Source organism: Pseudomonas sp. NMI760_13, from assembly GCF_021283245.1.
GTDB classification, from domain to species: domain Bacteria; phylum Pseudomonadota; class Gammaproteobacteria; order Pseudomonadales; family Pseudomonadaceae; genus Aquipseudomonas; species Aquipseudomonas peradeniyensis.
Window position 1 is genome coordinate 1 of sequence record NZ_JAJSRC010000007.1, and the last position, 56,674, is coordinate 56,674.

Annotated in this window: 54 protein-coding genes (1 of these 54 cut by a window edge); 28 read left to right on the plus strand and 26 right to left on the minus strand. The window is 65.5% G+C overall.

The annotated features are described in order from the left end of the window. Positions 1-464 precede the first annotated feature (464 nt). Both LU671_RS09405 and LU671_RS09410 read right to left on the minus strand, forming a co-directional pair. Positions 465-935 (minus strand): OsmC family protein, encoded by a 471-nt coding sequence (locus LU671_RS09405; protein WP_232855502.1) that lies wholly within the window; start codon positions 933-935, stop codon positions 465-467. A gap of 32 nt (positions 936-967) precedes the next feature. Next, complete coding sequence (locus LU671_RS09410; protein WP_232855503.1) at positions 968-1,720, minus strand: methyltransferase domain-containing protein; 753 nt, start codon at positions 1,718-1,720, stop codon at positions 968-970. 258 nt (positions 1,721-1,978) lie between these two features. On the opposite strand from LU671_RS09410, the gene LU671_RS09415 reads away from it, so the two are divergent. The 3 genes from LU671_RS09415 (at position 1,979) to LU671_RS09425 (ending at position 4,660) form a co-directional block, all read left to right on the plus strand. Continuing rightward, entirely contained in the window at positions 1,979-2,647 is a 669-nt protein-coding gene (locus LU671_RS09415; protein WP_232855504.1) for a class I SAM-dependent methyltransferase, read from the plus strand. A 303-nt stretch (positions 2,648-2,950) separates the two neighbouring features. Beyond that, positions 2,951-4,255 carry an MFS transporter gene (locus tag LU671_RS09420; protein WP_232855505.1) on the plus strand — a complete coding sequence of 435 codons (1,305 nt, stop codon included), beginning with the start codon at positions 2,951-2,953 and terminating at the stop codon, positions 4,253-4,255. Positions 4,256-4,348: 93 nt separating this feature from the next. Continuing rightward, entirely contained in the window at positions 4,349-4,660 is a 312-nt protein-coding gene (locus tag LU671_RS09425; RefSeq protein WP_203652415.1) for a hypothetical protein, read from the plus strand. Between the two features lie 213 nt (positions 4,661-4,873). On the opposite strand, the gene LU671_RS09430 is transcribed toward LU671_RS09425, so the two are convergent. Next, entirely contained in the window at positions 4,874-5,806 is a 933-nt protein-coding gene (locus LU671_RS09430) for a LysR family transcriptional regulator (protein ID WP_232855506.1), read from the minus strand. Between the two features lie 115 nt (positions 5,807-5,921). On the opposite strand from LU671_RS09430, the gene LU671_RS09435 reads away from it, so the two are divergent. Continuing rightward, complete coding sequence (locus LU671_RS09435) at positions 5,922-6,167, plus strand: DUF2790 domain-containing protein (RefSeq protein WP_110738166.1); 246 nt, start codon at positions 5,922-5,924, stop codon at positions 6,165-6,167. Between the two features lie 99 nt (positions 6,168-6,266). Beyond that, positions 6,267-7,571: an MFS transporter gene (locus LU671_RS09440; RefSeq protein ID WP_232855507.1), complete on the plus strand. Its 1,305-nt coding sequence runs from the start codon at positions 6,267-6,269 to the stop codon at positions 7,569-7,571. A gap of 192 nt (positions 7,572-7,763) precedes the next feature. Here the strand turns inward: LU671_RS09440 and LU671_RS09445 are convergent, their stop codons facing one another. Then, positions 7,764-8,459 carry a tRNA (adenine(22)-N(1))-methyltransferase gene (locus LU671_RS09445; protein ID WP_332880049.1) on the minus strand — a complete coding sequence of 232 codons (696 nt, stop codon included), beginning with the start codon at positions 8,457-8,459 and terminating at the stop codon, positions 7,764-7,766. 169 nt (positions 8,460-8,628) lie between these two features. Here LU671_RS09445 and LU671_RS09450 point away from each other — a divergent pair, with 169 nt between their 5' ends. Beyond that, positions 8,629-9,009, plus strand: coding sequence for a RidA family protein (locus tag LU671_RS09450; RefSeq protein ID WP_232855509.1), 381 nt, complete (start codon positions 8,629-8,631; stop codon positions 9,007-9,009). A 37-nt stretch (positions 9,010-9,046) separates the two neighbouring features. Here the strand turns inward: LU671_RS09450 and LU671_RS09455 are convergent, their stop codons facing one another. After that, positions 9,047-9,904 (minus strand): RHS repeat-associated core domain-containing protein, encoded by an 858-nt coding sequence (locus LU671_RS09455; RefSeq protein WP_232855510.1) that lies wholly within the window; start codon positions 9,902-9,904, stop codon positions 9,047-9,049. Between the two features lie 235 nt (positions 9,905-10,139). On the opposite strand from LU671_RS09455, the gene LU671_RS09460 reads away from it, so the two are divergent. Further along, positions 10,140-12,140: a peptidase U32 family protein gene (locus LU671_RS09460; protein WP_232855511.1), complete on the plus strand. Its 2,001-nt coding sequence runs from the start codon at positions 10,140-10,142 to the stop codon at positions 12,138-12,140. An 83-nt stretch (positions 12,141-12,223) separates the two neighbouring features. Next, complete coding sequence (locus LU671_RS09465) at positions 12,224-13,114, plus strand: universal stress protein (RefSeq protein WP_232855512.1); 891 nt, start codon at positions 12,224-12,226, stop codon at positions 13,112-13,114. Positions 13,115-13,168: 54 nt separating this feature from the next. Here LU671_RS09465 and LU671_RS09470 read toward each other — a convergent pair whose 3' ends face one another. From LU671_RS09470 to ptrR, 3 genes are all read right to left on the minus strand, one after another. Beyond that, entirely contained in the window at positions 13,169-13,690 is a 522-nt protein-coding gene (locus tag LU671_RS09470) for an acyloxyacyl hydrolase (protein ID WP_203652407.1), read from the minus strand. 755 nt (positions 13,691-14,445) lie between these two features. Beyond that, positions 14,446-14,889, minus strand: coding sequence for a carboxypeptidase regulatory-like domain-containing protein (locus tag LU671_RS09475; protein WP_203652406.1), 444 nt, complete (start codon positions 14,887-14,889; stop codon positions 14,446-14,448). A gap of 88 nt (positions 14,890-14,977) precedes the next feature. Beyond that, entirely contained in the window at positions 14,978-15,853 is an 876-nt protein-coding gene (gene ptrR, locus LU671_RS09480; protein ID WP_186733201.1) for a putrescine utilization regulator PtrR, read from the minus strand. Between the two features lie 105 nt (positions 15,854-15,958). Between ptrR and LU671_RS09485 the strand changes: the two genes are divergently transcribed. Next, the gene (locus LU671_RS09485) at positions 15,959-17,344 is read left to right on the plus strand and encodes an aldehyde dehydrogenase family protein (RefSeq protein ID WP_232855513.1); all 1,386 of its coding nucleotides are present in this window, start codon (positions 15,959-15,961) and stop codon (positions 17,342-17,344) included. A 193-nt stretch (positions 17,345-17,537) separates the two neighbouring features. Here LU671_RS09485 and LU671_RS09490 read toward each other — a convergent pair whose 3' ends face one another. Further along, positions 17,538-18,437 (minus strand): helix-turn-helix domain-containing protein, encoded by a 900-nt coding sequence (locus LU671_RS09490; RefSeq protein ID WP_050705595.1) that lies wholly within the window; start codon positions 18,435-18,437, stop codon positions 17,538-17,540. A 164-nt stretch (positions 18,438-18,601) separates the two neighbouring features. Here LU671_RS09490 and LU671_RS09495 point away from each other — a divergent pair, with 164 nt between their 5' ends. The 6 genes from LU671_RS09495 (at position 18,602) to LU671_RS09520 (ending at position 24,814) form a co-directional block, all read left to right on the plus strand. Continuing rightward, positions 18,602-19,960, plus strand: a complete 1,359-nt coding sequence (locus LU671_RS09495; RefSeq protein ID WP_028689491.1) for a glutamine synthetase family protein — start codon at positions 18,602-18,604, stop codon at positions 19,958-19,960. A 154-nt stretch (positions 19,961-20,114) separates the two neighbouring features. After that, positions 20,115-21,203 carry a polyamine ABC transporter substrate-binding protein gene (locus LU671_RS09500; RefSeq protein ID WP_203652404.1) on the plus strand — a complete coding sequence of 363 codons (1,089 nt, stop codon included), beginning with the start codon at positions 20,115-20,117 and terminating at the stop codon, positions 21,201-21,203. Between the two features lie 13 nt (positions 21,204-21,216). After that, positions 21,217-22,512, plus strand: a complete 1,296-nt coding sequence (locus tag LU671_RS09505) for an NAD(P)/FAD-dependent oxidoreductase (RefSeq protein ID WP_232855514.1) — start codon at positions 21,217-21,219, stop codon at positions 22,510-22,512. Positions 22,513-22,747: 235 nt separating this feature from the next. After that, positions 22,748-23,425, plus strand: a complete 678-nt coding sequence (locus tag LU671_RS09510; protein ID WP_050705590.1) for a DUF3313 domain-containing protein — start codon at positions 22,748-22,750, stop codon at positions 23,423-23,425. A gap of 320 nt (positions 23,426-23,745) precedes the next feature. After that, complete coding sequence (locus LU671_RS09515) at positions 23,746-24,339, plus strand: DUF1842 domain-containing protein (RefSeq protein ID WP_232855515.1); 594 nt, start codon at positions 23,746-23,748, stop codon at positions 24,337-24,339. A gap of 19 nt (positions 24,340-24,358) precedes the next feature. After that, a complete protein-coding gene (locus LU671_RS09520; RefSeq protein WP_203652401.1) occupies positions 24,359-24,814 on the plus strand; it encodes a DUF1842 domain-containing protein in 456 nt (151 codons plus the stop codon). Positions 24,815-24,884: 70 nt separating this feature from the next. Here the strand turns inward: LU671_RS09520 and LU671_RS09525 are convergent, their stop codons facing one another. Next, on the minus strand, positions 24,885-26,192 hold the full coding sequence (locus tag LU671_RS09525; RefSeq protein ID WP_203652400.1) for a serine/threonine transporter: 1,308 nt from the start codon (positions 26,190-26,192) through the stop codon (positions 24,885-24,887). Between the two features lie 202 nt (positions 26,193-26,394). Beyond that, positions 26,395-27,771 (minus strand): L-serine ammonia-lyase, encoded by a 1,377-nt coding sequence (locus LU671_RS09530; RefSeq protein ID WP_232855516.1) that lies wholly within the window; start codon positions 27,769-27,771, stop codon positions 26,395-26,397. A gap of 146 nt (positions 27,772-27,917) precedes the next feature. On the opposite strand from LU671_RS09530, the gene LU671_RS09535 reads away from it, so the two are divergent. Beyond that, a complete protein-coding gene (locus tag LU671_RS09535) occupies positions 27,918-28,865 on the plus strand; it encodes a LysR substrate-binding domain-containing protein (protein ID WP_232855517.1) in 948 nt (315 codons plus the stop codon). 24 nt (positions 28,866-28,889) lie between these two features. Here the strand turns inward: LU671_RS09535 and LU671_RS09540 are convergent, their stop codons facing one another. Beyond that, the gene (locus tag LU671_RS09540; protein ID WP_203652397.1) at positions 28,890-29,753 is read right to left on the minus strand and encodes a LysR family transcriptional regulator; all 864 of its coding nucleotides are present in this window, start codon (positions 29,751-29,753) and stop codon (positions 28,890-28,892) included. Positions 29,754-30,013: 260 nt separating this feature from the next. On the opposite strand from LU671_RS09540, the gene LU671_RS09545 reads away from it, so the two are divergent. After that, a complete protein-coding gene (locus LU671_RS09545; protein WP_332880054.1) occupies positions 30,014-31,006 on the plus strand; it encodes an NAD(P)H-quinone oxidoreductase in 993 nt (330 codons plus the stop codon). Position 31,007: 1 nt separating this feature from the next. Here LU671_RS09545 and LU671_RS09550 read toward each other — a convergent pair whose 3' ends face one another. The 8 genes from LU671_RS09550 to LU671_RS09585 form a co-directional block, all read right to left on the minus strand. Beyond that, positions 31,008-31,709 carry a PA1136 family autoinducer-binding transcriptional regulator gene (locus LU671_RS09550; RefSeq protein WP_232855519.1) on the minus strand — a complete coding sequence of 234 codons (702 nt, stop codon included), beginning with the start codon at positions 31,707-31,709 and terminating at the stop codon, positions 31,008-31,010. A gap of 5 nt (positions 31,710-31,714) precedes the next feature. After that, positions 31,715-32,569, minus strand: coding sequence for a glyoxalase III HchA (hchA, locus tag LU671_RS09555; RefSeq protein WP_232855520.1), 855 nt, complete (start codon positions 32,567-32,569; stop codon positions 31,715-31,717). A 257-nt stretch (positions 32,570-32,826) separates the two neighbouring features. Continuing rightward, the gene (locus tag LU671_RS09560; RefSeq protein WP_203652394.1) at positions 32,827-33,390 is read right to left on the minus strand and encodes a nucleotidyltransferase family protein; all 564 of its coding nucleotides are present in this window, start codon (positions 33,388-33,390) and stop codon (positions 32,827-32,829) included. Further along, entirely contained in the window at positions 33,387-34,358 is a 972-nt protein-coding gene (locus tag LU671_RS09565; protein ID WP_232855521.1) for an XdhC family protein, read from the minus strand. Before LU671_RS09565 ends, LU671_RS09560 begins: the two co-directional genes overlap by 4 nt. 3 nt (positions 34,359-34,361) lie before the next feature. Further along, positions 34,362-35,573: a cytochrome c gene (locus LU671_RS09570; protein ID WP_203652392.1), complete on the minus strand. Its 1,212-nt coding sequence runs from the start codon at positions 35,571-35,573 to the stop codon at positions 34,362-34,364. A gap of 2 nt (positions 35,574-35,575) precedes the next feature. After that, positions 35,576-36,115, minus strand: coding sequence for a (2Fe-2S)-binding protein (locus LU671_RS09575; protein WP_110738705.1), 540 nt, complete (start codon positions 36,113-36,115; stop codon positions 35,576-35,578). Further along, positions 36,108-38,939 carry a xanthine dehydrogenase family protein molybdopterin-binding subunit gene (locus LU671_RS09580; RefSeq protein ID WP_232855522.1) on the minus strand — a complete coding sequence of 944 codons (2,832 nt, stop codon included), beginning with the start codon at positions 38,937-38,939 and terminating at the stop codon, positions 36,108-36,110. The genes LU671_RS09575 and LU671_RS09580 overlap by 8 nt, the downstream gene beginning before the upstream one ends. Positions 38,940-39,305: 366 nt before the next feature. Next, complete coding sequence (locus LU671_RS09585) at positions 39,306-40,649, minus strand: OprD family porin (RefSeq protein WP_232855523.1); 1,344 nt, start codon at positions 40,647-40,649, stop codon at positions 39,306-39,308. A gap of 279 nt (positions 40,650-40,928) precedes the next feature. Between LU671_RS09585 and LU671_RS09590 the strand changes: the two genes are divergently transcribed. After that, entirely contained in the window at positions 40,929-41,252 is a 324-nt protein-coding gene (locus LU671_RS09590; protein WP_186733182.1) for a DUF2790 domain-containing protein, read from the plus strand. Position 41,253: 1 nt separating this feature from the next. On the opposite strand, the gene LU671_RS09595 is transcribed toward LU671_RS09590, so the two are convergent. Together LU671_RS09595 and LU671_RS09600 are read right to left on the minus strand one after the other, a co-directional pair. Further along, entirely contained in the window at positions 41,254-42,408 is a 1,155-nt protein-coding gene (locus LU671_RS09595) for a GGDEF domain-containing protein (RefSeq protein WP_232855524.1), read from the minus strand. Positions 42,409-42,528: 120 nt separating this feature from the next. Continuing rightward, a complete protein-coding gene (locus tag LU671_RS09600; RefSeq protein ID WP_203652388.1) occupies positions 42,529-43,413 on the minus strand; it encodes a LysR substrate-binding domain-containing protein in 885 nt (294 codons plus the stop codon). 104 nt (positions 43,414-43,517) lie between these two features. On the opposite strand from LU671_RS09600, the gene LU671_RS09605 reads away from it, so the two are divergent. The 10 genes from LU671_RS09605 to LU671_RS09650 all read left to right on the plus strand — a co-directional run bounded on the left by LU671_RS09605 (position 43,518) and on the right by LU671_RS09650 (position 54,238). Next, positions 43,518-44,474 (plus strand): DMT family transporter, encoded by a 957-nt coding sequence (locus LU671_RS09605; RefSeq protein ID WP_232855525.1) that lies wholly within the window; start codon positions 43,518-43,520, stop codon positions 44,472-44,474. Between the two features lie 196 nt (positions 44,475-44,670). Continuing rightward, positions 44,671-45,507, plus strand: a complete 837-nt coding sequence (yghU, locus tag LU671_RS09610) for a glutathione-dependent disulfide-bond oxidoreductase (RefSeq protein ID WP_232855526.1) — start codon at positions 44,671-44,673, stop codon at positions 45,505-45,507. 174 nt (positions 45,508-45,681) lie between these two features. Then, on the plus strand, positions 45,682-46,245 hold the full coding sequence (locus LU671_RS09615) for a hypothetical protein (protein ID WP_203652631.1): 564 nt from the start codon (positions 45,682-45,684) through the stop codon (positions 46,243-46,245). A gap of 16 nt (positions 46,246-46,261) precedes the next feature. Beyond that, positions 46,262-46,846 carry a hypothetical protein gene (locus LU671_RS09620; RefSeq protein ID WP_203652385.1) on the plus strand — a complete coding sequence of 195 codons (585 nt, stop codon included), beginning with the start codon at positions 46,262-46,264 and terminating at the stop codon, positions 46,844-46,846. Between the two features lie 185 nt (positions 46,847-47,031). Then, positions 47,032-48,747, plus strand: coding sequence for an amidase (locus LU671_RS09625; RefSeq protein WP_232855527.1), 1,716 nt, complete (start codon positions 47,032-47,034; stop codon positions 48,745-48,747). Between the two features lie 231 nt (positions 48,748-48,978). Beyond that, complete coding sequence (locus LU671_RS09630) at positions 48,979-49,665, plus strand: helix-turn-helix transcriptional regulator (RefSeq protein WP_232855528.1); 687 nt, start codon at positions 48,979-48,981, stop codon at positions 49,663-49,665. A 15-nt stretch (positions 49,666-49,680) separates the two neighbouring features. Next, a complete protein-coding gene (locus LU671_RS09635; RefSeq protein ID WP_232855529.1) occupies positions 49,681-50,595 on the plus strand; it encodes a pyridoxal-phosphate dependent enzyme in 915 nt (304 codons plus the stop codon). A 311-nt stretch (positions 50,596-50,906) separates the two neighbouring features. Next, the gene (locus LU671_RS09640; RefSeq protein WP_232855530.1) at positions 50,907-51,521 is read left to right on the plus strand and encodes a TetR family transcriptional regulator C-terminal domain-containing protein; all 615 of its coding nucleotides are present in this window, start codon (positions 50,907-50,909) and stop codon (positions 51,519-51,521) included. Between the two features lie 344 nt (positions 51,522-51,865). Next, positions 51,866-52,963, plus strand: a complete 1,098-nt coding sequence (gene nspC, locus LU671_RS09645) for a carboxynorspermidine decarboxylase (RefSeq protein WP_232855531.1) — start codon at positions 51,866-51,868, stop codon at positions 52,961-52,963. 30 nt (positions 52,964-52,993) lie between these two features. Continuing rightward, positions 52,994-54,238, plus strand: coding sequence for a saccharopine dehydrogenase family protein (locus LU671_RS09650; protein ID WP_028691662.1), 1,245 nt, complete (start codon positions 52,994-52,996; stop codon positions 54,236-54,238). A 41-nt stretch (positions 54,239-54,279) separates the two neighbouring features. On the opposite strand, the gene LU671_RS09655 is transcribed toward LU671_RS09650, so the two are convergent. The 4 genes from LU671_RS09655 to LU671_RS09670 form a co-directional block, all read right to left on the minus strand. Continuing rightward, positions 54,280-54,996: an HvfC family RiPP maturation protein gene (locus LU671_RS09655; RefSeq protein ID WP_232855532.1), complete on the minus strand. Its 717-nt coding sequence runs from the start codon at positions 54,994-54,996 to the stop codon at positions 54,280-54,282. Further along, entirely contained in the window at positions 54,989-55,822 is an 834-nt protein-coding gene (locus tag LU671_RS09660) for an HvfB family MNIO-type RiPP peptide maturase (protein WP_232855533.1), read from the minus strand. Before LU671_RS09660 ends, LU671_RS09655 begins: the two co-directional genes overlap by 8 nt. 94 nt (positions 55,823-55,916) lie before the next feature. After that, on the minus strand, positions 55,917-56,408 hold the full coding sequence (locus LU671_RS09665; protein ID WP_110733818.1) for an HvfA family oxazolone/thioamide-modified RiPP metallophore: 492 nt from the start codon (positions 56,406-56,408) through the stop codon (positions 55,917-55,919). 167 nt (positions 56,409-56,575) lie between these two features. Then, positions 56,576-56,674 carry the 3' end of a DUF4174 domain-containing protein gene (locus tag LU671_RS09670; protein ID WP_203652377.1) on the minus strand. It continues 462 nt past the right edge of the window, so the window shows 99 of its 561 coding nt (coding positions 463-561); its start codon lies beyond the right edge, outside the window — the gene reads right to left on this strand; its stop codon occupies positions 56,576-56,578.

The window sequence follows — 56,674 nt, forward strand, 5'->3', positions numbered from 1 at the left end:
CTTTCGCGGGGCAAGCCCGCTCCTACAGGGTTATATATAACGGCGACTATTGCGTGGGAGCGGGCTTGCCCCGCGATACAGTCGAGAGATCAATTAATTTCCAACTAGCGACAGCTGCGCCAGTCCAGGCGCCGCTCGTAACTTCGCGACTTCAGGAGGCCGAACGCAGGACTTGCGGAGGGAGGTGACGGGCATGGATGCCCGTCAAGCGCTGGGGCCCAGGATGGGCCCTGCAGCGCGGTCCTCCCGGGAGCAAGGCCGGAGTGAGGGAACCCGGAGCGAAGCGTAGGGCCGGATGAATGGAGCGAGGATTTTTTGGTGACTTTTTGATCCTTCAAAAAGTTACCCGCCGTAAGGGCGGAAAGGTGAATAAGCGTCGACATCGCAAATGAATGCGCATACATCTATCAAAACAATCAACAATCAACAATCAACGCCAACACATAAACCGCACCAACAAAACCTCACCCAGAAACCACCGGCTCACACCGCACTTCAGTCTTCACCGAATTGGCAATAAAACACTCTTCATGCGCCAGATGATGCAACCGCTCCAGTTGCTTAAAGTCAGGCCTCCGCTCCCCGGAAAATTCAACCAAAGGCCGCAAGGTGACCACGGTCATGGCCATCCGCCCAGCCCCATCAAGCGCCATTTCCCCCAGGGCATCATCAACATACCGCTCGACACAAAACCGCTGCTTGGCCGCCAACGACAGGAACCACAGCATATGGCAACTCGACAACGCCGCGACGAACGCCTCCTCCGGGTCCACCGCCGAGGCATCCGACATCGGCAAGGGCACCACATGGGGCGAGGACGAGCCCGGCACCTCCACCCCACCATCAAAACGCCACAAATGCCGCCTGCTGTAGCGGTTACCGAGAAAATCCTGCCCGTCACGATTCCAGGTCACTTGTGCGGTGTACTGCGCCATCCGATACCTCCTTGATCAAATAAACACATTGTTCAGCGCTTGCGCGCACAGATGCCAAAGGCCATGTCGCCTATATAGACGCCCCGGGACTGAAGCCGCTCGGCCTCCAGCCGCGCGTGCAGCGTATCGATCCCGACCTGCCTGGCCGTAGCCACGCCATGGCTGATGATCCGCGGCAGGCAGGCACGAATGATATCGGCCAGGGGATAGGCGCTGTCGGGCGTCTGCACCAGGCCTTCGGCCCGCAGGTCCTCGACCGCCAGCCCCGCCTCGCTGAACAGTCGATGCAGGTTGAAACCGATATGCAGATCAGCCCCCTCATGGGCCAGCATGCGTTGCAGCCACTGCTGGGCCTTGCGATGCAACGCAAAGGGTTCCAGGCTGGCCGGGGTCAGGCTGCTGTCGTGTTCCTGAAAGACCATCAGCCCACCTGGCAACAGATGCCGGGCCAGCAGACGCAAAGCCTTGACCGGCTCCGCCTGGTACATCAGCACCCGCCGCCCGACGATGGCATCGAACAACCCCAGGGACTCGGGCAGTGCCTGCAGGTCAGCCTGGACGAACTCAGGTATCGCCGCGCCCTTGGGTGTCTCACGAGAACGTGCAAGCTCCAGGGCATCAGCCGCCTGGTCAACGCCAACCACCGCGCCATCGCCGTCCACCAGGCGAGCCAGCAGCCAGCTCACATCACCACTGCCACACCCGACGTCAAGCACGCGCATGCCCGGGCCGATACCGGCCTCGACCAGCAGGCGCGTGGTGAAATCCGCTTTCGCAAGTGCCATGCCATGCTCCTTCGCAGGTGCGCCAGTGTGCAGAGCAAAGCCCCCCGGACACAAGACTGGCCTATGCTGGTGTGGTGTTTCACAAATAACGACCATAACTCGCGACACTTTTTGCGCTCATGCGGCGTTGTCGCTACTCGCCGTAGCTGGGCTACGACTCGTCGCGACGACTTGCCTGAGCGCAAAAATCGCTCGCGATTTATTGGTCGTATTTGCAAACCATCACACCAGAACCACCCGCCCTTATCGGACCCGAGCATGCCCACCACCGATCCCCTGCTGGACAGCTGGCAGCACAACGCCCAGGCCTGGATCGAAGCCGTACGCTCCGGCACCATCGCCTCCCGCCGCGAGGTCACCGACCAGGCGATACTGTTGGCCGTGCTGGGCCGTCAGCCTGCGCGGGTGCTCGACCTGGGTTGCGGCGAGGGCTGGTTGCTGCGTGCCCTGGCGGCACGGGGCATCGACACGGTCGGCGTGGATGGCGATGCGACGCTGGTCGCCGCCGCGCACTCGGCGGGCTCGCCCCAAGTACACCTGGCCAGCTACCAGCAGCTGGCCGAAGGTGCGGTGGACATCGGCCATGGCTATGACCTGGTGTGCGCCAACTTCGCCCTGCTGCAACAGGACATCATCCCCCTGCTCTGCGCCATGCGGACCTTGCTGCTGCCCGACGGCACGCTGCTGATCCAGACCCTGCACCCGTGGACGGCGGCTGCCGGCCACTACCAGGACGGCTGGCGCGAGGAATCGTTTGCCGGATTCACCGGTGACTGGCGCCCCATGCCCTGGTACTTCCGCACCCTGGGCAGTTGGCTGAAGGCGCTGGAGCTGGCCGGGTTCGGCCTGCTGGAGTTACAGGAGCCGCAACATCCGCAGAGCCAGGTACCACAATCCCTGCTGCTGGCGGCACAGAGGCTGGACTGACGCCCCTGCGGCCACTCGTCGCAGCCTTTTCCTACTTGGCAAATCCTGCACAGGCCTTAAAATCCCGCCTCCTTTTCGCCCGTCGCCCCAGCCGGTGGCAACCGCCCGCAAAGACAGCGTCCGTGCCTCATCACATCGCGCATGTGCCACAGGCTCAACCGCCCCCGCCCGACCTGCCTGCATCAGGTCCGCGGTTGAATCTTGCCAAGGTCGCAGCCCGCCCAGGCCGTACTGCACGCCGCCACGACCCGGCCCGTGCAGCCGAAAAGGTGCATCTGAGCTCTTTTCAACCTTGAGGTAACTATGTCTGTGCGTTTGCTGGCGATGGCGCTGGCACCCCTGCTCGGCCTGTTCATCATTGCCCTGGGCAATGGCGTGCTGTCTTCCCTGACCACCCTGCGCCTGGGCGCCGCCGGCGAATCGGCGACCACCATCGGCGTGGTGTCCTCGGCCTACTTCATCGGCCTGACCCTGGGGGCGATCTTCAACGACCGCCTGATCCTGCGCATCGGCCATATCCGCGCCTACAGCAGCTTCGCCGCGCTGATCGGCGCGACCATCCTGCTGCAGGGCCTGTTCTACGACACCACCTGGTGGTTCGCCCTGCGCCTGATCAACGGCTGGGCCGCGGTCGGGGTGTTCCTGGTGATCGAGAGCTGGCTGCTGCTGGCCGGCGACGCCAAGATCCGCGGACGCCTGCTGGCGCTGTACATGATTGCCTTCTACGGCGCCGGGGTGATCGCCCAGGCCGGCCTGGGCGAGGTTACCGGCTGGGGCGACACCGCGCCGTTCATGGTCGCCGGCATGCTCGCCACGCTGTCGGTGCTGCCGATCGTGATCCTGCCACGGGTGTCGCCGCTGCTGGATCAGGTCGAGCCGCTCAAGCCACGGCAGTTGCTGGGCGTGGCACCGACCGGGCTGGTCGGCTGCTTCGGCTCGGGGGTCGCCATCGCCGGCATCTACGCCCTGCTGCCGCTGTACCTGCAGCGCATCGGCCTGGATGTGGGCAAGGTCGGCGACATGATGGCCTGGGTCATTCTTGGCGCCATGCTGCTGCAGTACCCGGTCGGGCGCTGGTCGGACCGCAAGGACCGCCAGGACGTGCTGATCGCCCTGGCCGCCCTGTGCACCGTGCTGTCGGTGCTGATCGTGCTGCTGCCGGCCGACACCGTGCTGCTGCCGGCGCTGCTGTTCCTGCTCGGCGGCGGCGTGTTCGCCCTGTATCCGGTGGCCGTCAGCAGCGCCGCCGACCGCGCCCCGGCCGATGCGCTGGTGCCGATGATCCAGGGGCTGCTGCTGATCAACTCGTTGGGCTCGGCCATGGCGCCGCTGGCCATTTCGCCGATGATGACCGCTTACGGCGAGGCTGGACTGTTCTGGGCCTTCGCGGTGATCAACCTGGCCATGGTCGGCTTCTTCCTCTGGCGTCGTGGCAAGCGCCCGGCACCGGAGCACCCGGCGCCGTTCGCGCCGACCGCGACCTTCTCGCCGACCGGCGCGGAACTGCGGGTGACCGAGGACCTGATGCACGCGGCCCAGGAGCACCCGACGCTGGAGGCAATGGACGCCACGCACGGCCAGCAGTCGCCGCGTCCCGACGCCCACTGAAAGCCCGCGCCAAGAACCGCCCGTCGCTTGACGGGCACCTTGGCGCCACCGTGGCAGCCCAACGATGACAGGTCATTCGACAGGAGATTCATCATGGTCAATCCACGCCCCCTCGCATTGATGCTGGCGCTGCTGCTCGGTGGCGGCGCCACCCTCAGCCTCGCCGCGACCGACATGAACGATGGCAACGGTCACAGCGGACAGGCCACGGACCAAGGCAAGACCGCCGGTGAAGACGGCAGCATCAACAACCCCGGTGGCAGCAAGGACAACGACAGCAGTGACACCGGCAGCGATTCCGATGCTGCCGACGGCGCTGCCGGAGGCTCCAACAGCACCGGTGAAGCCACAGGCTCCGGGGCCGGGGCGTCAGGTGGCAGTGCCGAGGATCAGGACAGCCGTTGACAAGGTGATGATAATTGGCGTCCGACTTGGATTTGCCGGGGCTGCTTTGCAGCCCTTTCGCGGCACAAGGCCGCTCCTACAGGCGACCGCATGATCCTGTAGGAGCGGCCTTGTGCCGCGAAAGGGTCGCAAAGCGACCCCAGCAATCCTGAGTTGGAGCGGTCATATGCAAAAATTGCAAAAACCTTGAAAGGACTTGCCCCGCGATATGCGTCAACGCCAGTAGCGAGGCTCATCCACCACCCGCTGGTGCTCGGCAAACAGCAACGGCAACTGCTCCTTGAGAAAGTCCAGCCAGGTACGCACCTTGGCATCCAGGTAATGCCGCGACGGATAGATCGCATAGATCTCGCGCTGGCGCAGCCGGTGCGGCGCCAGCAGCCGGCACAGGCGCCCCTCCTCCATGGCCTGGCTCGCCGAGTAGTACGGCAGCAGCCCCACGCCCATGCCCAGTTCGGTGGCCTTGAGCATGGCGTCGGCGACGTTGGTGAGGAAGGTGTCCTGGGGCACGATCACACAGTTGTCGGGATGGCCCTCGAACGACCAGTCCTCCTCGAACAGCGGGTCGACCGTGCGCAGGCAGACGTGGTCGTGCAAATCCTCAGGCCGCTCGGGCACGCCGTGGCGGGCCAGGTACTCCGGGGAGGCACAGAGGATGCTGTGGATGCTGCCCAGCGGGATGGCGATCAGTTGCGAGTCCGGCAGGCCCTGGCCGATGGTGATCACCACATCGTGCCCCTCGGCCAGCGGGTCGGGGTTGCGCTGCGACAGGGTCAGTTCCATCACCACTTCCGGGCAGGTGGCGTTGTAGCGTGCCACCAGCGGCATCATCAGCAACCCCAGGCCATGGGTGCAATGGAAACGCAGGTGGCCGCGAGGCGTGAGGTGGGCGCCACGGGCCTCGTCCACCGCCTCCTCGGTGAGCAGCATGATCTGCCGGGTGCGCTCGAGAAACCGCTCCCCCGCCTCGCTCATGCGCAGGCGCCGGGTGGTGCGGTGCAGCAGGCGGGTCTGCAACTGGTTCTCCAGCTCCGCGACGATCCGCGACACCTGCGCCGCAGAGATATCCAGGGCCTGGGCCGCCGCGGCGAAGCTGCCGCACTCCACTACCCGGGCGAAGGTTCGCATCGCATGCAGCATGTCCATGGGCAGGCAGCCTCATTCATACATGAAAGGCAGCAATCTATCACGTGATAGCCCATTTATTGTGAAACACAAATGAATGGATCATTAGCTATCCGCAATAAATGAGGAGCCTGTCATGAAACGTTCGATCGCCCTGCTTGCCCTGAGCGCCACCCTCGCCTCGTTTGGCGCACTGGCCGACACCACTGCCAGCACCTACGAATACGGCATGCCGCTGGACATCGCCAAGGTCATCTCGATCACCCCGGCCAGCAATGACGCCGACTGCCAGGTGGGCACCGCGCACATGGTCTACGTCGACCACCAGGGCCAGACCCGCGAAGTCGACTATCGCCAGATGGGCAACTGCTCGCAGCTGTAAGCCCTGGGAAAAATACCAGCCATCTTGCTGAAAGTGCATTTGCCCGCCCGCGACACCGCCGCATGATCTGCCGGGACAACAACAAGAACGTCCCGGACCATGAATACGATAGAAACCTCCACGGCCACGTCCGTGCGCGCCTGCGACGCCACCCATGCCCGCATCACCTGGCGGCTGATGCCGCTGCTGCTGGTGTGCTACCTGTTCGCCCATCTGGATCGCATCAACATCGGCTTCGCCAAGATGCAGATGAGCGCCGACCTGGGCTTTTCCGACACGGTCTACGGCCTGGGCGCCGGCCTGTTCTTCATCGCCTACGCGCTGTTCGGCGTGCCCAGCAACCTGGCGCTGGAGCGGATCGGGCCGCGCCGCTGGATCGCCACCCTGATGGTGGTCTGGGGCCTGTTGTCCACCGGCATGATGTGGGTGCAGGACGCCGCCGGTTTCTATGCCCTGCGGTTTCTTTTGGGGGTGGCTGAAGCGGGTTTCTTCCCCGGCATCCTCGTGGTGCTCAACCGCTGGTACCCGGCCCGGCGCCGCGCCCAGGTCACCGCGCTGTTCGCCATTGCCGTGCCCTTGGCCGGCGTGGTCGGCGGGCCGTTGTCCGGCGGCATTCTCCAGGCCTTCCACGACCAGGGCGGCCTGCGCGGTTGGCAATGGATGTTCCTGATCGAGGGCCTGCCAGTGGTGCTGCTCGGACTGGTGGTGCTCAAGTGCCTGCCGGACAGCTTCGAGCAGGTCGCCTGGCTCGACGCCGGGCAGAAGCGGGCGCTGCGCGAGGAGATGGCCGGCGAGGAGCGGCACAAGCCGATCAGCTCGCTGCGCGGCCTGCTCGGCGACCCGCAGGTCTGGCTGCTGGTGGCGGTGTATTGCGCGGTGATGCTGGCGGTCAACACCCTGGCTTTCTGGATGCCCAGTCTGATCCACGGCGCCGGTATCGGCAGCGATGGCCAGGTCGGCCTGCTCAGCGCCATCCCCTATCTGGCCGGATGCCTGTTCATGCTCGGTTGCGGGCGCTCCTCGGATCGCCAGCGCGAACGCCGCTGGCACCTGTGCGTGCCGCTGCTGATGGCCGCCGCCGGCATCGCCCTGGCCGGGTCGGCGCCGGGCAATGCCTTGCTGGTAATGACCGGGCTGGTGATCGCCGGCATGGGCGCCAGCGCCGCGCTGCCGATGTTCTGGCAACTGCCGCCGGCGTTCCTGGCAAGTGACACCCAGGCCGCCGGTATCGCCATGATCAGCTCGTTCGGCAGCATTGCCTCGTTCGCCGCGCCCTACCTGATCGGCTGGATGCGCGACAGCACCGCCAACCCTGGCCTGGCCCTGCAGGTGCTGGCCGTGGCCATCGTCTTCGGTGGCATGTTGGTGCTGAAGGTGCCGGCCAGCGTGGTCAACCCGAAATGAATGGGCTCAGGCCTGATGCCAGTCAGTAAAGCCAATTGGGGTCGCTCCGCGCCCCTTCGCGGGTAAAGCCGCTCCCACAAGTACAGCGCTCTATTCAGCGTTTGCGCGATCCTGTGGGAGCGGGTTTACCCGCGAAGGGTTGCAAAGCAGCCCCAATAACTACGATGAAGCACTAACTGACTGGCATTAGGCTCAGGCCAGCAATTCGCGGATCCAGCCGGCCTGGCGGGTGATGTCGCGCACCTTGTCCTCGGGCACTGGCTGGCGTGCCCGGGCGAAGTTGTCCAGGCTCTGCTGCTTCTGGCGCAGCATGCGCTGCCACTTGAACAGGAAAGCCGGGCTGCGTGCCTGCATCAGCAGCGGGCCGAAGTACAGCTGCTCGGCCGTATAGGCGACCGCCTCGGCACGTTCGGCGACGATGATTTCGTAGTCGAAGCGGTTTTCCCGCAGCACTTCCTCGCCGACGATCCGGTAGCCGTTGTCCATCAGCCACTGGCGCAACGCCGGCTCGCCGCCGTTGGGTTGCAGGACCAGGCGCTCGTGCCCGCCCAGATGCTGCTTGCCAGCCTCGAGAATGTCGCGAATGGTCTCGCCGCCCATGCCGCAGATACTGATCGCGGTGACGCCATCGCCCGGCTCGATCGCCGCAAGGCCACTCGCATGACGCACGGTGATGCGATCCTCCAGGCCGTTCTCGCGCACCGTGCGCCGTGCGGCCTCGTAGGGCGTGAGCGCCACCTCGCCGGCCACCGCTGCGGCAATCGCACCGCGGCGCACCAGCGCCACTGGCAGGTAGCCATGGTCCGAGCCGATATCGGCCAACCGCGCCCCGGTCGGCACATGGGCGGCCACGCGCTCCAGACGCATGGACAATGTGTGTTCGTTCAACGCAAGCCTCTTCTGACAACCTAGGCCCGGCGCCTGTGGCCGGGTCGGGGCGCGATTCTGACCGCCCGCGCCGCGCATTTCAAATGCCCGCGACCGGCCGCCACGCCTCGACCTGCTTGACCCGCTCGCGTAGGCTTGGCGGTTTCCTTCCGTTGCAAGGCGAAACCCCATGGCTAACAGCGACATCATCTACACCCCCGACCCGGACGCCGACTCGATCTCCTCGGACGTTGCCGAGTACAACGGCGTCCTGGTCAGCACCCAGATCCCCGTGCAGGCCGACGGCAGCCTCGAACTGGGCGACATCACCACCCAATGCGAATGTACCTTGCAGGCGCTCAAGGTCGCCCTGGAACGGGCCGGCAGTTCGATGGACCGGGTGCTGCACCTGACCATCTACCTGACCGACATGGCCGACCGGGCGGCGTTCAACGAGGTGTACCAGCGGTTCTTCAAAAAGCCGTGGCCAGTGCGCGCGGCGGTGGGCGTGGCTTCGCTGGCGGTCGAGGGGATGCGTGTGGAAGTGACGGCGATGGCGGCAAAAGGCTGATTGGTCGCTCAAGGGCCGCACCTATAATGCGGCCCTTTTAGGATTCACTACCCGGTATGTTCTGGAAACTTCCGTATGACGTCTGCTCACTCATACTGCGCACTAGTGTATTGGTTTGAGTTGCTACCCACTCAGCTGCACGTTGCGAGGCTTGTTCAGTGCGAGATACTGTAACGACCTCCACTAGACTGTCATCCATACCTTCGAAGCTCCTCATTAAGAACTCCAACTTCTTGTCAATTTCAGCGCCATTATTACCGATTATTCGGTCGTGTGCTTTGGAACCAATAGTCAAAACTGTCACTGCACCTCCCGCAGCAACATCAGTGTACTTCGCCCCAGACCAACTAGCCGGCACAGTGTAGAAATATGCAGCCGCCGCCACGCCTCCAATCGCCGCCATACTGCTTGATACGGCGCCCTTAATGCGGTCACTTTTTTCCCAAGGAAGGACTTTTGGCCCTGCCGGAACTCCATTTTCCGTTAATATCCTCTGAAGCGCCTCGACCCTACTTAACTTTGATGCCATTTCAATATGATTAAAGAACTTCTCTGCCCCCCATCCACCTAAGGCCACGGCTGAAATCGCAAAGCCCAACCGGGTCTCATCCTTACCGTTTTGATCATAAAAATTTACAGGATCCCCATGGCAATAGGCATAGGCATTAATACCTCCCATACCAAAAGGACTCAACCGATCAGGTGAGTTGAACCGCATCACGAACGGGCTGAAGGTCCGATGCCCATTCCCCAAATGATAATGACCCGTCAACTGATCACGAGCCTGGCCGCAATAAGCCAACACGGCTCCCCGCTTGTCGGAATGTCCTCCATAGGGCGTATAGGCCCTGGCCGGACCGGAGCCACCCAATACCGATCGCTGCTGATCGACCATGGCCAACGAACATGTGGATGTCATGGCAATACCTTTTGCCAGGAAATGGTGGCCATGAGGCTATCACCGTTACCTGGCCCGCAAAACTGGCAAAAATGTCAGTCGCCACCTCTTCTCCAAGGGTTAACAAGCTCCTGACCGTCGTTCCGGGCAAGTTCATCGGTTATGGGATGCCCCCGCCCCGATTCACCGCTACAATGCCCGCCTTACCGTGACAGCCCGAACCTATAACGACATGTCCCTTCCAAAGCACCACCTGGAACTGCTCAGCCCTGCCCGTGACGTGAGCATCGCCCGCGAGGCGATCCTGCATGGCGCCGACGCCATCTACATCGGCGGCCCGAGCTTCGGCGCGCGCCACAACGCCTGCAACGAAGTCAGCGATATCGCCGAACTGGTAGAGTTCGCCCGGCACTATCATGCCCGCGTCTTCACCACCATCAACACCATCCTCCACGACAACGAGCTGGAGCCTGCCCGCAAGCTGATCCACCAGCTGTACGACGCCGGTGTCGATGCGCTGATCGTGCAGGATCTGGGGGTGATGGAACTGGATATCCCGCCGATCGAGTTGCACGCCAGCACCCAGACCGACATCCGTACCCTGGAGCGGGCCAAGTTCCTTGACCAGGCCGGGTTCTCCCAGCTGGTGCTGGCCCGCGAGCTGAACCTGCAGCAGATCCGCAGCATTGCCGCCGAGACCGACGCGGCCATCGAGTTCTTCATCCATGGTGCGCTGTGCGTGGCCTTCTCCGGCCAGTGCAACATCTCCCACGCCCAGACCGGTCGCAGCGCCAACCGTGGCGACTGCTCCCAGGCCTGCCGCCTGCCCTACACCCTCAAGGACGACCAGGGCCGCGTGGTGGCCTTCGAGAAGCACCTGCTGTCGATGAAGGACAACAACCAGACCGCCAACCTGCGCGACCTGGTCGATGCCGGCGTGCGCTCGTTCAAGATCGAGGGTCGCTACAAGGACGTGGGCTATGTGAAGAACATCACCGCCCACTACCGCAAGGAACTCGACGCCATCCTCGAGGACCGTCCTGAACTGGCCCGCGCCTCGAGCGGGCGTACCGAGCACTTCTTCGTGCCGGACCCGGACAAGACCTTCCACCGTGGCAGCACCGACTACTTCGTCAGTGATCGCAAGATCGACATCGGCGCCTTTGACTCGCCGACCTTCACCGGCCTGCCGGTGGGCGTGGTGGAGAAAGTCGGCAAACGCGACCTGCTGGTGGCCACCGATGTCCCGCTGACCAACGGCGACGGCCTCAACGTGCTGGTCAAGCGCGAGGTCGTGGGTTTCCGCGCCAACATCGCCGAGCTGAAAAGCGAATCCGAGGAAGACGGCCAGAAACGCTACCGCTACCGCGTCGAGCCCAACGAGATGCCCGAGGGCCTGTACAAGCTGCGCCCCAACCACCCGCTGTCGCGCAACCTCGACCACAACTGGCAGCAGGCGCTGCAGCGCACCTCCGCCGAGCGTCGGGTCGGTGTCGAGTGGCATGCGGTACTGCGCGAACAGCGCCTGATGCTCACCCTCAGCAGTGAAGAGGGTGTCAGTGTGCAAGTGGCCCTCGACGGGCCGTTCGGTGCCGCCAACAAGCCACAGCAGGCCCTGGACCAACTGCACGACCTGCTTGGTCAGCTGGGGACCACGATGTACCACGCCACGGCCATCGAGCTCGATGCACCACAGGCTTACTTCATCCCCAACTCGCAGCTCAAGGCCCTGCGCCGCGAAGCCATCGAGGCGCTGACCGCAGCACGGATCCAGGCGCACCCACGGGGCGGACGCAAGGCCGAGACCACGCCACCGCCGGTGTACCCCGAGTCGCACCTGTCGTTCCTGGCCAACGTCTACAACCAGAAGGCCCGCGACTTCTACCACCGCCACGGCGTGCAGCTGATCGACGCCGCCTACGAGGCCCATGAGGAGCACGGCGAAGTGCCGGTGATGATCACCAAGCACTGCCTGCGCTTCTCCTTCAACCTGTGCCCCAAGCAGGCCAAGGGCGTAACCGGCGTGCGCACCAAGGTGGCGCCGATGCAGCTGATCCAGGGCGATGAAGTGCTGACCCTGAAGTTCGACTGCAAGCCTTGCGAGATGCACGTGATCGGCAAGATGAAGAGCCACATCATCGACCTGCCGACCCCGGGCAGCGCGGTGGCCCAGGTAGTCGGGCACATCAGCCCGGAAGACCTGCTCAAGACCATCCCGCGCGCGCCGCACTGAAAGACGACCCGCCGTCGCTGCGCAGGATTTCACCGGCGGCGGGTCTAGACTGAACAGGGGGCTGCCACACGTGGAGGTGTGAGATGAGCCAGTTCAAGCGATTGTTGGTCATGCTCGGCCCGCAGATGCGCCATACGCCTGCCCTGCAGCGCGCCGCGGCGCTGGCCGAATCCAGCGGGGCCCTGCTGGACCTCAATGTCTTCGTCGACGATGTCGACACTTTCGGCCTGATGAGCGACAGCCGCGAGCGCGAACGCCTGCTCGAGGACAACCGCCAGTGGCTGGCCGACGAGGCCGAGCGACTGCGCAACGCCGGCCTGGATGTCTCCACCGAACTGCTGCTGACCCGCGATCCATTGAGCAGCGTGCTGGAGCAGATCGAGCGCCTGGGCTGCGACCTGCTGGTCAAGGACGTGCAGCACGAACCCATCCTCAAGCGCCTGCTGGTCACGCCGCTGGACTGGCAACTGCTCAAGGACAGCCCGGTGGCGGTGCACCTGGTCAGCGACATCCGCCTGCCCCTGCCCCGACAGATCGCCGCAGCGGTCGACCTCAACAGCCATGGCAGCGGCGAGCATCTGGACGACCAGGTGATCCGCAGCGCCCACGCCCTGGCCCTGCAGTGCAATGCCGAGCTGCACCTGTTGCACGTGTGTGATGCGACCAGGACCCATATCGCCGACTTCGGCGCCGGCACCGTGACCATGCCCGGGTTCGACACCAGCGTGCGCACGGCCCAGCGCACGGCATTCAACCGCTTGGGCGACCACTACCAGATTGACCTGGAGCGTCGTCACTTCCTCGAAGGCCCGGCGGTCAAGGCGATCACCCAGTACATCGCCGCCCACCGGGTGGATGTGATCGTCATGGGCAACCACCGGCACGATGCCTTGCAGGCGTTTCTCGGCGGCACCACGGCGCATGTGCTGGAGCACCCGCTGTGCAATGTGCTGGCGATCAAGGCGGTGCGTTGAGGCAGCATCGCGGGGCAAGCCCGCTCCCACGCTGCGGGAGCGGGTTTGTTCGGTTCAGAACCCTTTGCTATAGAACAGCGAGTACGACTCGATCCCATCGTTAGGCTGCTTCAGCCCAGCGTTGGAATAGTGCATCGCACGGATGCCAACCTTCTGCTCCGCCGGCAGTTTCAGGCCAAAACCGATCCGGTCCTCGAAGTTCACCGACGAGCCCAGGCGCTGGTCGCCCACGTCGGTCTTGGAGAATGCCGCCAGGCCGATACCGGCCTCGATGAACGGGGTGTAAGTGAAACCACTGAACTCATAGACGAACACCGGGCTGAACGACAGCGAGTGAGCGCCGCTGGCCTCGCCGCCTTCCCAGTAGGTGTAGGCCGCGTCCCAGTAACCGGTCAGGTGGCCGGTGCTGCTTTCCAGCCATTTCTTGTCCCAGTCGAACGACATCCCGATACGGTAGGTCATGTCGCCCTGGCCAGTGGCGCCGACGGCACCGGACACCTGGGCGGCCTGGGCCAGGTTGGCGCCGGCGAATGCCAGCACAGCGGCAGCCAACGTAGTGGCGAGACGGGTCTTCATCAAATGACTTCTCCTGATGGTCTTCACGGGCAGGCGCGCGACCTGGCGCGTGCCTGCGGGCAAGTGGGGGCTGCGCCCCTCGTTGTGCACCAGCGCCCCGGCACATCCAACCGGGTTACAAGTGGTAATACTTCCTCGATTATTGTCCGAATGCTCTGAAAGTGAAAAGTGATTTGCCACTATTGGCTAAGGACACTGCGTTCCATTCAAGGGTTCATTCGTCTTGGTGTTCGCCGCGAAGGCTCCTGCGCCTATGAGATCGAGCGCCGCCCGCGCGGCGCATCGCGGCACAAGGCCGCTCCTACATCTGTTTCGGGCCAGTGAGTCCTGTAAGGGTACCGCTGCCCGCTTTGGCGCATGTCTTGAGCCATGTGGAGCGGCGGTAGCGACCACGCTGAAACCGCGTCGTACCAACAGAGCGGACCAGGTAATGGCACAGGAGAAATGGGCCCGAAACAAATGTGGGAGCAACTGTCTTGCTCAATTTTTAGAATCTGGCGCGATCCCTGTGGGAGCGGGTTTACCCGCGAAGCAGGCGACGCGGTGCCTGGCACCGGCTGCGCCGGTGTTCGCGGCTGAAGCCGCTCCCACAGCGACCGCGCGGCCCTCAAGCCACGCGCTATGCCTGTGTGAGCGGCCTTGTGCCGCGCGGGCGGCGCTCGATCTCACAGGCGCTGCCAGCCTGACGGCGGACACGTGGTAGCCCTCAATCGGTCTATCGCCTGGCGCCCAAAAGACCTTGAAAGGGCTGGCCCTCAGCGCCAGTTCAGATCAACCCGCGCCGGCGCCTTGCCATCCACCGTCACCTGCTGTTGCACGGTACGGCCATCGGCATTGCCGATCACCCGGTAGTGCCCCGCAGGCAACTGCACGAAGATCAGCGGCCCGACGTCCTGCAGCGCCAGCACCGATTGCCCCTGGGCCGACTGGATATCCAGCGCGGCACCGCTCTGGAACTTGCCGTCCGGGCCGGTCGAGAGGGTGATGTGCAAGTCATAGCCGGGCGTGCGGCGCAGGGCATTGGCCTCGTCCTGGCCGATGCCGCCCTGCAGGTAACGGATGCCGTTCTGTTCCTGGGGCTGCAGCTGCACGCCTTGCGAATCGATGGGCGCGTTCAGGTCGGCGGCCGCCGCCAATGTCCAGGGCATGGCCAAGGCCAGCAACAGCGCCGCGCACAGGCCGTAATGATGGGTACACATGGTGCATTCCTCCCGCTTGGGGGATGGTCTACACAATTTGGAGGATTTTCCGAGGCTGGGGTTCGCATCCCGGCGCACCGTTAGTCCGTCAGGGCGTAGGCAGCTCTCGACGCTCTTCCAGCAGCTTGATGAACATGCTCAGGCTGCGCGACACCGTGCCCCGCCGCCACACCAGCCAGGTCTTCAGGTAGCGGAAGTCCTCGGCCATCGGCCAGGCACTGACCGTGCTGCACCCCGGCATGTTGTCGAGCATGCTGCGCGGCATCATCGCCAGGCCCGCGCCGGCACTGACGCAGGCCAGCATGCCGTGGTACGACTCCATCTCGTGAATCTTGCCCGGCACCGCCTGGTCATGGACGAACCAGCTCTCGAAATGGTGGCGGTACGAGCAGTTGGCACGAAACGCGTAGATGCTCGAACCGTTCACATCACGGGCACGGGTGACCGGTGGGTGGTTGAGCGGCGCGATGACCATCATCTCTTCTTCGAACACCGGCATGCCCTCGAGCGTCGGGTGCAGCACCGGGCCATCGACGAAGGCCGCCACCAGGCGCCCGGACAGCACGCCTTCGAGCATGGTCCCCGACGGGCCGGTGGAGAGGTCCAGGTCAACCTTGGGGTAGCGCTGGTTGTACGCCGCCAGCAAGGCCGGGATGCGTACCGCCGCCGTGCTTTCCAGCGAACCCAGGGCGAAGGTGCCCTGGGGATCCTCGCCCGCCACGGTCAGCCGCGCCTCATGCACCAGGTCAAGGATGCGCCGGGTGTACTCGAGGAAATTCCAGCCGGCCGGCGACAGGCGCAGGCGGCTTTTCTCGCGGATGAACAGCTCGACGCCCAGGTCCTCCTCCAGCTGCTTGATGCGGGTGGTCAGGTTCGACGGCACCCGATGGATCTGCTGGGCGGCGGCGCTGATGCTGCCGTGCTCGGCCACGGCCTTGAACATCTCGAGTTGCACCAGGTCCACGGTCATTCTCCAAACGTGAATGTTTCGCTCATTATTATTCAGTTTTCATTAAAGCACGCTACCCCTAGTCTGGGCTCACCCGATCAAAACAATGAGAGTCCTGCCATGAGCGAGATCAGCAGCCTGACCCACGCCATTTCCGTCGACCCCTACAGCGGCGAACGGATCGGCCACTACGCCTTCGACACCGACGCCGCACTGGACGCGGCGCTGCAACGCGCCAAGGCGGGCTACAACCAGTGGCGCAAAGTGTCGCTGGGGCAGCGCAGCGAGTATCTGGTCGCGCTCGGGCAAGCCCTGCAGGTCAACGCCGAGGCCTTCGCCCAGATGATCGCCCGCGAGATCGGCAAACCGATCAGCCAGGCCCGCGGCGAAGTCAACAAGTGTGTCGGCCTGTGCCAGTGGTACGCCGAACACGGCCCGGCCATGCTGGCGCCGGAGCCGACCCAGGTCGAAAAGGCCCGCATCGAATACCGCCCGCTGGGCCCGATCCTCGCCGTGATGCCGTGGAACTTCCCGGTCTGGCAGGTGCTGCGCGGCGCGGTACCGGCGCTGCTGGCGGGCAACACCTACGTGCTCAAGCACGCGCCCAACGTGATGGGCAGCGCCTATCTGCTGGCCGACCTGTTCAAGCGCGCCGGCCTGCCTGAAGGCGTGTTCGAGGTGCTCAACGTCACCCCCGAAGGCGTCACCCGCGCCATCAACGATCCGCGCATCGCCGCCATCACTCTTACCGGCAGCGTGCGCGCCGGCATGGCCATCGGCGCGCAGGCCGGCGCCGCACTGAAGAAGTGCGTGCTCGAACTGGGCGGTTCCGACCCGTTCATCGTGCTGGCCGACGCCGACCTCGATGCCGCGGTCAAGGCCGCCGTGATCGGCCGTTACCAGAACACCGGGCAGGTCTGCGCCGCCGCCAAGCGCCTGATCGTCGAGCAAAGCATCGTCGAAGCGTTCACCGAGAAGTTCGTCGCGGCCACCCGCGCGCTGACCATCGGCAACCCACTGGACGACGCCACCTACATCGGCCCGATGGCCCGCTACGACCTGCGCGACGAACTCGACGGCCAGGTCCAGGCAACCCTGGCCGAGGGCGCCACCCTGCTGCTGGGCGGCAGCAAGATCGAAGGCGTGGGCAACTTCTACGCGCCTACCGTGTTCGCCAACGTCACCCCGGACATGACCGCCTTCAAGCAAGAGCTGTTCGGCCCGGTGGCGGCGATCATCAGCGCCCGCGATGCAGACCACGCGGTGGAGCTGGCCAACGACAGTGAATTCGGCCTGGCCGCAACGATCTACACCGCTGACTATGCCTTGGCCGAGCGCATGACCGCGACTTTGGACACCGGTGGCGTGTTCATCAACGGCTACTGCGCCTCTGACCCTCGCGTGGCGTTCGGCGGTGTGAAGAAGAGCGGGTTCGGCCGTGAGCTGTCGCACTTCGGCGTGCGCGAGTTCACCAACGCCCAGACGGTGTGGCTGGACCGCAACTGACCCTCTGCCTCAAACCCTGCGCGATCCCTGTGTAGGAGCGGCCTTGTGCCGCGAACGGGGCGCGTAGCGCCCCCAGGGCCTGCGCCACAAGACAGATCGCCGGGGCCGCTCTGCGGCCCGTTCGCGGCACAAGGCCGCTCCTACACAGGAAGTTCGGCAACTGCCGGAAACCGCCCAAGCAGACCTTTCGTAATCAGTTTCCCCGACCACGCCTGAGCGTCTCGCTCGGCAGTTCGCGGAACAGCTGGCGGTAGCTTTCGGAAAACCGCCCCAGATGCCAGAACGACCAGCGCATAGCCACCTCGGCCACGGTCGCGTCGCCTGCCAGCAAGTCGCGCCGCGCGCCGTTCAGCCGCCGCAGGCGCAACCAGTGTGCCGGCGGCAGGTTGGTGAAGCCCTTGAAGGCTTGCTGCAACTGACGCACGGAAACCCCGGCGACCTTGGCCAGCTCCACCAGGTTGAGGGTCTCGTCGGGGCAGTCGGCGGCCCATTCGCTGACCCGGCGCATGATCGCCCGCTCCTCGTCGCGCCGTCCGAGCGCCTCGCCCTGCAGACGCTGCCCAGCGTTGTCGAGGATGAACAGGCAGTCCTCCAGCAACTGCTCGGCCAGCGCCCTGCCCTCCAGCGGGCAATCGGCCTGGCCCAGCCGGGTCAGGGTGGCGCTCAGCCAGTTGCCGAACAGGGCATTCTGCTGGCAGGTCAGCGGCACCATGAACAGGCCGCGCAGACGCTCCAGGTCAAGGCCATGGCTGGCCAGGAACGGCTGCTCGAACACCACCGCCACTTCCTGGTAGTTCTCCGGGGTGATCCAGATGTTGCGGCTGTCTTCGTTGAGCAGGTAGAGGCTGTTCTCGCTACGGTCGAAGCAGAACGCCAGGGCACCGCTGGGGGCGCGGAAGAACTGCTCGACCCGGGTGTTCAGGCGCTCCTCGTACACCTCGACGCCGTCGAGCCCCAGCCAGCGCAGCTGGCCGTTGAAATGCCCGGGGGACATCTGCCGGTACTGCTGCTGCCATCCAGGGGTGGCGCGGGTCTGTTCGGTCACGTCGGTGGTGCGGATGTCCTGGACCTGCAAGGCGGTTGGCGTTGTCACGCGCTGTCCTAGTTGCACTCTTTTGGTGCATTGATAGCTGAAGAAAGTGGATAGATCACCCCGGGGGGCAGCGACCAAGATAGTCCTCAGCGTCACCTGTGGGAAGTGCCCTGCGGCGATGAACGCCTTGCGTCCCACCACAACTACCCAACCAAGAGGTTTGTATGAACGCCCCCTTCGATCAGCTGTCCACCTGGCTGAAAGAACACCGGATCACCGAAGTCGAATGCGTGATCAGCGACCTGACCGGCATCGCCCGCGGCAAGATCGCCCCGACCGCCAAGTTCCTCCACGAGCGCGGCATGCGCCTGCCCGAGAGCGTGCTGCTGCAGACCGTCACCGGCGACTACGTCGATGACGACATCTACTACAGCCTGCTCGACGCCGCCGACATCGACATGGTCTGCCGCCCCGACCCCACGGCGGTGTACCAGATCCCCTGGGCCATCGAACCGACCGCGATCGTCATCCACGATACCTTCGACAAGCAGGGCAACCCCATCGAGCTGTCGCCGCGCAACGTGCTGAAGAAGGTCCTGAAACTCTACGCCGACAAGGGCTGGCAACCGATCGTCGCGCCGGAGATGGAGTTCTACCTCACCCAGCGCTGCGAAGACCCGGACCTGCCGTTGCAGGTGCCGCTGGGCCGCTCTGGGCGCGCCGAGAGTGGCCGCCAGTCGTTCTCCATCGACGCCGCCAACGAATTCGACCCGCTGTTCGAGGACGTCTACGACTGGTGCGAGATCCAGGGCCTGGACCTGGATACGCTGATCCACGAGGACGGCCCGGCGCAGATGGAGATCAACTTCCGTCATGGCGACGCCCTGGACCTGGCCGACCAGATCACCGTGTTCAAGCGCACGATGCGCGAGGCGGCGCTCAAGCACAACGTCACCGCCACCTTCATGGCCAAGCCGATCACCGACGAACCGGGCAGCGCCATGCACCTGCACCAGAGCGTGGTCGACATCGCCACTGGCAAGCCGATCTTCGCCAATGACGACGGCAGCATGAGCGAACTGTTCCTGCACCATATCGGCGGCCTGCAGAAGTACATCCCCAAGCTGCTGCCGATGTTCGCGCCGAACGTCAACTCGTTCCGCCGCTTCCTGCCCGACACCTCGGCGCCGGTAAACGTCGAATGGGGCGAGGAGAACCGCACCGCCGGGCTGCGCGTGCCAACGTCCAGCCCCGAAGCGATGCGCGTGGAGAACCGCCTGCCGGGTGCCGACGCCAACCCCTACCTGGCCATCGCCGCGAGCCTGTTGTGCGGTTACATCGGCATGGTCGAAAAACTGGAGCCCAGCGCCCCGGTGCAGGGCCGTGCCTACGAGCGACGCAACCTGCGCCTGCCGATCACCATCGAGGACGCACTGCAGCACATGGAAGACTGCGAGAAGGTCCAGCAGTACCTGGGGCAGCAGTTCGTCCAGGGCTACGTCGCGGTCAAGCGCGCCGAGCATGAGAACTTCAAGCGGGTGATCAGCTCGTGGGAGCGGGAGTTCCTGCTGCTGAGCGTTTAAGCCCCCTCGGGGGCGCTTTGCGCCCCTTTCACGGCACAAGGCCGCTCCTACAGGGGCTGCGCGCGTTCAGTAGGAGCGGCCTTGTGCCGCGAATGGGCTGCGCAGCAGCCCCTACACCACCGAATTCGAAGAACAAGACCAACGAGGTGTCGACATGCGTCATCCGCAAGCTTTGATCCCCGCAACCTTCGCCCTGCTGTTCGGCGCCGCCGTCCAGGCCCAGCCGACGGTCAGCGTGTACAACTGGACCGACTACATCGGTGACACCACCCTGGCTGATTTCCAGGCCAGCAGCGGGATCAAGGTGGTCTATGACGTGTTCGACTCCAACGAGACCCTGGAGGGCAAGCTGCTGGCCGGGCGCACCGGCTACGACGTGGTCGTGCCCTCCAACCATTTCCTCGCGCGCCAGGCCCAGGCCGGCGCGTTCCTGCCGCTGGACCGCAGCAAGCTGCCGAACTGGCAGCACCTGGACCCGCAACTGCTCAAGCAGCTGGAGCAGAACGATCCGGGCAACCAGTACGCCGTGCCGTACCTCTGGGGCACCAACGGCATCGGTTACAACGTCGACAAGGTCAAGGCGGTGCTGGGCATCGACCGGATCGACTCCTGGGCGGTGCTGTTCGAAGCCGAGAACCTGAAGAAGCTCAAGCAATGCGGCGTGGCGTTCATGGACTCGCCGGACGAACTGTTCCCGGCCATGCTCAACTACCTGGGCATGAACCCGCGCAGCGAGAAGGCCGACGACTACCGCAAGGCCGAGGCCCGCCTGCTGGAACTGCGCCCGTACATCACCTACTTCCACTCCTCCAAGTACGTCTCGGACCTGGCCAACGGCGACGTCTGCATCGCTTTCGGCTATTCCGGCGACGTGCTGCAGGCCGCCCACCGCGCCGAGGAGGCCGGCAATGGCGTCAAGGTCGCCTACAGCATTCCCAAGGAAGGCAGCAACCTGTGGTTCGACCTGCTGGCCATCCCCAAGGACGCCAAGAACCCCGAGCAGGCCCTGGCCTTCATCAACTACCTGCTCGACCCCAAGGTGATCGCCAAGGTCAGCGCCACGGTCGGCTACGCCAACGCCAACCCGGATGCCAAGGCCGACATGGACCCGGCGCTGGTGAACAACCCCGAGATCTACCCGCCCCAGGACGTGCTGGACAACCTGTATGTCTCGACCATGCAGAGCCCCGGGATCCTGCGGCAGATGACCCGCTCCTGGAGCAAGATCAAGTCCAACCGCTGAGCCGAGCCCGCCCATGCCACAGATGAACGAACACACCGCCTCCTACTACGCCGCCTCGGCGCGCCTGGCGGCCACCTACCCTGCGCTCGACCAGGACCTGCAGGCCGATGTCTGCGTGGTCGGCGGCGGCCTGACCGGGGTCAACGCCGCCCTGGAACTGGCTGAGCGCGGCCTCTCGGTGATCCTGCTGGAAGCCCGCCGCATCGGTTGGGGCGCCAGCGGGCGCAACGGTGGCCAGCTGATCCGCGGCATCGGCCATGACGTGTCCGGTTTCGCCCGTCACGTCGGCCAGGACGGCGTGCGCTACCTCAAGCAGGCCGGCATCGATTCGGTGGCGCTGGTGGCCAATCGCATCGAGCAGTACAGCATCGAATGCGACCTGCGCTGGGGCTTCTGCGAGCTGGCCAACACCCCCGCCCAGTTCGCCGCCTTCGAAGACGAGCAGCGCGACCTGGCCGAGCTGGGCTATCGCCACGAGACCCGCCTGGTCAACCCCGAACGCATGCGCGAGATCGTCGCCAGCGACCTGTACGCCGGCGGCCTGGTGGACATGGGCTCGGGCCACCTGCACCCGCTCGACCTGGTCCAGGGGGAGGCGCGCGCCGCCCACGGCCTGGGTGTGCGGATCTTCGAGCACAGCCCGGTGCTGCGTATCGAACATGGCAGTACGGTGACCCTGCATACCGCCCGGGGCCGGGTGCGCGCCCAGAGCCTGATCCTGGGCTGCAACGCTCATCTCGACGCGCTGGAGCCGCGCCTGAGCGGCAAGGTCCTACCGGCCGGCAGCTATGTGGTGGCCACCGAACCCTTGCCCGAGGCCCTGGCGCGCACGCTGATCCCGCAGAACATGGCACTGTGCGACCAGAAGGTGGGGCTGGACTACTACCGCCTGACCGCCGACCGCCGCCTGCTGTTCGGCGGCGCCTGCCACTATTCCGGGCGCGACCCGAAGGACATCGGCGCCTACATGCGGCCCAAAGTGCTAAAGGTGTTCCCGCAACTGGCCGAGGTGCGCCTGGACTACCAGTGGGGCGGCATGATCGGCATCACCGCCAACCGTTTCCCCCAGGTCGGCCGCCTCGGCCAGCACCCCAACGTGTTCTATGCCCAGGGTTACTCCGGACATGGCCTGAACGTCACCCACTGGACCGCGAAGCTGCTCGCCGAGGCCATCGCCACCGAGCACAGCCAGGGGTTCGACGTGTTCAGCGCTGTGCCACACCTGACCTTCCCCGGCGGCAAGGCACTGCGCTCGCCGCTGCTGGCGCTGGGCATGCTGTGGTACCGGTTGCGCGAGGCGCTCGGCTGACCGCAGGGGTTGGACATGGCAGGGGTTGTGTAAGGGCGACAAGGCACACGGCGGGAACATGCTGTGTCCGTTAGTTAGAGCACCGCCCACGCGGTGTTCTATCTGATAAAGCTCCTGCCAGCCACATCCCCCAATCGCAGTACTCATTCAATCCATGCCTGATGCCCTCTTGCTGGCCATCCGCCAACCACCTGCTAGCGTTGTTCTGGCCACTTCCCTCATGGACCTCGTCATCATGAAGCACCTGCCTCGCACCACCCTGCTGTGCGCTGCTCTGCTGGCCCTGGTTGCCTGCTCCAGCAACCGTGTCGATCCCAAGGACTATTCCGGTTTCCTCAAGGACTACAGCCGCCTGAAGCCCGCCGAGAGCGTCTCCGGTGCGCCGGTGATGCGCTGGATCGACCCGGATGTGAAGGCCAGCCAGTACACCAAGGTGTTCATCGAACCGAGCCAGTTCTATCCCAAGCCGCAACCGACCAACGTGATCTCGGCGCAGACCCTGCAGGAGATCACCCGCTACTTCAACGAAGCGATGCGCCGCGAACTGGGTAGCGTGCTCACCCTGGTCAAGGAGCCTGGCCCGAACACCATCGTGGTGCGCCCGGCGATCACCGCAGTGTCCACCAGCACCGAGGGCCTCAAACCCTACGAGGTGATTCCCATCGCCCTGGTGGCCGCGGCGGTGAACACGGCCGCCGGCGGCCGCGACCAGGCCGTGGACATCGCCGTGGAGGCTGCATTCCTCGACGGCGGCAACCAGAACGTGCTGGCCCAGGTGGTGCGCAAGGGCAGCGGCAAGGAGCTGGAGAACGACAGCACGCAACTGACCCTGAACGACGTCAAGCCGGTGCTCGATGGCTGGGCCAGCGACATGCGCCGCAGCTTCGTGGCGTTGCAGCAGAAGTCGAAGTGAGTCCGTCCAGCCCGTAGCTCATCGCGGGGCAAGCCCGCTCCCACGAAACGGGAGCCGGCTTGCAGGCCTTATTGACACCACTCGTCGGACATACTGCAAAAAGGCCATCACAGCATTTTTTGCCTGCTTAACTCAAGCGAGCTGCCAGGCAGGCGGCACCGCACTTCAGGGATGGCTGCACAAGCCGGCTGCCAACAGCCGCTCGCACCGGGCACGCCAGTACATCCGCCCGTCTACCTGCCTCTCCCCCTTTTCTCCCCCGTCCGCCTGCGCAAGCGTTGGTTACGGTATTTCATTCATTGAATGCAACGGAGGCAATCATGTCTGTATCGCTGACCGCACCGTCGGAAGGCCTGTTCCCGGTGTCCTACCTCATTGGTACCAATGCCCCGGGCGCCCCGCGCCTGCAGCTGGACCTGCTGGTCTACACCCCAGACCGCAGCGTCAACGGCCACGCGCTGATCACCCAGACCACCAACCCACCGCTGGAGCTGGGCCTGGATGCCTGGGGCAGCTACAGCTACCTCACCGTGCAACCACCAAGCGAAGGCAAGATCCTGCTGACGGTACGTGGCAACCACGGTGGCCCACACGCCAATTCGCCGGAGCAGTTCGAACTGCGCGCACTGCTTGACCTGGACTGGCAGAAAGGCACGGCCAGCTACCGTTACTACAACGGCCAGCGTTGGATCGAGGTGGACAACGTACCCGTCGTGCTTGAGCTCAAACGCATCCAGACACTGCCGAACGTCGACCTGACGACCGAACTGCACAACGCCACCTTGGAGGCCGTGATCGCCACTGGTGACGTCGCGCAACTCAAGCAACTGGCCAGCGGTGCCGTGGGCAAAGCCCTGGACCAGGCCCTCGCCTCGACCAAGAGCCCGGCCGCCAAGGCCGCCAAGAAAGCCTGAGCAGACAAGGAGAATCAGCATGTCCTTCGGACTTTTTCATACCCGCCTGAACGTCAGCAACGGGCTGCTCGGCGCACCGATCCTGACCCTCGACCTGCTGGTCAATACCGTGCAGAAGAAGGTCACCGGCAGGGCCTCCATCATCCAGGCCACGCATCCGGTCCAGGTCTTCCACGCCAAGGTGTGGGGCGGCTACAGCGAGCTGCCGTTCGCGCCCGTAGGTAGCCCGTCAATTGTCCTGCACCTGGATGGCAGCCCAAGCGGCCCGCTCAGCCAGATCGCCCAGAGCTTCCACCTGCAGGGTCTGCTCGACCAGGGCTGGAACATCGGCACCGCCAGCTACCGGTACTTCAGCAACGGCCACTGGGTCGACCAGCATGGCCGCGTGCGCAAGGCGCCGGACATCACCCACCAGGATCAACCGCAACCCGCGGAGCGCCTGAAGGCTGTGATCAAGCACCTGGAAAACGCTTGACCTGAACCGTCGCGGGGCCAGCCCGCGCCCACATCAAGGTGTGGGAGCGGACTGGCCCCGCGATCATCGGTCAGGCCATGAAGCTATAGGCGATCGCCGACAGCGTGATCAAGCCGATCAAGACCACGAATACGTTCGACAGCTTGCCCGAGTACTGGCGCAACGCCGGCACCTTCTGTACCGCATACATCGGCATCAGGAACAGCAAGCAGGCGATCACCGGCCCACCCAGACTTTCGATCAGCCCGAGAATGCTCGGGTTGAGGGTCGCCACCGCCCAGCAGGTCACCAGCATGAACAACGCCGTGGCGCGCTCCAGGCGCTTGGCCGGCCAGGCCTTGCCACGTCCGCGCAGGCTCTTGACGATCATGCCCTGGAAACCTTCGCTGGCACCGATGTAGTGGCCAAGAAACGACTTGGTGATCGCCACCAGCGCGATCAGCGGCGCGACAAAGGCGATCACCGGAGTCTGGAAGTGGTTGGCCAGGTACGACAGGATCGAGATGTTCTGCGCCTTGGCTGCGGCCAGGTCGGCCGGGCTCAGGGCCAGCACGCAGCTGAAGCAGAAGAACATCACCGTCAGTACCATCATCACATGGGCGGTGGCCAGGGTGCGGCCGCTCTTGCGGTCGGCATCATTGCCATAACGGTGCTTCTGGTCGACGGCGAACGCCGAGATGATCGGCGAGTGGTTGAACGAGAACACCATTACCGGGATCGCCAGCCACAGGGTCAGCAGCAGCTTGGAGGCGCTGATGCCTTCGTTGGCCTGGGCGAAGAACGCGCCGTTCCAGTTGGGAATCAGGCTCAGGGCCAGCAGCAGCAACGAGGCAACGAAGGGATAGACCAGCACGCTCATGGCCTTGACGATGATCTGCTGGCCGCAGCGCACCACGATCATCAGCCCGCAGATCAGCAGCAGGGCCAGCAGCGCTCGCGGCGGCGCGCCGATGTGCAGCTGGTGTTCGAAGAAGCTGGTCAGGGTGTTGGTCAAGGCCACGCTGTAGACCAGCAGGATCGGGAAGATGGCGAAGAAGTACAGCAAGGTGATGAGCTTGCCGGCGCCCACGCCGAAGTGCTCTTCCACCACCTCGGTGATGTCCTCGTTGCCACCCTTGCGCCCGGACAGCACGAAGCGGGTCAGCGCGCGGTGGGCGAAGAAGGTCATGGGGAACGCCAGCAGCGCCAGGATCAGCAGCGGCCAGAAACCGCCGACCCCGGCGTTGATCGGCAGGAACAGGGTGCCGGCGCCGATCGCCGTGCCATACAGGCCCAGGGCCCAGGTGGTGTCGTGGCGGTTCCAGGTGGTCGAGCCGCTGGCCGAAGCCAGGGCAGCCGAATCCGCACGAACGCTCGTGGTGCTTTGTACATCAGTCATTGGGTATCGCCTTGTAGTTGTTTTTGTCGCAGGTGCAGCGGGTGTTGCAGGTTGATACCGCTCCCCTGTAGGAGCGGCCTTGTGCCGCGAACGGGCTGCAGTGCAGCCCAAGAATTTCAGTGTGGGAGGAGTATCGCCGGGGCCGCTTTGCGGCCCTTTCGCGGCACGAGGCCGCTCCTACAGCGGGGTCCGTACGGAGCCATCAGCACTCGACGAACGCGACAGCCAGGCCGCCGCGGGAGGTTTCCTTGTAGTTGGCGTGCATGTCCGCGCCGGTATCGCGCATGGTACGGATCACCCGGTCGAGGGAGATGAAGTGTTCGCCGTCGCCGCGCAAGGCCATCTGCACGGCGTTGATGGCCTTCACCGCAGCGATCGCGTTGCGCTCGATGCAGGGGATCTGCACCAGGCCGCCGACCGGGTCGCAGGTCAGCCCGAGGTTGTGCTCAAGGGCGATCTCGGCGGCGTTTTCCAGCTGTGGCGGCGTGGCGCCCAGTACTTCGGCAAGCCCCGCGGCGGCCATCGAGCAGGCCGAGCCCACCTCGCCTTGGCAGCCCACTTCGGCACCGGAGATCGAGGCGTTCTTCTTGCACAGGATGCCCACTGCAGCGGCCGCCAGCAGGAACGCCACCACGTCGTCGTCGCAAGCGCCGGGGTTGAACTTCATGTAGTAATGCAGCACCGCCGGAATGATCCCGGCCGCGCCGTTGGTGGGCGCGGTGACCATGCGCCCGCCGGCGGCGTTCTCTTCGTTGACCGCCAGGGCAAACAGGTTGACCCATTCCATGGCGCTGAGGGTCGAGCCGATCACGTTGGGCTTGCCGACCTCCTGCAGGCTGCGGTGCAGGCGTGCCGCCCGGCGCTTGACCTTCAGCCCGCCGGGCAGGATGCCTTCGTTGCGCAGGCCGTTGTCGACGCACTCGCCCATCGCCGCCCAGATCTTCAGCAGGCCTTCGCGCACCTCGCTTTCCGGGCGCCAGGCGCACTCGTTGGCCAGCATCAGCTGGCTGACGCTCAGGTTGTGGGCCTTGCACAGGGCCAGCAGTTCGGCGCCGCTGGAGAATTCGTAGGGCAAGGCGACCAGGTTGTCGCTGCCTTGCGGCGCATCGATCTCGCTTTGCTCGACGATAAAGCCGCCACCCACGGAATAGTAGGTCTGGCTGAACTGGCTGCCCTGCCCGTCGAAGCTTTCCAGGGTCATCGCATTGGGGTGATAGGCCAGGTTCTCGTCGAGCAGGCGCATGTCACGGCTGTACTGGAACTCGATCGGCTGGCTGCCGTCGAGCATCAGGCACTGCTCCTGCATCAGCTGGTCGATGCGTGGCTCGATGCTGTGCGGGTCGATGCGGTCCGGCCACTGGCCCATCAACCCCAGCAGGCAGGCGCGGTCCGTGGCGTGACCGACACCGGTGGCCGACAGCGAGCCATAGAGGCGCACCTCGACTCGCCGCACCTGGGCCAGCAGGCCGCGTTCACGCAGGGCCTGGGCGAAGGTCGCCGCGGCGCGCATGGGGCCGACGGTATGGGAGCTGGACGGGCCGATGCCAATCTTGAAAAGGTCGAAAACACTGATAGCCATGCTAATGCCTGACCGTGACAACCATCTAGGATATGCCACGGCTCTCTGGAAAATTTGAGCGGTATTGCCAAGTTGCGCGATACTGCCCCTCTCAGGCCAGCTTGACCAACGAAACTTCCTACATAAGCCTTTAGCAGGACTAAACGATGAAAGGCCCACTCAACGGCCAGGTGTTCGTCTGGCTGCACGTGTTCTCCTGTGCGGCGCGGCACCTGTCGTTCACCCGCTGCGCCGAGGAGCTGCACATCACCCCCGGCGCGGTCAGCCAACAAATGCGCCAGCTCGAGGAACGCCTGGGCTTTCGCCTGTTCCTGCGCCGCGCCCGCGGCGTCGAGCTGTCCGCCGAAGGCCAGCGCCTGGCCCAGACCGTGGCCGAGGCCTATGGCAGCATCGAGGCCGAGCTGCTGCGTCTGGATGCCGGTGAAATCCGTGGCACCTTACGCTTGCGCTCGATCCCCTCGTTCCTGGCCAAGTGGCTGACACCGCGCCTGCCGCGCTTCCAGCAGCGCTACCCGGACATCGAACTGCGCCTGGTGGCCGAGGACAGCAACCAGGCGCTGCACCCGGAAGACTTCGACCTGGCCATCGACCTCAACGACGGCAGCTACCCGGGCATGCTCTCCACCCCGCTGCTGGACGAACAGATCTTTCCGGTCTGCTCGCCGGCCCTGCTGCGTGGCCGCCCGCCGCTGCACGGGCCGGCGGACCTGGCCCACTACCCGCTGCTGCACGACATCACCGCCTGGCGCGGCAGCTCGGAGTACGCCGAATGGGAGTTCTACCTCGACGGCATCGGCGCCGGCGGGCTGGACGTGCGCCGCGGGCATACCTTCAACCGCAACCACCTGACCATCGAGGCCGCCATCGCCGGTGTCGGCGTGGCCATCGCCCGGCGCACCCTGCTCAACGACGAGCTGGAGCGCGGCGCGCTGATCGTGCCGTTCGGGGTGCCGATCACCAACCACAAGCGCTATGTGCTGCTGTATCCGCCGGGCGGACTAAGCCAGCCTGGAGCGCGTGCGGTGCATGACTGGCTGGTGGAAGAAGCACAGGGTTTCCGCGCCTTGCATCCGCTGAAGCTGCCCGCCAACTGAAGGTATTCGCACCGCACAGCGTCCTCAATCGGCAAACGCCTGCACCAGCTGGTCGATCACTGCCCGCACCCGCGCCGTGTGGCGCAGGTCGCGATGGGTGACCATCCACACCTCGTAGGGCTGGCTGCGCGCGCGCTGCGGCCAGACCCGCAGCAGGCCGTCGCGCTGCCCCAACGCCACGGGGATCTCGCCCAGGCCCAACCCTTCGGCAATGCCCCGGCGCAGCATCATGCTGGCATTGGCCGCCATCACCACCCTGCCCTCGCCCATGGGCACGTCCACCAGGGTCGGTACCCCGCGATCACGCCAGTACGGCTCGTACACCACCAGGTCATGGCCGGCAAAACTGCCCTCCTGCGGCATGCCGCGACGCGCCAGATAGTCCGCCGAGGCGAACAGCCCCATCTGCCAGCTGGCCAGCTTGCGCAGCACCAGGTCGGGGTTGTCCGGGCGCTGGTTGCGGATGGCAATGTCGGTTTCGCGTTGCGACAGGTTGACAATCTCCGAGCTGCCGCTGAGCACGATGCGCACCTCGGGGTGATCGTCGTGCAACCGGCGCAGCGCCGGGATGACGAACTCCAGCGCCAGGGAATCGGTGGTGGCGATGCGCACCTCGCCGGCCTGTTCGTTATCGCTGCCCCGGGTGCGACGGGCCAGCTCCAGGGCAGCCTGCTCCATCTTCTGCGCCAGCTCCACGGCCACTTCGCCGGTGGCGGTCAACTGGTAACCGGCGGGGGTGCGCAGGAACAGGGTCGCGCCAAGGTCGGCCTCCAGCGCCGCCACCCGCCGGCCCACCGTGGCCTGGTCGACGCGCAGCACCCGGGCGGCGCGGCGCAGGGTCAGTTCGCGGCTCAAGGCCAGCAGCATGCGGGCGTCGTCCCAGTTCATTCGCTCACTCCATTGTTCGTCGGGCAACGAGAGCCTGTGGGAGCGGGTTTACCCGCGAAAACAGTAGTGGGTTCACCAACGTATTCGCGGGTAAACCCGCTCCCACAGGACAGGAATCTCACCTGAAGAAAATCTGCAAAGGTGCGTCGCAAAATCGCCGCGCGACCGCGCAGCGTGGGTTTCATACCCTGTGACGCACCGGGCCAAAGCGGCCTTTCCTCAGAATGACAGAGGTTTTCATGCGTCACATCCCCACTCACATGACCGCCATCGATATTACCCAACCTGGGGGCCCCGAGGTCCTGCAGGCCACCACCCATGCCACGCCTCGACCAGGCCCCCGGGAGGTGCTGATCCAGGTCCATGCCGCCGGCGTCAACGGCCCCGACCTGCTGCAGCGCAAGGGCCTGTACGACCCGCCCGCCGGCGCGCCGGACATTCCGGGGCTGGAGATCGCCGGCAAGGTCGTGGCCACCGGCGAGCAGGTCCGCCACTTTGCCGTGGGCGACGCGGTGATCGCCCTGGTCCAGGGCGGCGGCTACGCCGAGTACGCCGTGGCCGACGAGCGCACCACCGCGCACCTGCCGGACAACCTGTCGATGGTCGAGGGCGCGGCCTTGCCGGAAACCTTCATGACCGTCTGGGTCAACCTGTTCCAGCGTGGCGGCTTCAAGGCCGGTGAAAGCGTGCTGATCCACGGCGGCGCCTCCGGCATCGGCACCACCGCCACGCAGCTGGCCCGTGCCTTGGGCGCGGCGAAGATCCTCACCACGGTCAATGGCGCCGGGCAACAGGCCGCCAGCCTGGAACTGGGCGCCGACGTGGCCATCGACTACACCCGCGAGGACTTCGTCGAACAGGTCATGCTGCACACCGAGGGCAAGGGCGTGAACGTGATCGTCGACATCATCGCCGGTGACTATGTGGCCCGCAATTTCAAGGCCGCGGCCATGGACGGACGCATCGTGCAGATCGGCGTGGTCAAGGGCCCGGCCACCGAGGTCGACCTGTTCCCCCTGCTGACCAAGCGCCTGACCCATATCGGCTCGACGCTGCGCGCGCGCAGTGCCGACGACAAGGCAGCGATTCTCACGGACCTGCTGGCCAAGGCCTGGCCTCATGTGCGCAGCGGTTCGGTCAAGCCATTGGTTCACGCGACCTTCCCGCTGGCGGCGGCCAGCCAGGCCCATGCCCTGATGGAGTCTGGCCGGCATATCGGCAAGGTGGTGTTGACGGTTGCGCACAACGGCTGAGTCAGTCGAGCGCGCCGCTGCCCAGGGCGATCCTGATCGCCTGGGCGGTGGTGCTCACCCCCAGGCGCCGGCGGGCGGCGCGAAGATGGTTTTCCACGGTGCGCACCGACAGGCCCAGGGTGGCCGCGATATCCGCCTGGCGCTGCCCGGCGGCGGTCCAGGCCAGCACCTGGCGCTCACGCGCCGACAGCTGACCCTCGCCGGGCGGTGCCTCCAGCAGCCGCCGTGCACCGAGGAACGCGGCGTTGGCCAGCAGGCTCAGGGCCAGGCGCGCCGGCGCCGAAGCGTCGATGCGCACACCGCCCAGGCTCATCGCTCCCTCCAGGCCCGCCGGGCCGAACACCGGCACTTGCAGGCCATGGATGCCCGGCCCGCATGGCACCCGCACCACCCGATAGCGTTCACCTTCGTCGCTCGGCTGCTTGCTCCAGAAGAACGCTTCACGGGCCGCCAGCAGATGGCGGGTCACCGGGCAATGGCGTACGTAGGTCCGGGCATCGACCGCTTGGCCGTCACCGAACCAGTCTCCTTCCACCCAGTGGATGCGCTCGACCACCTCGTCCCGCGCGGCGCTGGCGCTGAACAGCACAAAGCGGTCATAGCCCAGCGGCCGGGCGACGTTGCGCACGGCCGTCTGGATCGTCGCCAGGGCGGTGGCCTGCTCGATCTGCCGGACCGCCTGCACTACCTTGTCGAACGGCATGCCGCTCACCCGCCGTTGACCGCCTTGAGCAATGCCGCTGCGGCCAGCTTGCCCAAGGCGTTGCCGGCCAGCGGGCTGTCGCCGGTGAGCAACCGACGGTCCTGGTGGACGGCGCCGGAGATGCCGTCGTTGACGATCTCGACACCCTGGGCCTGCAGGCGTTCGCCGAACTTCCAGGTCAGGTGACCGGGCATGTAGCCGATGTCCGGGGTCTTGGCATCCAGTTCATCGGGGAAGGCGCAGATCTTGTAGCCATCGAACAGCTTGCCGCCAGCCAGCAGCGCCGCCGGACCGTGGCACAGGGTGATGACGAACTTGTCGTGATTCGCCGCCCATTTCAGCACCTGGGCAACCTCTTCGCTTTCCGGCAGGCCGATCAACGCGCCATGGCCACCGGGAATGAACACGCCGATGTAGTCCGAGTCGTCACCCAGGGCACTGTCGATCACCTCGGCGAGCTTGCGCGGCTGTTTGAAGGCGGGCTTGTAGCGCTCGAACAGGCCGAGCACCTGCTGGTCCTCGCGCGGCATGGCCCAGTATTCGAACTTGACCGGGTTGCCCGACAAGGTCGCGACATCGAAGGCGAAGCCGGCCTTGTCCAGGTGGTACATGGGCAGCAGGGTTTCCACCGGATGGTTGCCGGTGGAAAACAGCGTGCCGTTGTCGGTGAGCAGGTAGCGCTCGTCGGCGCCGATCAAGAGGATTTTCCAGCGTCCGCCCTTGTAGGCGTCGGGGTAGTCGGCGCCGCTGAGGTCGGACTTGGGTGAGGTGAACTGGCTGAGGGAATACGGCGAGGGGAAGAAGGCGTTGTCCTCGGCCGGATCGGGGGTCGGGCGTTTGTCGTCGTTGCTGTTGGTCATGGCTGTGCTCCTGTGCCTGGGGGTTGACCGGATCCATGCTAGGAGGCCACCGGATGAGCGGCAATGAGGGTTTTCCCTCAATGGCTGTCCGTGGCATCGGTACAAAGTCCCGGTGTAGGAGCGGCCTTGTGCCGCGAAAGGGCTGCGGCAGCAGCCCCAGCGATATTGATGGTGACTCGGAGCCTAGGGCCGCTTCGCGCCCCTTTCGCGGCACAAGGCCGCTCCTACACCGGGACCGCAAAATGGCTCAGGGCAGTCTAGTCGAGCGCAGCGGGTGTATCGACGTCGCGCAATACACCTGCGTCGTCTACCTCGACCACCTGCAACTGTTGCCGATGCCGTTGCAGCACCGAACGCGCGCCCTCATCGCCGGCCATCAGTGCGAGTTCAGGCCAGTAGTTGCGCCCAAACAGCACCGGATGCCCATTCTGCCCCAGATGACGCGGCACCACGATGACCGCAGGGCCAGCGCTTGCGATCAACCGCCGGAAGGTTGCGGGCAGAATCCACGGCATGTCCCCCAACAGGATGGCGACCGCCTGCGCCTCGCTGTCGCCCAGCGAAGCGGCGCCCGCCGCCAGGCTATGGCCCATGCCCAGTCCGGCCTCGAGGCTATGGACAATTCGGCAGCCCGCCGGCAACCCCAGATCCTCGCCCCGTTCGCCAGCGCGCAGCACCACGCGCACCTCGTCGAACGCCGCCAGGGCGCGCTCGACGCTATGCTGCAACAGGCTGCGACCATCGCCCAGCGCGGCCCGGCGCTTGTCCGCGCCGAAGCGCGAACCCTGGCCGGCCGCCAATACCAACGCGACGACGCTCACAAAGCCTCGCGGGCGATGCCGCTGCGGGTACGGAGGATATCGGCGAGCACCGCCAGGGCGATCTCCGCCGGCGTCTTGCTGCCCAGGTTGAGGCCGATGGGGGCATGGATGCGCGCCATCTCGGCATCGTCGAGCCCGCCGATACGGCGCAGGCGTTCACGGCGCTTTTCCGAGGTGGCGCGCGAGCCCATCACGCCGATGTAGAAGGCTTCGGTATGTACCGCTTCGAGCATGGCCAGGTCGTCGATCTTCGGGTCGTGGGTGAGCGCCACCACCGCCGTGTCGCGGTGGCAGCCACCGTTGGCGATGAACAGCGAGGGCAGTTCCCGACGGATTTCTATCCCGTCGAGCACCACGTTGTCCATCACCTCGTCGCGAGGGTCGCACAGCACCACCTCGAAGCCCAGGCCCTTGCCGAACTCGGCGCAGAAGTGCGCGACGCTCGAGTAGCCGGCCAGCAACAGGCGTTGGGCGGCGCCGACGCGCAAGCGCACGAACTCGCCGCCCTGCTCCACCCGTGGCCCCTGGCTGTGGTCATCCAATACGCGACGTTCGCCCGTGCGCAGGTCGACCTCGCGCAGCAGCCGGCGACGGCCCAGCAAGGCCGCCTCCAGCTCACCCAGGTGTGCCTGGGTCGCGCAATCGCCCGGCAGGTTCTCCACCAGCACATCGAGGATGCCACCGCAGGGCAGGCGGATGTTGCCGCGGGTGTCGCTGCCGTCGCCATAGCGCACCACGGCGACGGCAGCGGCGAACTCGTCGGCGGCGACGCGTTCGAGGAAGTCCTCCTCGACGCAGCCGCCGGACAGCGAGCCGACCCAGTGCCCCTGGTCGTTGACCGCCAACAGCGAGCCCGGCGCGCGCGGCGCCGAGCCGTAGGTGCAGAGCACCGTGCACAGCCACACGCGCAAGCCGTCACGCGACCACTGCGCCGCCTGGCGCACCACCTGCAGGTCGAGATGCTGCACGGGTCAGTCCGCCTTCAGCTGGGCCAGCTGCTGGGTGGTCAGGTCGCCCGGCAGGCCGCCCCAGGCTTCGCGCAGGTAGTTGACCATATCGGTCAGCTGCCGGTCGTCGAGCTTGTCGGCGAAGCCCGGCATCGGCTGCATGCGCTCAAAACCGGTGAACTGCTGCTCGCGGATGCCGTCGACGATGGCCTTGACCAGGTTGCGCGAGTCGGCCTGGCGCAGCACGGTGTTACCGCGCATGGCCACGGCGATGTGCGGCTTGCCCTCGCCCTCGACACCGTGGCAGCCGGCGCAGACGTTGAGGTACTGCTGGCGGCCGCGCTTGGCGCTCTCGCCCATGGTTTCGTGGGCGACCGCCTGCACCACCTTGGCCGCCGGCGGCTGGTCGCCGAGCAGGTAGGTGGCCATGGCCGCCAGGTCGCTGTCCTGCAGATGCTGGGTGCTGTGGTGCACCACCGGGTACATCTCGTTGAACATGCTGCCCTGGGCGCTGACCCCGTGCTTGAGGAAGGTCGCCAGGTCCGCCTGGTTCCAGCCGCGGTCGGCCAGGTCCTGGGCCAGCAGGCTTGGTGCCAGGTAGCCCAGCAGCAAGCCGCCGGTCAGGCGCTTGTCCTGCTGCAGCGCGCCAATCGGATTGCGCGGGGTGTGGCATTCGCCGCAGTGGCCGAGCACCTCGACCATGTACTGGCCGCGCTTCCACGCCTCGCTATTGCCCTTGCCCTCCTCCAACTGCACGCTCTTGCCATACAGCAGGTTCCAGCCGATCAGGCCGGTGCGTACGTTGAACGGGAAACTCAGGCTGGTTTCCGGGGCCGGACGGTTGATCGGCGCCACGCTCATCAGGTAGGCATGGATGGCGTCGGAGTCCTCGCGCTTGACCAGGTGGTAGGAGGTGTACGGCATGGCCGGGTACAGGTTGGCGCCGTCCTTGCGCTTGCCCTCGGTGAGGGCGGCGAAGAACTCGTCGCTGCTGTAGTTGCCGATACCGTACTGCTTGTCCGGGGTGATGTTGGTGCCGTAGATGGTGCCGAACGGCGAATGGATCGGCAGGCCGCCTGCATACGGCGCGCCGCCTTCGGCGGTGTGGCAGGCCATGCAGTCGGCGGCGCGGGCGAGGTATTCGCCGCGCTTGATCAAGGCCTCGTCCGCCGCCTGGGCGTTGAAGGTGACCAGTGCGCCGATGGCCAGGGCCAGGCTGCTCAGAACACGCGTCATGCTCAACCCTCCTTGACCAGGCCGAGGTCACCCAGCACTTCGCGGGTCGCCTCGTAGTAACGCACGTAGCCGGTGCAGCGGCACACATGGTGGCCGAGGCTGGCCTCGATGGCGCCCTCCAGCTCACTCTGCTTCAGCGGCTTGCGCTGGGCCTTTTCCACCAGCACCGTGGCGGCGTTGACGAAGCCCGGCGCGCAGTAGCTGCACTGGAAGGCGAAGCGGTCGACGAACTTCTGCTGGATCGGGTTCAGCTCGCCGGGGTTGCCGGCTTCGTCGAGCTTGGCGTGGCCTTCGATGGTGCGGACTTTCTTGCCCTCGAAGTAATGCGCGCCGGTGATGCAGGTGCGCACTTCCTCACTGGTGCCGTCGGGATTGTCGACGATCACCACGCAGGCATGGCAGATGCCCTGGCCGCAGCCAAGACGCGAGCCGGTGAGGTTCTGGTATTCGTGCAGGAAGTCGATCATCGCCAGGTCATCGGGGACCACTTCGGTGACGACAGGTTGACCGTTGAGGGTCAGTTGCAGCTTGCGGTCAGCCATTGAGGGCCTCCTTGACTCGGGCGGGGGTGATGGGCAGGTCGCGCACGCGCTTGCCGATGGCATGGGCCACGGCGTTGCCGATGGCGCCGACCACCGGGATCATCACCACTTCGGCGATGCCCTTGGACGGATCGGTCGGCGACAGCGGCGGCAGGATCTCCGAAGTCTGCTTCCACACCGCCACATGTTTGGCCATCGGCAGGCGGTAACGGTTGAAATTCCAGTTGCCCTCGCCCGGGCCACCCTCGTACAGCGGCATTTCTTCCAGCAGCGCATGGCCGATGCCCATGGCGATACCGCCCTCGAGCTGGCCCTTGACCAGCTCCGGCACCAGCACCCGGCCGCACTCGACCCAGCTGTGGTGGTTGAGCACCGTCACCTCGCCGCTGCCCTTGTTGACCTTGACCTCGACGATGGTCGCCACCGGGCTGTAGTAGGTGACCATGGCGTTGTTCAGCTGGGTGGCCGGGTACTCGGCGTTCTGCCGGTCAAGCAGGTGGAAGCCGGCGCTGTTCATCTGCGCCTTCTTCGCGTTCACCGCGCCGTCGCCGTACTTCACCGCCACGGCATCGAGCGGCAGGCGCTCGCGCACGCCGTCGATGACGTAGTCGGCCTCGGCCCAGCTCCAGCGGTTGAAACCGTGCACGCTGACACCGGTGACCAGGCCCATCTCATGGGCTTTCTTGGCCAGCGTGGCGAACGGGATCGGCGCCAGGCCGTTGCCGGTCAGCTCACCGTTGACCCACACCGCGTTCTCGCGGCGCACCACCAGCGGGTTGGCCTGACCGCCATACGGGCCCTGGCTCCACAGGGCCATGGCCGCCGGCCACAGGCCGTGGTTGAACAGCACGCGGGCCGCTTCGCGGGTGGCGTGGCTGAAGTAGAACGCCGAGTTGGTCGCCGACGAAGGCGAAGCCAGCTTGCCGACCCAGCGCGGGTTGCGCAGCGCGGCGTCCTGCTCGGCCTGGCTGATCAGGTAGGGGTTGCCGCTGGTGGTCAGCGCCAACTCCGGCCACTCAGTCTGGGCGGTCATGACCTCGTCGGCGACACGGCCGAGGAAGTCGCTGACCACCAGGGCCTGGGAGGTGGACATGCCGGTGCCCAGCTCGGTGCCGATATGGCGCAGGCTGATACGGCCGTCAGCGGTGAACTCGACTGCCGCCATTGGCGCCTCGGAGCCGGTGCCGAAGTCTTTCTGGGTGATGGCAAAGCCCACGCCGTACCAGTTGTCGTGGTCCTTGGCGTCTTCGGCCTGCTTGCGCGCCTGGCGGTTCTTCCACCAGTCGTGCGCGGCGGCCTTGTCGAGGATCTCGTGCAGGCGCAGGGCACCGGCGGGCACCGCGCCCTGGGTGTTCTTCATGCCCGACTTGAGCGCGTTCTTGCGGCGCAGCTCGATGGCGTCAACGCCCAGGCGGTCGGCGATCTCGTCGACCATCATCTCGGTGGCGGCCATGCTCTGCAGGGTGCCGTAGCCGCGCATGGAGCCTGCCTCGACGCCACGGGAATGGTAGGCGGTCACCGACAGGTCGTTCTGCGGCATGTAGTAGATCGACTGCGCCGCGGTGGCGCCCACGGCGGCCACCGACGGGCTGTAGTTGATGCGCCCGCCGCCGTCGACGCTCATGTCGGCGCGGAAGATCTTGAAGCTCATGTCCTTCTTGTCGACGGCCAGCTGGTAGCGGATGTCGAACGGGTGGCGCTTGATGCCGCTCTGGAACTGCTCATAGCGGTCGTTGGCCAGGCGGATCGGCACGCCCGCGCCGTACAGGGCGGCGACGGCGGCGTAGAACACGAAGATGTTGTTGTCCTTGGAGCCGTAGCCGACGGTGTAGCCCGGATGCATGTTCAGGTGCTTCAGGCCGAAGCGCGACGGCTTGATCATGTGCACGCATTCCTGCGCCACTTCGAACGGGCACTGGGTGGCCACGACAAAATGCAGGGTGCCGGTGGCCGGGTCGAACCAGCCGTTGCCGTTGTCCGGCTCGAGGGCCGCGGGCTCGATCGACGGGGTCTTGTAGCGTTCGTCGAACAGCAGCCAGTCTTGCGGCGGCTGCTTGAGCTGCTCGTCGATGCGCTGGGCGTAGAACATCCCCTGCTCGGTGAGGGTGCCGTGCTGCTTGGGCTCGGCGGTCCATACCGGCTTGCGCGCCAGGATGGTGGGGAACAGCATGGTGTTCTTCAGGCTCGAGTATTCGTCCTCGTCGAACGGCGTCTTGCCGCCCACGCGCACGAAACGGAAGCTGCCGTAGGGGTCGCGCTGGTACAGCGGCGCCTGGGCGCCATAGCGGATTGCCTGGTCGTTGAACTGCAGCTTGAGCTTGGCCTTGCGGAAACGCTCGAAGTCGTTCCAGATCAGGATCGCCACCGGGTGGCCGATGAACATCGGCACCTGGCCCGGCGGCAGCAGCGGGTCCGGCGAATGGGCTTCGGGCCAGGCGATGCCGTCCTTCTTCAGGTCGTCGGCGGTGACGATACGGTCCGGCTGCAGCTCGGCGCCCAGCAGCGACAGGTCATGGCCTGCGTAGATGCGGTCGGCCTTGGTGGCCTTGAGCAGCATGGCGTGGCCCTGCTGCTGCGGCCAGCCGGGCATGTCCTTGGCGCGGATGTCGCGGGCGAACACCTTGTTGCCACAGACCTTGGACAGCGCGTCGTTACGAAAACGCGCCTTGCCGTCGTGGTTCATCCACTTCTGCGGCGAGGTGGTGACCTTGTTTTCCATCAGGGCGGCGAAGGCCTGGCTGCCGAGCGGCGCCAGGGTCACGCCGACACCGGCGATCAGCCCGCCTTGCAGGAACGAACGCCGGGAAATATCACGGTTGGACATGGTTGATCCTCTGGGTAGCTCTTGGGCTGCCCATGCTTTTTCTGGTGCTTGAGAAACTGGGAGGGCGCGCACGATCACAAAAACTGACTGCGAAGTCAAGTTGACGATCGTAGGGTACCTCTGCAAGTCAAGCAGACAACTTGTCGCGGGGTGGGGCCTTCGATTGGATAGGGCCCATGGCGAGGGCAAGCGAGGCATCGCTACTGCTTGGCACGGGCGTTGCCCGTGATCGCGGGACAAGCCCGCTCCTACAGGTGGGGGGGGGCGAAATCGGGGGCAAAAAAAAGACGCCTCATTGGAGGCGTCAAGACATTCACCTGTAACCAAAGGAGCACGTGGGCTTCTCAAGGTGAATTCGGGAAATGCTCAGAGGATCGACAGGGGGTACTCGACGATCACCCGCACCTCGTCCAGGTCCGATTCAAAGGCCGTGGCCCGGGTGGTGGCCTGGCGCACGCGCAGCGACAGGTCCTTGGCCGCGCCGGTCTGCACCACGTACTTGACCTCGATGTCGCGCTCCCAGCGCTTCTGGTCGGTGAGCGGGTCGCCGTTGTCATCGCGGCGCATGTAGTAGGCGTTGGCGTGGCTGTAGTCGGCGTCGCTGCCACGGCCATAGCGGGTCATGAACGACAGCCCCGGCACCCCGTAGGCGGCCATGTTCAGGTCGTAGCGCAGCATCCACGAACGCTCCTTCGGCGAGTTGAAGTCGCTGTACTGGATGGAGTTGTCGAGGAAGATCGAGTCGGACTGGCGCAGGTAGTCGAAATCGTCGTCGCCGTTGTTGCGCTGGTGGGTCAGCGCGACGGTGTGGGCGCCGTAGCGCACGCCGAGCTTGGCGCTCCAGATGTCGTTGTCGAACTGTCCCAGGCGCTGACGCCCTTCATCCTTGGCATTGTAGAAATTGAACCCGCCGATCAGCGCCAGGTCATCGGACAACGGCCAGGTCACGCTGGTGCCGGCGTAGTACTGGTTCCACACGTCCTTCAGGCGGCTGCCGAACAGGCTCACGCTGACGTTTTCGTTGATCGCGTAGTCGCCGCCGCCGTAGGCGATCCATGGCGAGTCCACCGGGCCGCCGTAGAAGGTCACGAAGTTCTCGCGCAGGTCGCTGGACACCGGCTGGCTCATGGCGTGCAGGCGCCCGGCCTGCAGCGTCAAGCCTTGCAGGCTGGTGTTCTCCAGGGTCACCCCGCGAAAGCTTTCCGGCAGCAGCCGCGAGTCGCCGGCAGCGACCACCGGGTTGACCGGGAACACATCGCCCACCCGCAGCACGGTGTCGAACAGGCGCACCTTGGCCGCGCCGCCGACCTTGCTGTATTCGTCGCGGGCCTGGCCATCACGGTCCACCGGCAGCACGTCGAACGAACTGCGCCCTCCGTTGCGCCCGCCACCGGTGTCGAGCTTGAGCCCGAGCATGGCGAAGGCATCCACGCCGACGCCCACCGTGCCCTGGGTGAAACCGGATTCGAAGCGGGTGATGATGGCGTGGGCCCAGGCTTCGGAGTAGCCGTTGTCGCTGGCCTTGCCGGGGTTGTAGGTGGGCGCGCGACCGTCGCGATGGTCACGGTTGAAATAGTAATTGCGGTTGAGCACGCTCAGGCGGCTGCCCTCGATGAACCCTTCCTGCTGCTCTTGCGCGGCCCAGGCTGCCGGGCCGAAGCCGGCCAGCGCCACCAGGGCGGCCAGGGAAAGTGTTGGATTGCTTGTCATCCGTTGCTCCTTCGATTGCGGCTGTTCTTGTTGTCGGGCCTTGGCGCTGGAGCGTCCCTGGTCTGGCCAGATGCGTGCGCACCCAGCCCCGTTGGCCGAGCCTGATGCTCGCCGCTGGCGGATAACGGGAAGGTGATGGGGGGATTACAATCGTGTCATTCGCGGCCGTGGGATCGGCATCCCCGGCCACCTTTCATATCTGTAACCCGGGCGTCATGCCGCTGTCGGCTGCCCGTCGCTAGCGTGGACTGCGAAACGAACCTTTCGGAGACACGCACCATGCTACGACCGACCCTGATCGCCGCCCTGCTGGCGCTTTCCCTTTCGGCCCAGGCCACGGGCTTTTCCAGGCTGGACAACGAGCAGCTGCTTGAAGACCACCAGCAGGCCGTGGCGGCCTACGCGGCGCAACGCGCCAAGCCGATGCCGGAGATCGTCGACTATCGCTATGGCATGAAGCTCGACGTCGCCCGCCTCGTGCGCCAGTCGGGCGACCCGCGCACCTGCGAGGTGGTGCCCCGGCTGATGACCTTCGAGGACAGCCAGGGCACCCTGCGCACCGTGCGCTATTCGGTGCAGTCGCAATGCATCAACAACAAGTAGCTCAGCCGCGCAGCCCGTCCACCAGCTGCAGGCTGTTGCGCCCGCCGCGCTTGGAGGCGTACAGCAGCACGTCGCCCTGCTCGATCAAGGCCGCCAGGCTGGCCGGTGGCCGGTCGAACAGGTTGGCGCCGATGCTCAGGGTCACCGCTTCGGGGGTGCGGAACAATTGCTCGGCCGTGGCCTGGAACTGCCGGCGCAAGGTATCGGCCAGCTGTTCAATGGCCTGGCGCGACGCATCACCCAGCAGGATGACGAACTCGTCACCACCGAGGCGCGCGGCGATCGCCCGCTCCGGCAGCAACGCCCGGATCATTTCGCTCAAGGCCACCAGCAGGCGGTCGCCGGCGGCATGCCCGTGCAGGTCGTTGACCAGCTTGAAGTGGTCGATGTCGATCAGCAACAGAGCGCCCGGACGTTGCGGCGAGACCTCCTTCAGCAGGTTCGCCGCCCGCACCTCCAGGGCCCGACGGTTGTACAGCGCGGTCAGCGGATCGCGCGCGGCCAGGCGCTCGATGCGCTCCTCGCGGCGGTAGCGCACAGTGCCGGTCATCGACAGGGCGATCAGCATGATCGCCATGGCACCCTCCACCAGCGACGCCTGGATGATCTGCCCGCGGAACGCCGTGAGGTCGATCAGCGTCCCCGGCAGCAGCGCCGGCAAGGTCTTGGCCAGGTAGAACAGGCCATGCAGCAGCAGGATGTAGCGCAGCTGGACCGCCCCCACGCTGAGGGACTTGCCGTGCGGGCGCAGCAATGCACTGGCGTACAGGGTGAAGCTGGCGACCAGCAGCGAGTTGACCACCAGGAAAGTCTTCGACCACAGCGGCCATTGCGGCAGCAGCAACAGGCCGAGCCAGAGCAGCGGCGCCAGGTAGCAGGCCCGTGACAGGCGCGCCTCGGTGAAGCGCGAAACCCCCAGTAAAAACAGCCAGTGGGCGGCGACCAGCATGCCATTGGCGAACCAGATGCCGATGAACAGATAACCACTGCCGCGCAGCAGGGCAAGCGAGGAGCCGACGCTGATGGTGGCGAAGCTGGCGCTCCAGCACAGCAAGGAAGACTCGCGCACACTGATCCATTCCACGGCCAGGTACAAGGCGGCGACCGCGGCCAGGGCGATGGAGAGGGTCAGCAGGGTGGAAGCGTCGAACGCCATGGGTGGGAGTTGCCTGTGAATTACCGTTCAGAGCGCTGATTGTATGCGCTCGACGGCGTTTGCACAGGTACATTTGATATCCAAATGATGGCATTTCGACGGGAAACACATCCGTCCGCGCTATTGCCCGGAAAGGAAGCTCACCAGCTGCCGCCCATGGGAGCTCAGCGCCTCCCAGCCACGAAAGCAGATGCGCAGTTCCAGGGTCGCCCAGCGCTCCTCCAGCGCCACCCGGCGCACCGCCAGTTCCTGTTCGGCGCGTACCGCGGCGGTCTCGGGCAGCATGGCGATGCCGGCGTGCTGGGCCACCAGCTGGGCGATGGCTTCGAAGCTGGGGGCGCGTACCCGCACCTTCAGCGGCATGGCCAGGTTCATCGCCAGCTCCTCGACGAAACGCTGCATGGCGCGCTCGGCCGGCAGACAGACGAAGGGAAAACCCAGGGCGTCCGCCAGGCGCAGCTGGCCACGCCCGGCCAACGGGTGATCGAGCGGCACCAGCAGCACCAGCCGCTCGGTGCGAAACGGCAGCGACACCAGGCCATCATTGACCAGGTTGCCGTCGTACACGCCGATCTCGCACTCACCGGCCAGCACCACCCGCAGCACATCGATGCTCTTGTGCTCGACCAGTTGCAGGTCCACCTCCGGGTAGTCGGCCAGGAACGGCCCGAGCACCGCCGGCAGCAAGGTGCTGTTGGTCACCGTGGAGGCCGCCAGGTGCAGGGTAATGCGCCGCTGGCCGGCCAGCTCGCCGAGGGTGTCATGCAGCTTCTGCGCCTCGCCCAGCACGCCACGCGCCGACTCCAGCACCAGGCGCCCGGCGGGGGTCAGCTGCATGCCGTCGGCCTTGCGCAGGAACAGGGTCAATCCACAGCGCGCCTCGAACAGGCGCAGCCGGGTGCTGGCGGCCGACACCGCCACCGGAAAGGTCGCCGCCGCCTTGCTCAGGCTACCGGTCGCGGCAATGGCCGCGAGCAGGCGCAGGTCCACGAGATCGAAGTGCATCGAGGTTTCTCCAAATCAGAACGCCATGTTCGAGAAAAAGCGATTCTAGCCTGCCTGCGTTCTGCGCAGAATAAGCCACGCCCCTTTGCCGTCACGGACCTGTCATGACCCGCCTGCCCGCCCCGCTCCACCGCGCCCTCGCCAACGGCAGCCTGTATGCCGTGCTCGCGGCCCTGGGTTTCAGCTTCAAGGCCATCTTCGTCAAGCTCGCCTATGCCGCCGGCCCCGTGGACGCCATCAGCCTGCTGGCGCTGCGCATGGCCTTGTCGCTGCCGCTGTTCGCCTGGCTGGTGTGGGCCAGCCGCGGCCAGGGCGGAGCGCCGCTGAGCGCCGGCGATGGCCTGCGGGTCGCCCTGCTCGGCCTGTTCGGCTACTACCTGGCCAGCCTGTTCGACTTCTATGGATTGCAATTCATCAGCGCCGGCCTCGAGCGCTTGATCCTGTTCACCTACCCGACCCTGGTGCTGGTGATCCAGGCCGTCGTCCAACGCGAACGCCCCACCTTGCGCACGCTGGCGGCCATGGGCCTGTGCTACCTGGGGCTGGGCATCGCCTTCGTGCATGACATCGGCAGCGCGGGCGGCGGCAACCAGGTGCTGGTCGGCTCGTTGTGGGTATTCGCCAGCGCGGTGACCTATGCCCTGTACTACTCCGGTACCGGGATGATGCTCAAGCGCATGAACTCGATGCGCCTGGCCGGCCTGTGCGGCAGCGCCTCGTCGCTGATGGTGCTGGCCCACTACCTGCTGGTGGCGGATGTCGCGCCGTTGCTGCAGCTGCCGAGCGCGGTGTGGCTCAACGCGGCGCTGATGGCGTTGTTCTCCACGGTGCTGCCGATCTACTGGGTGGCCCTGGCGATCCAGCGTATGGGCCCCACGCACACGGCGGCGGTGGGCAACCTGGGGCCGGTGCTGACCATGCTGGCGTCTTGGCTGATCCTCAGCGAGGCGGTCTCGCTGTACCAGGTGGCCGGGCTGGTGCTGGTGTTGTTCGGGGTGTCGCGGCTGAAACCTGCGAAAAAGCCCGCGCCCCAGCCCGCAGCCCCTGCACGGACCGTGTAGGAGCGGCCTTGTGCCGCGAAAGGGCTGCATGGCAGCCCCGGCGATTGATGCATCAAGGCTGAAACCCCGGGGCCGCTTCGCGCCCCTTTCGCGGCACAAGGCCGCTCCTACACAGAGCATGTCGCGCTTGTGACTATTGGCGAATCCATGGCATAGAAAGCAGTCCACCTGCATAGCGCCATACTGGAGATTCCCCATGAGCAAGCCCTACGTTCCGCCCAAGGTCTGGACCTTCGAGGCGCCCTCCGGCGGCCAGTTCGCCAGCATCAACCGTCCGGTGGCCGGGCCCACCCACGACAAGCCGCTGCCCACCGGCAAGCACCCGCTGCAGCTGTACTCCCTGGCCACGCCCAATGGCGTCAAGGTCACCATCCTCCTGGAAGAACTGCTGGCCCTCGGCCACGGCGGCGCCGAATACGACGCCTGGCTGATCCGCATCGGCGAGGGCGACCAGTTCGCCAGCGGCTTCGTGCAGGTCAATCCCAACTCGAAGATCCCCGCCCTGCTCGACCGCGGCGTCGAACCGCCGGTGCGGGTGTTCGAGTCCGGTTCGATCCTGCTGTACCTCGCGGAAAAGTTCGGCGCCTTCCTGCCCAAGGACATCGCCACGCGCACCGAAACCCTCAACTGGCTGTTCTGGCAGATGGGCTCGGCGCCTTACCTGGGCGGAGGTTTCGGCCACTTCTACGTCTACGCGCCGGAAAAGTTCGAGTACGCCATCAACCGCTTCACCATGGAAGCCAAGCGCCAGCTCGACGTCCTCGACCACCGCCTGGGCGAAAGTGCCTACCTGGGCGGCCCCGAGTACAGCATCGCCGACATCGCCGTGTGGCCCTGGTATGGCCAGCTGGTGCGTGGCAACCTGTACGGCGCGGCGGAGTTCCTCGCGGTGCACGAATACCCGAACGTACAGCGCTGGGCCGAAACCATCGCCCAGCGCCCGGCCGTACAACGCGGCACCCGGGTCAATCGGACCTGGGGCGAGGAAGCCAGCCAGGTGGCGGAACGCCATTCGGCGGCGGACCTTGCCTGATATCGAACGGGGTCGATTGCCGGCCCTGCTCCCAGGGCGATATCAATTTAATGGCATCGCATCCTAAAGTTCCCTGCGACGCGGCCGTCATCCTGCTCAGATTTCACACCTGTGCAAGGAAGTCCCACGTTGAACACACTGCTGCGAGCCGCCACCCTGGCGGCTCTGCTGTCCATGACCGGTTGCATTTCCTATAACGTTACCGGCCCCGTCGGCACCCCGCCACACCCTGCCTCGGTCACCAGCCCACGCACCGCGCAGATTGCCGACGTGGTGGTGTCCGCCCCCGGCATCGACGAAGCCACGCGCACCACCATCAGCCGCTCGCTGACCAGCCAGCTTGGCCAGTACGTGGAAAAAGGCGGCTACTTCAAGGCCATCAGCGAGTACCCCACTCGCCTCGACGAGCAGGACGTGCTGCTGAAGTTCGACATGACCTCCCTCAAGGGCCGTCGCGCCCCGCACCCGGGCTACTTCCCCGGCGCCCTGCTGACGCTGACGCTGTGGATCTGGGTCAATGGCCCGATCTATGTCGACAGTTTCGATGTCGCCGGCGACCTGGTCATCGTCGACCGCAACGGCAGCGAGCTGGCCAGGGCCAAGGACCAGGTCAAGCTCGAGCGCAATGTCGGCCTGTATGGCCGCGAATACTGGGCACCGACCATGGGCTCGAAACAGCTCAACCAGCTGGTGACCGAACTGATGGACACCGCCACCGTGCAACTGGCCAAACGTTGAAAGAAGGGATCACCCCATGAACGGCTTCAAACACCTGCTGCTGCTCGGCGCACTGCTGCTCGGCGGCTGCGTCTCCTACTCCACCGGCGACCTGCCCCCGGTCGGCACCTGGCCGCCCAAGGCCAGCGTCGAGGCGGTCAAGCCAAGTGCCTACCTGCGCAGCACGTCGCTCTTCAAGGCCAACAACAACCCGGCCACCGCCGCCGCCGGCGCCCAGGCGCAGATGTGGGAAAAGACCCTCACCGAGACTTACCAGGAGTCCGGACGCTTCACCCAGGTGACCACGCAGAAAGGCACGGCCGACCTGTACGCCGAATCGACCCTGACCAACCATGAGCAGTTCGTCGTGGCCTCGGCGTTCATCACCGGCTTCACCTTCTTCATCGTGCCGTCGACCGCCAAGAACACCTTCACCCTGGAGACCGTGTTCAAGGACAAGGACGGCAAGGAAATCGGCCGTGTCAGCAAGAGCGAGTCGGTGCGCACCTGGATGCAGCTGGTATTGATCGTCGGCCTGCCGTTCCAGGCCGATACCCGCGACGTGGTCCGCGAACTGGCCCGCAGCACCCTGGACGAGGCGGTACAGCGCAAGTTGCTGTAATCAGCAAAGCCCATCGATAACGGGGGAGCGGCGGTTCGCCGCTCCCCCGTTATTCAGCCCCGCCCCGCAAGCGCCTGAATGCCGCGCTGCAACGAAGCATTTCGCCACTGCATGCCTGCGCCCATCGGGACCTTCTTGCTACACTCGCGCCATGATTTTTCCACCTGCACAACTGTGGTGACAGCATGATCGAGGTAACCGAGGTTTCCATTGCCGAGCTGCGCGACGCGCTCGAGTCCGGCCGCACGACCGCCGTCGAACTGGTCAAGGCCTACCTGGCGCGCATCGACGCCTACGATGGCAAGGACACCGCCACCGCACTCAATGCCGTGGTTGTGCGCAACCCTGACGCGCTCAAGGAGGCCGAAGCCTCCGACGCCCGCCGCGCCCGTGGCGAAACCCTCGGCCCGCTGGACGGCATTCCCTACACCGCCAAGGACAGCTACCTGGTCAAAGGCCTGACCGCCGCCTCCGGCAGCCCGGCGTTCAAGGACCTGGTCGCCCAGCGTGACGCCTTCACCGTCGAGCGCCTGCGCGCCGGCGGCGCCATCTGCCTGGGCAAGACCAACATGCCGCCCATGGCCAACGGCGGTATGCAGCGCGGCGTCTACGGCCGCGCCGAGAGCCCGTACAACGCCGCCTACCTGACCGCGCCCTTCGCCTCCGGCTCGTCCAACGGCGCCGGCACCGCCACCGCCGCCAGCTACAGCGCCTTCGGCCTGGCCGAGGAAACCTGGTCCAGTGGCCGTGGCCCGGCCTCGAACAACGGCCTGTGCGCCTACACCCCGTCGCGCGGGGTGATCTCGGTGCGCGGCAACTGGCCGCTGACGCCGACCATGGACGTGGTCGTGCCCTACGCCCGGACCATGGCCGACCTGCTGGAAATCCTCGACGTGGTGGTGGCCGACGACGCCGACAGCCGCGGCGACCTGTGGCGCCTGCAGCCCTGGGTGCCGATCCCGGCCGCCTCCAGCGTGCGTCCGCAGTCGTACCTGGACCTCGCCGTGGGCGCCGAGTCGCTCAAGGGCAAGCGCTTCGCCGTGCCACGCATGTACATCAACGCCGACAGCGAAGCCGGTACCTCGCAGAAGCCTGGCATCGGCGGCCCGACCGGCCAGCGCATCAACACCCGCGCCAGCGTGATCGACTTGTGGAAGCAAGCCCGCCAGGCGCTGGAAGCGGCCGGCGCCGAAGTGGTCGAGACCGACTTCCCGCTGGTGTCCAACTGCGAGGGCGACCGCCCGGGCGCGCCGACCGTGTTCACCCGCGGCATCGTCAGCAAAGAATTCCTCCATGACGAACTGTGGGAGCTGTCCGGCTGGGCCTTCGATGACTTCCTGCGCGCCAACGACGATCCCAAGCTCAACCGCCTGGCCGATGTCGACGGCCCGCGGATCTTCCCCCACGACCCGGGCACCCTGCCCAACCGTGAGGACGACCTGGCCGCCGGCATGGACGAATACGTCAACATGGCCAAGCGCGGCCTGAAGACCTGGGACCAGATCGCCAGCGTGCCCGATGGCCTGCGCGGCCTGGAAGCCACCCGCAAGCTCGACCTGGAAGACTGGATGGACGCCCAGGGCCTGGACGCGGTGCTGTTCCCCACCGTGGCCGATGTCGGCCCGGCGGACGCCGATGTGAACCCCGCATCGGCGGATATCGCCTGGAGCAACGGCATCTGGGTGGCCAACGGCAACCTGGCGATCCGTCACCTGGGCGTACCGACCGTGACCGTGCCGATGGGCGTGATGGCCGATATCGGCATGCCGGTGGGCCTGACCTTTGCCGGCAAGGCCTACAGTGACAACAATCTGTTGAAATTTGCTGCCGCCTTCGAGTCGACCGGCTCGCGCCGCATGATCCCACCGCGCACGCCCAAGCTGGCGGACCCACAAGGCTGAAGTACCGGCCACATCCTGTAGGAGCGGCCTTGTGCCGCGAAAAGACTGCGTAGCAGCCCCAGGTTCAGTGATCAGGCAAAGATCGCCGGGGTCGCTGTGCGCCCCTTTCGCGGCACAAGGCCGCTCCTACAAGGATCGCGCAAGGCTTGAGGGGGCGTGATCAACGAGCACGCTGGCAAAATTCAACAAATCATGCAAATATCAACTTTATGTTGATATTTGCATGATGCCATGACCCTCCTCGAAGAACGCCAGCTCACCCTGACCATCCTCAAGGCCACCCTGCAGGCCCTGGGCAGCGTCGTCCCACGCAACGTCGAAATCCTCCTGCACGACCTCGATCACCCGGAGCGCTCGGTGGTGGCGATCGTCAACGGCCATCTCTCCGGCCGCCGGGTTGGCAGTCCGATTCTCGCCGCCCCCGAGCAGGACCAGGGCTTCAAGGCGCTGATGCAGGCCTCGGCCGACCAACAAGGTTGCGCGCCAGTGGTGCTGCCCGACTACCCCACCACCCTCAAGGGTCGCAGCCTGCGCAGCGCCACGGCGATCTTCCGTGACCGCGACGGCCAGCCCTTCGCCAGCCTGTGCGTGAACACCGATGTCACCGGCCTGGACGCGGCCATGGCCTTTCTCCAGCACTTCCAGCCACTGGGCGCCACACCGGCGGCGACCGACGAGGCGGCCGACATGACCGCGCTGATGGCCGGGATCATCCAGGATGCGCTGCAACGCAGCGGCCAGGGGCGGATGAACAAACAGGCCAAGGTCGAGGCCGTGCGCATCATGCAGGAGCGCGGCCTGTTCATCGTCAAGGGTGGCGTGGAGAAAGCCGCCGAGGCCCTCGGCGTGACCCGCTATACCGTCTACAACTACCTGGAGCAGCTGCGCGGCGAACCCGCCACGGCTGCCCGCGACTGAACCCCGGAGCCCATCATGCCGCTGCACATTCCTACCCCACTGATCGAATCCCGCCCGCTGTCCCTGAGCGCCGGCCGCCCGGTGTGGCTCAAGCTCGAAGCCCTGCAACCGTGCGGCTCGTTCAAGCTGCGCGGCGTCGGCCATGCCTGCGAGGTCCACCATGCCCGCGGTGCCCGGCATTTCGTCTCGTCGTCCGGTGGCAACGCCGGCCTGGCGGTGGCCTATGCCGGGCGCAAACTCGGTGTGCCGGTGACCGTGGTGGTGCCCGAGACCACCACCGAGCGGGCCAGGGAACTGCTACGCCTGGAAGACGCCAGCGTGGTCGTGCGCGGCAGTTCCTGGCAGGAAGCCAATGAGCACGCCCAGACCCTGGTCGGCGCGGACGACGCCTTTATCCACCCGTTCGACGATCCGCTGCTGTGGACCGGCCACGCCAGCATGATCGACGAAGTCGCCGCAGCAGGCTTCAAGCCCGACGCGGTGGTGCTTTCGGTTGGCGGCGGCGGCCTGCTCTGCGGGGTGGTCGAGGGCTTGCAGCGCAACGGCTGGCACGACGTACCGGTACTGGCGGTGGAGACCGACGGCGCGGCGTCGCTGCACGCCGCCATGGCCGCCGGGCATACCGTGGAACTGCCGCGCATCGCCTCGGTGGCCACTTCGCTGGGCGCCAAGCGGGTCGCCGAGCAGGCGCTGGCCTACACCCGCCAGCAGCCGGTGCTCAGCCACCTGGTCAGTGACCGCGAAGCCCTCGACGCCTGCGAGCGGCTGCTGCGCGACCATCGCCTGCTGGTGGAGCCGGCCTGCGGCGCCGCGCTGGCCCTGCTCGAACACCCCGAGGCCATGGCGGCCTACGGCAATGTGCTGGTGATCGTCTGCGGCGGCGCCACCGCCACGCTGGAGCAGATCCGCGCCTGGCGAGCGACCTGCTGATTCGACACAGACCCGTTCTGCTGGAACAAAACCTAATTTTTGATCCAGGGCAAGCCCGCTCTCATGGAACAAAACATAATTCTTTGATTTGACTGGGTAGCGTGGGAGCGGGCTTGCCCCGCGATGCGGTGTATGGCACCGGCTTCGCCGGTGTTCGCGGGTGAACCCGCTCCCACAGGGATAACAGTTCCCTGCGCGACAGCGTAGCCCGAAGGGCTGGGTGATCTGCGCACAGGAATCCGTGCTGCTATCGGCGAGCACGCCACCGCTATATACTTTTGAACATATCGATTCAGAAGTACATGTTTGCCATGCCCAGTATCCGTGACCGCAACCTGCAACTGATCCTTGCTGCCGCCAGCGAAGAGTTCGCCCACCACGGCTTCGCCGCCGCCCGGGTCGATGATATCGCCGCCCGCGCCGGCCTGCCCCGGGCCAATGTGTTCTATTACTTTCGCAACAAGCGCCTGCTTTACGCAGCCGTGCTCGACCTGGTGATGGAGCCGCTGCTACGCGCCGCGCGCAGCCTGGTGCCGGACGCTCACCCCGAGCAGGCCCTGCCCCGCTACTTCAAGGCCAAGGCCGAAGTGGCGCGGCGTCATCCCGGTGCCGTGCGGGTATGGCTCAAGGAAATGCTGCATGGCGCCCGGCAACTGCCAGGCGAGCGCGCCGAGCTGCTGCAGCAGAGTGCCCGGCAGACCCTGGCCTGCCTGGCGCAGTGGATGGACCGCGGGCTGATCGTGCGGACCGCGCCAGAGCATCTGCTGCTGTTCCTCTGGTCCACGTCGCTGGCGACCTTCCGCTTCGGCATGGCCCCCGGCAGCTCGGGGCAGATCAAGCCAACCCACGCATCCACCCAGGCCCAGGCCGACCTGCTGCTGCGCAGCCTGCGCCCGGAACCATGGCCATTGGGCAGGATCGCCTGATCGCTATATCAATAAAAATATAACGACTATCTTACCTGCAAAGCATTGAATGATCGCTCTCTTCCCGCGCTCATCGGATTCTCGCTGCGCCCGGGAACAGCCGATTACGATAGTCACATTCGTTTGTTCAACTTGCTGTTGCCCCAGCAGGAAAAGGCTGTCGGTCGGCCATTGCGGCGCGGACCGGTCCGGCACCAGGGACGGCACAGCCGCGGGCCTGATGGCGCTTCGCCAACGAAGAGCAGCGCAACTCGGACGAAATGCGTCTCGCGCCCTTTCGTAGCGCGGCAAGTGAAGGCACAATGCGTGTCCTTTTTTTGGCCGGCCTGGCCGGGGGCCTTTAAATGATCAAGACGCCGTACTACCTCATCGATAAACAGAAACTGCTGGGCAACATGGAAAAGATTGCCTATGTGCGCCAGCAGTCCGGGGCCAAGGCCCTGCTCGCCCTCAAGTGCTTCGCCACCTGGTCGGTGTTCGACCTGATGCAGCAGTACATGGACGGCACCACTTCCTCCTCGCTGTACGAGCTCAAGCTCGGCCGCCAGAAATTCGCCGGCGAGACCCACGCCTACAGCGTGGCCTGGGCCGACGATGAAGTCGAAGAGATGCTCGAGAACTGCGACAAGATCATCTTCAACTCCATCGGCCAGCTCGAGCGCTTTTCCGAGCAATCCGAGGGCAAGGTGCGCGGCCTGCGCGTCAACCCGCAGGTGAGCAGCTCCGACTACCTGCTGGCCGACCCTGCGCGCCCATTCAGCCGCCTGGGCGAGTGGGACCCGGAAAAGATCGAGAAGGTGATCGAGAAGATCTCCGGCTTCATGTTCCACAACAACTGCGAGAACGGCGACTTCGGCCTGTTCGACAAGATGCTCACGCACATCGAGGAGCGCTTCGGCCACCTCCTGCACAAGGTGGAGTGGGTCAGCCTCGGTGGCGGCATCCATTTCACCGGCGAAGACTACGCGGTGGACGCGTTCTGCGCGCGCCTGAAAGCCTTCTCGGAAAAATATGGCGTGCAGGTCTACCTGGAGCCGGGCGAAGCGGCCATCACCAACAGCGCCTCGCTGGAAGTGACCGTGCTCGACACCCTGTACAACGGCAAGCACCTGGCCGTGGTCGACAGCTCGATCGAGGCGCACCTGCTCGACCTGCTGATCTATCGCCTCAACGCCAAGATGGCGCCCAACGACGGCGCGCACACCTACATGGTCTGCGGCAAGTCGTGCCTGGCCGGCGATATCTTCGGCGAGTATCAGTTCGACAAGCCGCTGCAGATCGGTGACCGCCTGTCGTTCGTCGACACCGCCGGTTACACCATGGTCAAGAAAAACTGGTTCAACGGTCTGAAAATGCCGTCCATCGCGGTCAAGCAGCTCGACGGCAGCGTCGAGGTGGTGCGCGAGTTCGGGTTCGACGACTACGTTTCGAGCCTGTCGTAAGACAGGCTTTCATGAAGGAGAGAAGCTGAATTGAAGAAGAACGTTCTTATCATTGGTGCAGGAGGTGTCGCCAAGGTGGTGGCCCACAAGTGCGCACAGCATAACGACGAACTGGGTCGTATTGCGATTGCGTCACGGAACATCTCCAAATGCCAGGCCATCATCGACAGCGTCAAGGCCAAGGGTAGCCTCAAGGTACCCGCCGACATCCAGGCCTTCTCGCTCAACGCCCTCGATGTCGAGGCGACCAAGGCACTGATCCGCGAGACCGAATCGCAGATCGTGATCAACGTTGGTTCCGCCTTCCTCAACATGTCGGTGCTGCGCGCCTGCATCGATACCGGTGTCGCTTATCTTGACACCGCGATTCACGAAGAACCGGGCAAGATCTGCGAAACCCCGCCCTGGTATGGCAACTACGAGTGGAAACACCTCGAGGAATGCCAGCAGAAGAACATTACCGCCATTCTCGGTGTCGGCTTCGACCCGGGTGTGGTGAACAGCTACGCGAAACTCGCGCAGCAGCAGTATTTCGACCGCATTGATTCGATCGACATCCTCGACGTCAATGCCGGTTCCCACGGCAAGTACTTCGCCACCAACTTCGACCCGGAAATCAACTTCCGCGAGTTCACCGGGCAGGTGTGGAGCTGGCAGAACAGCCAGTGGACCAGCAACACCATGTTCGAAGTCAAGCGTACCGACGACCTGCCGGTGGTGGGTTCGCAGAACCTGTACCTGACCGGCCACGACGAGGTGCACTCGATCTCGAAGAACCTGAACGTGCCAAACGTACGTTTCTGGATGAGCTTCGGCGAGCACTACATCAACGTGTTCACCGTGCTGAAGAACCTCGGCCTGCTCAGCGAGCAACCGGTCAAGACCGCCGAAGGCCTGGAAGTGGTGCCGCTGAAAGTGGTCAAGGCCGTGCTGCCGGATCCGGCCTCGCTGGCCCCGGGCTACACCGGCAAGACCTGTATCGGTGACCTGGTCAAGGGCACCAAGGATGGCCAGCCGCGCGAAGTGTTCATCTACAACGTGGCTGATCACGAAGAAGCCTACGCCGAGACTGACAGCCAGGGCATCTCCTACACCGCCGGCGTGCCGCCGGTGGCCGCCGCGCTGCTGGTCGCCCGTGGCGAGTGGGACGCCGGGCGCATGGTCAACGTCGAGGAGCTGCCGGCCGAGCCGTTCCTCAAGGCGCTGGACGTGATGGGCCTGCCGACCCGCGTCAAGGATGAAAAAGGCGATCGTCCGTGGGACGCTGAAGCCTAAGCTGCACGACGAAGGGGCGCCAGATGGCGCCCCTTCTGTTTTTACGGCACCGCGCGCTGCACGGTCCCGACAATGATGCCCTGCTCGCGCAATTGATGCAGCAGGTGCAACCCCTGCTGCAGATGCTGATCGCCCAGCGCGCGCAAACGCTCGCGGCCGGTGCCGGGCAGGCCCATCAGCAGCTGCCAGGCCAGCGGCGCCAGGCGGGCGAAACGTACCTGCAGGTCGGCGTCGCGGTAGACCAGCAAAAGGGTAGGCTGCTCCGGCGCTTCGCTCGGCTGGTGGTCCGGGCCGATGCGTTCCACCGGCCAACGGTAGGCCAGTACCCGCGCCACACACGACAGCAGCGGCTCGCCTTCGAGCAAGTCGCCGCCCGGATCGTGCGGCGGATCCTCGGCATCGCTCAGGTACAGCTGCGCCTCGATCCATTCATGGTGCGCCAGTTCCAGCTGCCAGGGCGTATCGGGCTCGATACCCTGCAGGTAGTCGAGGAATGCCTCGGCGACTTCAGTGAACAGTGGTGTCTGGCTGCGGTAATGGGCGTAGAAATCACGCACCCGCGCATGCCAGCGCTGATCGCCCAGGGTCCGGCACAGCACCGGGAAGCTACCGGCCAGCAGTCCTTCGATGGCGCCGTAGAACAGCTCGCGATAGACCTTCAGGCGCCGTGCCTCAATGCCGGGCGGCGGTGGGTTGGCGGCCGGGTCGCGCAGGTGGCGCGCCAGGGTGAACTGCTGGGTGCGCAGGGTCTCAGTCATGGCCTGGCGCTCCGTGGGCACGTTGCAGGCTGCGGATCCGCGCCGTTTCAGCCAGCAGTTCGGCCAGCGGCGGGTAATTGAAGTCGCGCTCTAGCACGGTGGGCTGCGTCCCGAAGCGTCGGCAGGCGTCGGCGAACAACGCCCAGACATCCTCCTTGACCGGCGCGCCGTGGGTATCGACCTTCAGGTCCGGTGCCTCGTCGTAATGACCGGCCACATGCATGCTCACTACCCGCTCGCGAGGCAGGCCGGCGAGGAAGGCCCGTGCGTCGTAGCGGTGGTTGCAAGCATTGACGAAGACATTGTTCACATCCAGCAACAGGTCGCAGTCGGCCTCGTCAAGCACGGCGCGGACGAAGTCCAGTTCGGGCATCGCCTGGTACGGCGCGGCGTAATAGCTGATGTTCTCCACGGCGATGCGCCGGCCAAGTACGTCCTGGACCTGGCGGATGCGTGCGGACACATGGTGGACGGCCTCTTCGGTGAAGGGAATCGGCATCAGGTCGTAGAGATGGCCGTCGTCGCTGCAATAGCTCAGGTGCTCGCTGTACATCCGCACCTGGTGGCGGTCGAGGAACTGTCGGGTGCGCTCGAGGAACCTGCGGTCCAGCGGCGCGGTACCGCCCAGTGACAACGACAGGCCATGGCAGGCGATGGGAAAGCGTTCCGCCAGGCGCGCCAGGCCCTGGCCGAAGGCGCCGCCGACGCCGATCCAGTTTTCCGGGGCGCACTCGAGAAAGTCCACCGCATCCGCCTCCATCGTCAGCAGGTCGGACAGCAGGCCACGGCGCAGGCCGAGGCCGGTGTGCAATTGGGGTTGGGGCATGATCGGAGGGCTCCGTGGGGCGTTGAACGGCATCGCGGGGCCAGCCCGCTCCCACAATGTCATGCGTGGGAGCGGGCTGGCCCCGCGACAGGCTTCAGGACTTGCCGGTCAGGTGGCTGAACAGCCCATCAGGCATGGCCTTGCCGTTGGCCTTGTAGATCGCCGCCAGGTGATCGTGGGCCTCCTGCTCGGAGATGAAGCCGTCGTGATTGCGGTCGATCTTGTCAAAGTCAGCCGCGCGGTCCTTGGCCACGGCCAGGAACTCTTCGCGGGAGACCTTGCCGTCGTGGTTGCTGTCGGTGCGGGCGAACGAGGCGTCGCCACACTTGCCCTCACCGCACTTGCCCTCGGCTCCGGCCTTGGCGCTGGCGCCACACTTGCCTTCACCGCATTTGCCTTCGCTCTGCGTGGCCTTGCCGCCGGCACCGCACTTGCCCTCGCCGCACTTACCTTCGCCCGGGGTCTTGGCGGCGGCCAGCTGGTAGCCCTGGGCCAGGGGTTCTACGGCAAAGGCACTGTTGCCCAGGACCATGCCGCCGAGCAGGGTGGCGCCGAGCAGGCCGAGGGTTTGACGGGTCGTTTTCATGGTGTCGCTCCACTGTGGTTGGAAAGTGGAGCCATTGAGCCGCAGCGGTGTGTCGCGGATGTATCGAGGCAGGCGATGTTTTGTATGCCAGTGGGTCGCGGCGAGGCACAGATACACAGAGATACACGAACGGCCCCCTGATCACGCAGAGGGCCGTGGCAGAGGTGTCAGTCCTCCAGCGGCTTGGGTGGTGCGGCAGGTTTGGCGGGCTTCGCAGGCTTGGCCTTGCTGTCCTTTGCCTTGGGCTCGGCGGGCGCGGCGGCGAC

Excerpts from the sequence above, each read along its gene's own strand:
- LU671_RS09405 (WP_232855502.1), bottom strand. The coding sequence starts at position 935 with ATGGCGCAGTACACCGCACAAGTGACCTGGAATCGTGACGGGCAGGAT.
- LU671_RS09410 (WP_232855503.1), bottom strand. The coding sequence starts at position 1,720 with ATGGCACTTGCGAAAGCGGATTTCACCACGCGCCTGCTGGTCGAGGCC.
- LU671_RS09415 (WP_232855504.1), top strand. The coding sequence starts at position 1,979 with ATGCCCACCACCGATCCCCTGCTGGACAGCTGGCAGCACAACGCCCAG.
- LU671_RS09420 (WP_232855505.1), top strand. The coding sequence starts at position 2,951 with ATGTCTGTGCGTTTGCTGGCGATGGCGCTGGCACCCCTGCTCGGCCTG.
- LU671_RS09425 (WP_203652415.1), top strand. The coding sequence starts at position 4,349 with ATGGTCAATCCACGCCCCCTCGCATTGATGCTGGCGCTGCTGCTCGGT.
- LU671_RS09430 (WP_232855506.1), bottom strand. The coding sequence starts at position 5,806 with ATGGACATGCTGCATGCGATGCGAACCTTCGCCCGGGTAGTGGAGTGC.
- LU671_RS09435 (WP_110738166.1), top strand. The coding sequence starts at position 5,922 with ATGAAACGTTCGATCGCCCTGCTTGCCCTGAGCGCCACCCTCGCCTCG.
- LU671_RS09440 (WP_232855507.1), top strand. The coding sequence starts at position 6,267 with ATGAATACGATAGAAACCTCCACGGCCACGTCCGTGCGCGCCTGCGAC.
- LU671_RS09450 (WP_232855509.1), top strand. The coding sequence starts at position 8,629 with ATGGCTAACAGCGACATCATCTACACCCCCGACCCGGACGCCGACTCG.
- LU671_RS09455 (WP_232855510.1), bottom strand. The coding sequence starts at position 9,904 with ATGGTCGATCAGCAGCGATCGGTATTGGGTGGCTCCGGTCCGGCCAGG.
- LU671_RS09460 (WP_232855511.1), top strand. The coding sequence starts at position 10,140 with ATGTCCCTTCCAAAGCACCACCTGGAACTGCTCAGCCCTGCCCGTGAC.
- LU671_RS09465 (WP_232855512.1), top strand. The coding sequence starts at position 12,224 with ATGAGCCAGTTCAAGCGATTGTTGGTCATGCTCGGCCCGCAGATGCGC.
- LU671_RS09470 (WP_203652407.1), bottom strand. The coding sequence starts at position 13,690 with ATGAAGACCCGTCTCGCCACTACGTTGGCTGCCGCTGTGCTGGCATTC.
- LU671_RS09475 (WP_203652406.1), bottom strand. The coding sequence starts at position 14,889 with ATGTGTACCCATCATTACGGCCTGTGCGCGGCGCTGTTGCTGGCCTTG.
- LU671_RS09485 (WP_232855513.1), top strand. The coding sequence starts at position 15,959 with ATGAGCGAGATCAGCAGCCTGACCCACGCCATTTCCGTCGACCCCTAC.
- LU671_RS09495 (WP_028689491.1), top strand. The coding sequence starts at position 18,602 with ATGAACGCCCCCTTCGATCAGCTGTCCACCTGGCTGAAAGAACACCGG.
- LU671_RS09500 (WP_203652404.1), top strand. The coding sequence starts at position 20,115 with ATGCGTCATCCGCAAGCTTTGATCCCCGCAACCTTCGCCCTGCTGTTC.
- LU671_RS09505 (WP_232855514.1), top strand. The coding sequence starts at position 21,217 with ATGCCACAGATGAACGAACACACCGCCTCCTACTACGCCGCCTCGGCG.
- LU671_RS09510 (WP_050705590.1), top strand. The coding sequence starts at position 22,748 with ATGAAGCACCTGCCTCGCACCACCCTGCTGTGCGCTGCTCTGCTGGCC.
- LU671_RS09515 (WP_232855515.1), top strand. The coding sequence starts at position 23,746 with ATGTCTGTATCGCTGACCGCACCGTCGGAAGGCCTGTTCCCGGTGTCC.
- LU671_RS09520 (WP_203652401.1), top strand. The coding sequence starts at position 24,359 with ATGTCCTTCGGACTTTTTCATACCCGCCTGAACGTCAGCAACGGGCTG.
- LU671_RS09525 (WP_203652400.1), bottom strand. The coding sequence starts at position 26,192 with ATGACTGATGTACAAAGCACCACGAGCGTTCGTGCGGATTCGGCTGCC.
- LU671_RS09530 (WP_232855516.1), bottom strand. The coding sequence starts at position 27,771 with ATGGCTATCAGTGTTTTCGACCTTTTCAAGATTGGCATCGGCCCGTCC.
- LU671_RS09535 (WP_232855517.1), top strand. The coding sequence starts at position 27,918 with ATGAAAGGCCCACTCAACGGCCAGGTGTTCGTCTGGCTGCACGTGTTC.
- LU671_RS09540 (WP_203652397.1), bottom strand. The coding sequence starts at position 29,753 with ATGAACTGGGACGACGCCCGCATGCTGCTGGCCTTGAGCCGCGAACTG.
- LU671_RS09545 (WP_332880054.1), top strand. The coding sequence starts at position 30,014 with ATGACCGCCATCGATATTACCCAACCTGGGGGCCCCGAGGTCCTGCAG.
- LU671_RS09550 (WP_232855519.1), bottom strand. The coding sequence starts at position 31,709 with ATGCCGTTCGACAAGGTAGTGCAGGCGGTCCGGCAGATCGAGCAGGCC.
- hchA (WP_232855520.1), bottom strand. The coding sequence starts at position 32,569 with ATGACCAACAGCAACGACGACAAACGCCCGACCCCCGATCCGGCCGAG.
- LU671_RS09570 (WP_203652392.1), bottom strand. The coding sequence starts at position 35,573 with ATGACGCGTGTTCTGAGCAGCCTGGCCCTGGCCATCGGCGCACTGGTC.
- LU671_RS09575 (WP_110738705.1), bottom strand. The coding sequence starts at position 36,115 with ATGGCTGACCGCAAGCTGCAACTGACCCTCAACGGTCAACCTGTCGTC.
- LU671_RS09580 (WP_232855522.1), bottom strand. The coding sequence starts at position 38,939 with ATGTCCAACCGTGATATTTCCCGGCGTTCGTTCCTGCAAGGCGGGCTG.
- LU671_RS09585 (WP_232855523.1), bottom strand. The coding sequence starts at position 40,649 with ATGACAAGCAATCCAACACTTTCCCTGGCCGCCCTGGTGGCGCTGGCC.
- LU671_RS09590 (WP_186733182.1), top strand. The coding sequence starts at position 40,929 with ATGCTACGACCGACCCTGATCGCCGCCCTGCTGGCGCTTTCCCTTTCG.
- LU671_RS09595 (WP_232855524.1), bottom strand. The coding sequence starts at position 42,408 with ATGGCGTTCGACGCTTCCACCCTGCTGACCCTCTCCATCGCCCTGGCC.
- LU671_RS09600 (WP_203652388.1), bottom strand. The coding sequence starts at position 43,413 with ATGCACTTCGATCTCGTGGACCTGCGCCTGCTCGCGGCCATTGCCGCG.
- LU671_RS09605 (WP_232855525.1), top strand. The coding sequence starts at position 43,518 with ATGACCCGCCTGCCCGCCCCGCTCCACCGCGCCCTCGCCAACGGCAGC.
- yghU (WP_232855526.1), top strand. The coding sequence starts at position 44,671 with ATGAGCAAGCCCTACGTTCCGCCCAAGGTCTGGACCTTCGAGGCGCCC.
- LU671_RS09615 (WP_203652631.1), top strand. The coding sequence starts at position 45,682 with ATGACCGGTTGCATTTCCTATAACGTTACCGGCCCCGTCGGCACCCCG.
- LU671_RS09620 (WP_203652385.1), top strand. The coding sequence starts at position 46,262 with ATGAACGGCTTCAAACACCTGCTGCTGCTCGGCGCACTGCTGCTCGGC.
- LU671_RS09625 (WP_232855527.1), top strand. The coding sequence starts at position 47,032 with ATGATCGAGGTAACCGAGGTTTCCATTGCCGAGCTGCGCGACGCGCTC.
- LU671_RS09630 (WP_232855528.1), top strand. The coding sequence starts at position 48,979 with ATGACCCTCCTCGAAGAACGCCAGCTCACCCTGACCATCCTCAAGGCC.
- LU671_RS09635 (WP_232855529.1), top strand. The coding sequence starts at position 49,681 with ATGCCGCTGCACATTCCTACCCCACTGATCGAATCCCGCCCGCTGTCC.
- LU671_RS09640 (WP_232855530.1), top strand. The coding sequence starts at position 50,907 with ATGCCCAGTATCCGTGACCGCAACCTGCAACTGATCCTTGCTGCCGCC.
- nspC (WP_232855531.1), top strand. The coding sequence starts at position 51,866 with ATGATCAAGACGCCGTACTACCTCATCGATAAACAGAAACTGCTGGGC.
- LU671_RS09655 (WP_232855532.1), bottom strand. The coding sequence starts at position 54,996 with ATGACTGAGACCCTGCGCACCCAGCAGTTCACCCTGGCGCGCCACCTG.
- LU671_RS09660 (WP_232855533.1), bottom strand. The coding sequence starts at position 55,822 with ATGCCCCAACCCCAATTGCACACCGGCCTCGGCCTGCGCCGTGGCCTG.
- LU671_RS09665 (WP_110733818.1), bottom strand. The coding sequence starts at position 56,408 with ATGAAAACGACCCGTCAAACCCTCGGCCTGCTCGGCGCCACCCTGCTC.